General features: G+C 60.5%; 54 protein-coding genes, 1 pseudogene and 1 other annotated feature (1 of these 56 running past the window's edge). Of the genes and pseudogenes, 32 read left to right on the plus strand and 23 right to left on the minus strand.

Annotation, left to right across the window (positions count from 1 at the left end; all coding sequences use genetic code 11):
• Positions 1–163: 163 nt before the first annotated feature.
• From ihfA to M6G53_RS13810, 9 genes are all read right to left on the minus strand, one after another.
• On the minus strand, positions 164–460 hold the full coding sequence (gene ihfA / locus M6G53_RS13770; protein WP_004931414.1) for an integration host factor subunit alpha: 297 nt from the start codon (positions 458–460) through the stop codon (positions 164–166).
• A 4-nt stretch (positions 461–464) separates the two neighbouring features.
• Positions 465–2,852: a phenylalanine--tRNA ligase subunit beta gene (gene pheT, locus M6G53_RS13775; RefSeq protein ID WP_253332217.1), complete on the minus strand. Its 2,388-nt coding sequence runs from the start codon at positions 2,850–2,852 to the stop codon at positions 465–467.
• A 14-nt stretch (positions 2,853–2,866) separates the two neighbouring features.
• Complete coding sequence (gene pheS / locus M6G53_RS13780; RefSeq protein WP_025159697.1) at positions 2,867–3,850, minus strand: phenylalanine--tRNA ligase subunit alpha; 984 nt, start codon at positions 3,848–3,850, stop codon at positions 2,867–2,869.
• A 184-nt stretch (positions 3,851–4,034) separates the two neighbouring features.
• Positions 4,035–4,157: a sequence feature (Phe leader region), on the minus strand.
• The gene (gene pheM, locus M6G53_RS13785) at positions 4,109–4,153 is read right to left on the minus strand and encodes a pheST operon leader peptide PheM (protein WP_121626058.1); all 45 of its coding nucleotides are present in this window, start codon (positions 4,151–4,153) and stop codon (positions 4,109–4,111) included. Its footprint overlaps the feature before it by 45 nt.
• A gap of 113 nt (positions 4,158–4,270) precedes the next feature.
• Positions 4,271–4,627, minus strand: a complete 357-nt coding sequence (gene rplT / locus M6G53_RS13790) for a 50S ribosomal protein L20 (RefSeq protein ID WP_004931417.1) — start codon at positions 4,625–4,627, stop codon at positions 4,271–4,273.
• A 44-nt stretch (positions 4,628–4,671) separates the two neighbouring features.
• Positions 4,672–4,869 carry a 50S ribosomal protein L35 gene (gene rpmI / locus M6G53_RS13795; protein WP_004931418.1) on the minus strand — a complete coding sequence of 66 codons (198 nt, stop codon included), beginning with the start codon at positions 4,867–4,869 and terminating at the stop codon, positions 4,672–4,674.
• A 98-nt stretch (positions 4,870–4,967) separates the two neighbouring features.
• Positions 4,968–5,519 (minus strand): translation initiation factor IF-3, encoded by a 552-nt coding sequence (gene infC, locus M6G53_RS13800; RefSeq protein ID WP_048233542.1) that lies wholly within the window; start codon positions 5,517–5,519, stop codon positions 4,968–4,970.
• Positions 5,520–5,522: 3 nt separating this feature from the next.
• Complete coding sequence (gene thrS, locus M6G53_RS13805; RefSeq protein WP_253332219.1) at positions 5,523–7,451, minus strand: threonine--tRNA ligase; 1,929 nt, start codon at positions 7,449–7,451, stop codon at positions 5,523–5,525.
• A 215-nt stretch (positions 7,452–7,666) separates the two neighbouring features.
• Positions 7,667–8,290, minus strand: a complete 624-nt coding sequence (locus M6G53_RS13810; protein ID WP_253332221.1) for a hypothetical protein — start codon at positions 8,288–8,290, stop codon at positions 7,667–7,669.
• Positions 8,291–8,537: 247 nt separating this feature from the next.
• Between M6G53_RS13810 and M6G53_RS13815 the strand changes: the two genes are divergently transcribed.
• Positions 8,538–8,759 (plus strand): hypothetical protein, encoded by a 222-nt coding sequence (locus M6G53_RS13815; RefSeq protein WP_253332222.1) that lies wholly within the window; start codon positions 8,538–8,540, stop codon positions 8,757–8,759.
• A 101-nt stretch (positions 8,760–8,860) separates the two neighbouring features.
• Positions 8,861–9,547 (plus strand): MarC family NAAT transporter, encoded by a 687-nt coding sequence (locus M6G53_RS13820; protein ID WP_038877591.1) that lies wholly within the window; start codon positions 8,861–8,863, stop codon positions 9,545–9,547.
• Between the two features lie 37 nt (positions 9,548–9,584).
• Here M6G53_RS13820 and M6G53_RS13825 read toward each other — a convergent pair.
• The 6 genes and pseudogenes from M6G53_RS13825 to M6G53_RS13850 form a co-directional block, all read right to left on the minus strand.
• Positions 9,585–9,725: pseudogene (locus tag M6G53_RS13825) on the minus strand (ABC transporter substrate-binding protein); the annotation flags it as partial.
• Between the two features lie 138 nt (positions 9,726–9,863).
• Entirely contained in the window at positions 9,864–11,147 is a 1,284-nt protein-coding gene (locus M6G53_RS13830) for an SLC5/6 family protein (protein ID WP_253332224.1), read from the minus strand.
• Between the two features lie 257 nt (positions 11,148–11,404).
• Complete coding sequence (locus tag M6G53_RS13835; protein ID WP_253332226.1) at positions 11,405–12,742, minus strand: c-type cytochrome; 1,338 nt, start codon at positions 12,740–12,742, stop codon at positions 11,405–11,407.
• A 12-nt stretch (positions 12,743–12,754) separates the two neighbouring features.
• Positions 12,755–14,536 (minus strand): GMC family oxidoreductase, encoded by a 1,782-nt coding sequence (locus M6G53_RS13840; protein WP_025302609.1) that lies wholly within the window; start codon positions 14,534–14,536, stop codon positions 12,755–12,757.
• Positions 14,537–14,538: 2 nt separating this feature from the next.
• The gene (locus M6G53_RS13845; RefSeq protein ID WP_049198584.1) at positions 14,539–15,264 is read right to left on the minus strand and encodes a gluconate 2-dehydrogenase subunit 3 family protein; all 726 of its coding nucleotides are present in this window, start codon (positions 15,262–15,264) and stop codon (positions 14,539–14,541) included.
• A gap of 309 nt (positions 15,265–15,573) precedes the next feature.
• Entirely contained in the window at positions 15,574–16,239 is a 666-nt protein-coding gene (locus M6G53_RS13850) for a transglycosylase SLT domain-containing protein (protein WP_049295470.1), read from the minus strand.
• A gap of 109 nt (positions 16,240–16,348) precedes the next feature.
• Between M6G53_RS13850 and ghoS the strand changes: the two genes are divergently transcribed.
• From ghoS to M6G53_RS13880, 6 genes are all read left to right on the plus strand, one after another.
• Positions 16,349–16,648, plus strand: coding sequence for a type V toxin-antitoxin system endoribonuclease antitoxin GhoS (gene ghoS, locus M6G53_RS13855; protein ID WP_253332227.1), 300 nt, complete (start codon positions 16,349–16,351; stop codon positions 16,646–16,648).
• Positions 16,649–16,780: 132 nt separating this feature from the next.
• On the plus strand, positions 16,781–17,725 hold the full coding sequence (locus tag M6G53_RS13860; protein WP_253332229.1) for a metal ABC transporter substrate-binding protein: 945 nt from the start codon (positions 16,781–16,783) through the stop codon (positions 17,723–17,725).
• Positions 17,722–18,612, plus strand: coding sequence for a manganese/iron ABC transporter ATP-binding protein (locus tag M6G53_RS13865; protein ID WP_253332231.1), 891 nt, complete (start codon positions 17,722–17,724; stop codon positions 18,610–18,612). Before M6G53_RS13860 ends, M6G53_RS13865 begins: the two co-directional genes overlap by 4 nt.
• Positions 18,612–19,472 carry an iron/manganese ABC transporter permease subunit YfeC gene (gene yfeC / locus M6G53_RS13870; protein WP_253332233.1) on the plus strand — a complete coding sequence of 287 codons (861 nt, stop codon included), beginning with the start codon at positions 18,612–18,614 and terminating at the stop codon, positions 19,470–19,472. The genes M6G53_RS13865 and yfeC overlap by 1 nt, the downstream gene beginning before the upstream one ends.
• The gene (locus M6G53_RS13875; protein WP_253332234.1) at positions 19,472–20,326 is read left to right on the plus strand and encodes a metal ABC transporter permease; all 855 of its coding nucleotides are present in this window, start codon (positions 19,472–19,474) and stop codon (positions 20,324–20,326) included. The genes yfeC and M6G53_RS13875 overlap by 1 nt, the downstream gene beginning before the upstream one ends.
• Positions 20,327–20,567: 241 nt before the next feature.
• Positions 20,568–21,437, plus strand: a complete 870-nt coding sequence (locus M6G53_RS13880; RefSeq protein WP_004931452.1) for a fructosamine kinase family protein — start codon at positions 20,568–20,570, stop codon at positions 21,435–21,437.
• Between the two features lie 35 nt (positions 21,438–21,472).
• Here the strand turns inward: M6G53_RS13880 and M6G53_RS13885 are convergent, their stop codons facing one another.
• A complete protein-coding gene (locus M6G53_RS13885; protein WP_253332236.1) occupies positions 21,473–22,033 on the minus strand; it encodes a YniB family protein in 561 nt (186 codons plus the stop codon).
• A 232-nt stretch (positions 22,034–22,265) separates the two neighbouring features.
• On the opposite strand from M6G53_RS13885, the gene hxpB reads away from it, so the two are divergent.
• From hxpB to M6G53_RS13900, 3 genes are all read left to right on the plus strand, one after another.
• Positions 22,266–22,931, plus strand: coding sequence for a hexitol phosphatase HxpB (gene hxpB / locus M6G53_RS13890; protein WP_253332238.1), 666 nt, complete (start codon positions 22,266–22,268; stop codon positions 22,929–22,931).
• A 425-nt stretch (positions 22,932–23,356) separates the two neighbouring features.
• The gene (locus tag M6G53_RS13895) at positions 23,357–23,905 is read left to right on the plus strand and encodes a metal-dependent hydrolase (protein WP_253332241.1); all 549 of its coding nucleotides are present in this window, start codon (positions 23,357–23,359) and stop codon (positions 23,903–23,905) included.
• Between the two features lie 181 nt (positions 23,906–24,086).
• Positions 24,087–25,478 (plus strand): L-cystine transporter, encoded by a 1,392-nt coding sequence (locus M6G53_RS13900; RefSeq protein ID WP_253332242.1) that lies wholly within the window; start codon positions 24,087–24,089, stop codon positions 25,476–25,478.
• A 63-nt stretch (positions 25,479–25,541) separates the two neighbouring features.
• Here M6G53_RS13900 and phnX read toward each other — a convergent pair whose 3' ends face one another.
• Both phnX and phnW read right to left on the minus strand, forming a co-directional pair.
• Positions 25,542–26,351, minus strand: coding sequence for a phosphonoacetaldehyde hydrolase (gene phnX, locus M6G53_RS13905; protein ID WP_253332244.1), 810 nt, complete (start codon positions 26,349–26,351; stop codon positions 25,542–25,544).
• Between the two features lie 9 nt (positions 26,352–26,360).
• Positions 26,361–27,464 carry a 2-aminoethylphosphonate--pyruvate transaminase gene (gene phnW, locus M6G53_RS13910; protein WP_253332246.1) on the minus strand — a complete coding sequence of 368 codons (1,104 nt, stop codon included), beginning with the start codon at positions 27,462–27,464 and terminating at the stop codon, positions 26,361–26,363.
• A 155-nt stretch (positions 27,465–27,619) separates the two neighbouring features.
• Here phnW and phnR point away from each other — a divergent pair, with 155 nt between their 5' ends.
• The 5 genes from phnR (at position 27,620) to M6G53_RS13935 (ending at position 32,328) form a co-directional block, all read left to right on the plus strand.
• A complete protein-coding gene (gene phnR, locus M6G53_RS13915) occupies positions 27,620–28,339 on the plus strand; it encodes a phosphonate utilization transcriptional regulator PhnR (protein WP_049198574.1) in 720 nt (239 codons plus the stop codon).
• A 174-nt stretch (positions 28,340–28,513) separates the two neighbouring features.
• Positions 28,514–29,524 (plus strand): 2-aminoethylphosphonate ABC transporter substrate-binding protein, encoded by a 1,011-nt coding sequence (locus M6G53_RS13920; protein ID WP_253332248.1) that lies wholly within the window; start codon positions 28,514–28,516, stop codon positions 29,522–29,524.
• 8 nt (positions 29,525–29,532) lie between these two features.
• Positions 29,533–30,657 carry a 2-aminoethylphosphonate ABC transport system ATP-binding subunit PhnT gene (phnT, locus tag M6G53_RS13925; protein WP_253332349.1) on the plus strand — a complete coding sequence of 375 codons (1,125 nt, stop codon included), beginning with the start codon at positions 29,533–29,535 and terminating at the stop codon, positions 30,655–30,657.
• Between the two features lies 1 nt (position 30,658).
• Complete coding sequence (gene phnU / locus M6G53_RS13930; RefSeq protein WP_253332250.1) at positions 30,659–31,522, plus strand: 2-aminoethylphosphonate ABC transporter permease subunit; 864 nt, start codon at positions 30,659–30,661, stop codon at positions 31,520–31,522.
• A gap of 2 nt (positions 31,523–31,524) precedes the next feature.
• Positions 31,525–32,328, plus strand: a complete 804-nt coding sequence (locus M6G53_RS13935) for an ABC transporter permease (RefSeq protein WP_253332252.1) — start codon at positions 31,525–31,527, stop codon at positions 32,326–32,328.
• Positions 32,329–32,373: 45 nt separating this feature from the next.
• On the opposite strand, the gene kdgR is transcribed toward M6G53_RS13935, so the two are convergent.
• Entirely contained in the window at positions 32,374–33,165 is a 792-nt protein-coding gene (gene kdgR / locus M6G53_RS13940; protein WP_253332254.1) for a DNA-binding transcriptional regulator KdgR, read from the minus strand.
• Positions 33,166–33,396: 231 nt separating this feature from the next.
• Between kdgR and M6G53_RS13945 the strand changes: the two genes are divergently transcribed.
• On the plus strand, positions 33,397–34,791 hold the full coding sequence (locus M6G53_RS13945; protein WP_253332256.1) for an MFS transporter: 1,395 nt from the start codon (positions 33,397–33,399) through the stop codon (positions 34,789–34,791).
• A 51-nt stretch (positions 34,792–34,842) separates the two neighbouring features.
• On the opposite strand, the gene htpX is transcribed toward M6G53_RS13945, so the two are convergent.
• The gene (gene htpX, locus M6G53_RS13950) at positions 34,843–35,727 is read right to left on the minus strand and encodes a protease HtpX (RefSeq protein ID WP_016927998.1); all 885 of its coding nucleotides are present in this window, start codon (positions 35,725–35,727) and stop codon (positions 34,843–34,845) included.
• A gap of 370 nt (positions 35,728–36,097) precedes the next feature.
• Here htpX and M6G53_RS13955 point away from each other — a divergent pair, with 370 nt between their 5' ends.
• From M6G53_RS13955 to M6G53_RS13980, 6 genes are read left to right on the plus strand one after another with little or no spacing between them, the layout of a single operon-like run.
• Positions 36,098–37,189 carry an ABC transporter substrate-binding protein gene (locus tag M6G53_RS13955; RefSeq protein WP_253332258.1) on the plus strand — a complete coding sequence of 364 codons (1,092 nt, stop codon included), beginning with the start codon at positions 36,098–36,100 and terminating at the stop codon, positions 37,187–37,189.
• Positions 37,190–37,191: 2 nt separating this feature from the next.
• On the plus strand, positions 37,192–38,232 hold the full coding sequence (locus M6G53_RS13960) for a FecCD family ABC transporter permease (protein ID WP_253332260.1): 1,041 nt from the start codon (positions 37,192–37,194) through the stop codon (positions 38,230–38,232).
• Positions 38,229–39,014: an ABC transporter ATP-binding protein gene (locus tag M6G53_RS13965; RefSeq protein WP_253332262.1), complete on the plus strand. Its 786-nt coding sequence runs from the start codon at positions 38,229–38,231 to the stop codon at positions 39,012–39,014. Before M6G53_RS13960 ends, M6G53_RS13965 begins: the two co-directional genes overlap by 4 nt.
• Positions 39,002–39,799, plus strand: a complete 798-nt coding sequence (locus tag M6G53_RS13970; protein ID WP_253332264.1) for a nicotianamine synthase family protein — start codon at positions 39,002–39,004, stop codon at positions 39,797–39,799. Before M6G53_RS13965 ends, M6G53_RS13970 begins: the two co-directional genes overlap by 13 nt.
• Positions 39,792–41,099 carry an opine metallophore biosynthesis dehydrogenase gene (locus M6G53_RS13975; RefSeq protein WP_253332266.1) on the plus strand — a complete coding sequence of 436 codons (1,308 nt, stop codon included), beginning with the start codon at positions 39,792–39,794 and terminating at the stop codon, positions 41,097–41,099. The genes M6G53_RS13970 and M6G53_RS13975 overlap by 8 nt, the downstream gene beginning before the upstream one ends.
• On the plus strand, positions 41,096–41,941 hold the full coding sequence (locus tag M6G53_RS13980) for a DMT family transporter (RefSeq protein ID WP_253332268.1): 846 nt from the start codon (positions 41,096–41,098) through the stop codon (positions 41,939–41,941). Before M6G53_RS13975 ends, M6G53_RS13980 begins: the two co-directional genes overlap by 4 nt.
• 67 nt (positions 41,942–42,008) lie before the next feature.
• Here the strand turns inward: M6G53_RS13980 and prc are convergent, their stop codons facing one another.
• The 3 genes from prc to M6G53_RS13995 all read right to left on the minus strand — a co-directional run bounded on the left by prc (position 42,009) and on the right by M6G53_RS13995 (position 45,381).
• Complete coding sequence (gene prc, locus M6G53_RS13985; RefSeq protein ID WP_253332270.1) at positions 42,009–44,057, minus strand: carboxy terminal-processing peptidase; 2,049 nt, start codon at positions 44,055–44,057, stop codon at positions 42,009–42,011.
• Between the two features lie 19 nt (positions 44,058–44,076).
• Positions 44,077–44,787, minus strand: a complete 711-nt coding sequence (gene proQ / locus M6G53_RS13990; RefSeq protein WP_033638287.1) for an RNA chaperone ProQ — start codon at positions 44,785–44,787, stop codon at positions 44,077–44,079.
• A 96-nt stretch (positions 44,788–44,883) separates the two neighbouring features.
• Positions 44,884–45,381: a GAF domain-containing protein gene (locus tag M6G53_RS13995; RefSeq protein ID WP_123894746.1), complete on the minus strand. Its 498-nt coding sequence runs from the start codon at positions 45,379–45,381 to the stop codon at positions 44,884–44,886.
• Between the two features lie 255 nt (positions 45,382–45,636).
• Here M6G53_RS13995 and yebS point away from each other — a divergent pair, with 255 nt between their 5' ends.
• From yebS to M6G53_RS14040, 9 genes are all read left to right on the plus strand, one after another.
• Complete coding sequence (gene yebS, locus M6G53_RS14000) at positions 45,637–46,884, plus strand: membrane integrity lipid transport subunit YebS (RefSeq protein ID WP_253332351.1); 1,248 nt, start codon at positions 45,637–45,639, stop codon at positions 46,882–46,884.
• Positions 46,853–49,483, plus strand: coding sequence for a PqiB family protein (locus M6G53_RS14005; RefSeq protein WP_253332272.1), 2,631 nt, complete (start codon positions 46,853–46,855; stop codon positions 49,481–49,483). Before yebS ends, M6G53_RS14005 begins: the two co-directional genes overlap by 32 nt.
• Before the next feature lie 102 nt (positions 49,484–49,585).
• Positions 49,586–51,022 (plus strand): 16S rRNA (cytosine(1407)-C(5))-methyltransferase RsmF, encoded by a 1,437-nt coding sequence (gene rsmF / locus M6G53_RS14010; protein ID WP_253332274.1) that lies wholly within the window; start codon positions 49,586–49,588, stop codon positions 51,020–51,022.
• Between the two features lie 265 nt (positions 51,023–51,287).
• Entirely contained in the window at positions 51,288–51,824 is a 537-nt protein-coding gene (locus M6G53_RS14015; protein WP_366519499.1) for a Csu type fimbrial protein, read from the plus strand.
• A 283-nt stretch (positions 51,825–52,107) separates the two neighbouring features.
• Complete coding sequence (locus tag M6G53_RS14020; protein ID WP_253332277.1) at positions 52,108–52,644, plus strand: Csu type fimbrial protein; 537 nt, start codon at positions 52,108–52,110, stop codon at positions 52,642–52,644.
• 2 nt (positions 52,645–52,646) lie between these two features.
• Positions 52,647–53,150 (plus strand): Csu type fimbrial protein, encoded by a 504-nt coding sequence (locus M6G53_RS14025; protein ID WP_253332279.1) that lies wholly within the window; start codon positions 52,647–52,649, stop codon positions 53,148–53,150.
• Positions 53,144–53,686: a Csu type fimbrial protein gene (locus M6G53_RS14030; protein ID WP_436286522.1), complete on the plus strand. Its 543-nt coding sequence runs from the start codon at positions 53,144–53,146 to the stop codon at positions 53,684–53,686. Before M6G53_RS14025 ends, M6G53_RS14030 begins: the two co-directional genes overlap by 7 nt.
• A 20-nt stretch (positions 53,687–53,706) precedes the next feature.
• Positions 53,707–54,471, plus strand: coding sequence for a fimbrial biogenesis chaperone (locus M6G53_RS14035; protein WP_253332281.1), 765 nt, complete (start codon positions 53,707–53,709; stop codon positions 54,469–54,471).
• A 142-nt stretch (positions 54,472–54,613) separates the two neighbouring features.
• Positions 54,614–56,570: the 5' portion of a fimbria/pilus outer membrane usher protein gene (locus M6G53_RS14040; RefSeq protein WP_253332355.1), read on the plus strand. 386 nt of this gene lie beyond the right edge of the window; only the first 1,957 of its 2,343 coding nucleotides appear in the window; its start codon is at positions 54,614–54,616; its stop codon lies beyond the right edge, outside the window.

Consider the following 56,570-nt stretch of genomic DNA (forward strand, 5'->3'; position numbering starts at 1 on the left):
CTTCACGCTTCCTTCAGACCCCGTCTCGCAACGACGCCCTTGCGCTTCACTAGCCCTTCGCCACCATCAGGCTGGACAGGGGACTTTCACCCCCGAGCTGCTGAGCATGCCCGGCACACAAAGAAAAAGGCCGCGCAAGCGGCCTTTTTTGATGTCACGTCACTCACCCTTTCGGGCTGGCGTTTTCTACCCGGCTTTTCAGCTTCTGCCCCGGACGGAAGGTCACCACGCGGCGCGCCGTAATCGGAATGTCTTCGCCGGTCTTCGGGTTGCGCCCCGGACGTTGGTTCTTGTCACGCAGATCAAAGTTGCCAAAACCCGACAGTTTTACCTGTTCGCCATTCTCAAGGGCCCGACGGACCTCTTCAAAGAACAGTTCCACCAGGTCTTTGGCGTCCCGTTTGCTAAGCCCAAGCTTCTCAAACAGGTGTTCTGACATTTCAGCTTTAGTAAGCGCCATAGGTTCAATCCCTCAAGGATGCTTGGAATCGCTGTTTTAGAGCCTCTACGCATTTTGCAACGGTAGCGGCTATCTCCTCTTCTTCCAGTGTACGAGCGGTATCCTGCAATACCAGACTGATAGCCAGGCTCTTGTCACCTTCTGCCACGCCCTTGCCACGGTACACGTCAAACAAGTTTACGCCAACTACCTGATTTGCGCCAACTTTCTTACACTCGGCCAAAATATCTTCTGCGGGGACGTTTTCAGCCACCACAACGGCGATATCACGGCGGTTTGCCGGGAAGCGCGAAATCTCCCGCGCCTGAGGCACGGCGCGGCTCGCAAGCTTGTTCCACTCCAGTTCAAACACCACGGTGCGGCCGTTAAGATCCAGTTTACGCTCAAGTTCCGGGTGAACCACACCGATGAACCCTACGCGTTCGCCGTGCAAATAAATCGCCGCACTTTGCCCTGGATGCAGGGCCGGGTTGGCTTCCGCCCGGAACTGAATTTCGGATAATTTACCGGTCAGCTCGAGAACAGACTCCAGATCCCCTTTTAAATCATAGAAGTCGACGGGCTTGCGCGCCAGATCCCAATGCTCATCGTGCGTATGGCCGGCGATCGCGCCTGCCAGCATGACGTCCTGACGGATACCCAGATCTGCCGCACTATCAGGCACAAAGCGCAGGCCGCTTTCGAACAGGCGCAGACGCGTCTGCTGACGGTTCTGGTTATACACCACCGCAGACAGCAAGCCGGTCCACAGCGACAGGCGCATCGCCGACATTTCGACCGAAATCGGGCTCGGCAGGATCAGCGCTTCTTCATTCGGATGCAGCAACGCCTGCACTTTCGGATCGACGAAGCTGTAGGTGATCGCTTCCTGGTAGCCGTGATCAACCAGCATGGTCTTCACGCGCTTGAGCGTCAGATCGGCCTCGCGATGCTGGGTCATCACCAGATCGGCACGCACCGGCACGTCCGGGATGTTGTCGTAGCCGTAAACGCGCGCCACTTCTTCCACCAGATCTTCTTCGATCTCCATATCGAAACGCCAGCTCGGCGCGACCGCCTGCCAGCTGGCGCCCTGCTCGGTCACCTGGCAACCCAGGCGGCGCAGAATGTCGCTGACCTGCTCGCTCGGCACTACGTGACCGATCAGGCGATCCAGTTTCTCGCGGCGCAGCGTGATAGTGGCACGCTTCGGCAGTTCGTTTTCATCGGTCACGTCGATAACCGGGCCGGCCTGGCCGCCGCAGATGTCGAGCAGCAGGCGGGTAGCGCGCTCCATCGCTTTATACTGCAGCGCCGGATCGACGCCGCGCTCATAGCGGTGAGAAGCGTCGGTGTGCAGGCCGTGACGGCGTGCGCGGCCGGTGATCGACAGCGGGCTGAAGAAGGCGCACTCCAGCAGCACGTCCCGGGTTTCCCCGTTGACGCCGGAGTGCTCGCCGCCGAAGATGCCGCCCATGGCCAACGCTTTCTGATGATCGGCGATCACTAAGGTGTCGGCGTTCAGTTTGGCTTCGTTGCCATCCAGCAGCGTCAGGGTTTCCCCTTCTTCCGCCATGCGCACCACGATGCCGCCGTCGATGCGGCTCAGATCGAAGGCGTGCATCGGCTGGCCAAGCTCCAGCAGTACATAGTTGGTGACGTCTACCACGGCATCGATAGAACGGATACCGCAGCGGCGCAGTTTTTCACGCATCCACAGCGGGGTTGGCGCCTTGACGTCGATGCCTTTCACGACGCGGCCCAGATAGCGTGGGCACGCCTGCGGCGCGTCAACGCGGATCGGCAGCGTGGCGTCGATGGTGGCAGCTACCGGACTCATGTCCGGCTCGGTCAGCGCGACCTGGTTCAGTACGCCCACGTCGCGCGCAACGCCGATGATGCCCAGGCAATCGGCGCGGTTCGGCGTGACGCTGATCTCGATGGTGTTGTCGTTCAGTTTCAGATAGTCGCGGATGTCGGTGCCGATCGGCGCATCCAGCGGCAGCTCAATGATACCGTCATGATCGTCGGAAATGCCCAGCTCGGAGAACGAGCACAGCATGCCTTCCGACGGTTCGCCGCGCAGTTTGGCGGCCTTGATTTTGAAATCGCCCGGCAGCACCGCGCCCACGGTGGCGACCGCCACTTTCAGGCCGGTACGGCAGTTAGGTGCGCCACAGACGATGTCGAGCAGGCGATCGCCGCCTACGTTGACCTTGGTGACGCGCAGTTTGTCGGCGTTCGGGTGTTGGCCGCACTCGACCACTTCGCCCACGACGACGCCGTTAAACGCGCCGGCAACCGGATCCACGCCGTCCACTTCCAGACCGGCCATGGTGATTTGATCGGATAATGCTTCGCTGCTGATGGCCGGGTTTACCCACTCGCGCAACCAGAGTTCACTGAATTTCATGTGATATTCCCGCCTTACTTAAACTGTTTGAGGAAACGCAGATCGTTTTCGAAGAATGCGCGCAGGTCGGTGACGCCGTAACGCAGCATCGTCAGGCGCTCCATGCCCATGCCGAAGGCGAAGCCGGAGTAGACTTCCGGATCGATGCCCACGTTGCGCAGCACGTTCGGATGCACCATGCCGCAGCCCAGCACTTCCAGCCATTTGCCGTTCTTGCCCATCACGTCCACTTCGGCGGACGGCTCGGTGAACGGGAAGTAGGACGGACGGAAACGCACCTGCAGGTCTTCTTCAAAGAAGTTGTTCAGGAAATCGTGCAGCGTGCCCTTCAGGTTGGTGAAGCTGATGTCTTTATCGACGATCAGCCCTTCCATCTGGTGGAACATCGGGGTGTGCGTCTGATCGTAGTCGTTACGATAAACGCGGCCCGGCGCAATGATGCGGATCGGCGGCTGCTGGTTCTTCATGGTGCGGATCTGCACGCCGGAAGTCTGGGTGCGCAGCAGACGCGTGGCGTCGAACCAGAAGGTATCGTGGTCGGCGCGCGCCGGGTGATGCCCTGGAATGTTCAGCGCGTCGAAGTTATGGTAATCGTCCTCAATCTCCGGGCCGGTGGCAACGGAGAAGCCCAGCTCGCCGAAGAAGGTTTCAATACGGTCGATGGTGCGGGTCACCGGATGCAGGCCACCGTTCTCCATGCGACGGCCCGGCAGGGACACGTCGATGGTTTCAGCCGCCAGACGCGCGTTCAGCGCGGCGCTTTCCAGCGTGTTCTTACGCGCGTTCAGGGCGTCTTGCACCTCTTGCTTGGCCTGGTTAATCACCGCGCCGGCCGCCGGACGGTCTTCCGCCGGTACGTCGCGCAAAGACTGCATCTGCAAGGTGAAATGACCTTTCTTGCCAAAATATTCGACGCGCACCAAATCTAACGCGGCAACATCCTGGGCATCTTCTACGGCTGCCTTGGCATTGGCAACCAGCTCTGCGAGATGTGGCATTGCTTTCCTCTTCCTCTGGCCGGGATGGCCCTAAGTAATTGTTATCTATTATTCGACCACGCCTTTGTCCGATCTTCAAAGACTTTTCAATACGTTGCCGGCCGGACGGCGCTCCTGCGAGGCACACTCGCTGAATACCTGCCGTTCTCACCGCAACGCTTTGCAAGGCGGGACGATGGCCAAAAACAAAAAAGCCTCCACGAGGGAGGCTTAGGCGCTACTTTTCGTTTCTTTTCTTACGCGCAAAGCCTCCTGAAGTCAGGCGCTAAAGTAAAAAAAGAAACGAAAAATAGCTGCGTGCATGATTGCGGTACCTTGTCGATGATTGCCCACCAGTGATATAGCGGCGGCCAATAAAAGTCAATATTTGTCGCTGAAAACAAAGATTAAAAGAGGGAGCAAGCTCCCTCTTCTACTGACTTACGCCAGAGCTGCTTTCGCTTTCTCAACCAGTGCGCCGAAGGCCACTTTGTCGAAGACTGCGATGTCAGCCAGGATCTTACGGTCAATTTCGATCGACGCTTTTTTCAAGCCGTTGATGAACTTGCTGTAAGACAGACCGTTCTGACGAGCAGCTGCGTTGATACGTGCAATCCACAGCTGACGGAACTGACGCTTACGTTGACGACGGTCACGGTAAGCGTACTGACCTGCTTTGATTACTGCCTGGAAGGCAACACGATATACGCGCGAACGGGCACCGTAGTAACCTTTCGCCTGCTTCATGATTTTCTTGTGACGTGCGCGTGCAATTACACCACGTTTTACGCGAGCCATATGCTCTCTCCTAAAGTCTTATTCTAAATTCAAAAAAAAATGGCTTATGCGTACGGCAGGCACGCGGTAACCAGGACCAGATCGTTTTTAGACACCATGCCTTTCGGACGCAGGTGACGTTTACGCTTGGTTGCTTTTTTGGTCAGAATATGACGCAGGTTGGCATGTTTACGCTTAAAACCACCGCTGCCGGTTTTTTTGAAGCGCTTGGCTGCACCACGTACAGTTTTAATCTTTGGCATTTTAATTAAATCCACTTCGCATTGTTAAACAACGAATCAGTTGGGCGAATAAAACCCACACAGCGCAAGCGCCGCGCGGGTTCCATTACTTGTAAGCCTTACTGTTTCTTCTTAGGAGCGAGCACCATAATCATCTGGCGGCCTTCGATCTTCGTAGGGAAGGATTCGACCACTGCCAGATCCATATCTTCACACAGGTCTTTACGGACGCGGTTAAGCACTTCCATACCGATCTGCTGGTGCGCCATCTCACGCCCGCGGAAACGCAGGGTGATTTTGGCTTTATCGCCATCTTCCAGAAAGCGAATCAGGTTGCGTAGTTTGACCTGATAGTCGCCATCATCGGTGCCAGGACGGAATTTGATTTCCTTGACCTGAATAACTTTTTGCTTCTTCTTCTGTTCTTTCGTCGACTTGCTCTTCTCGTAGAGGAATTTGCCGTAATCCATGATTCGGCAAACTGGCGGTTCGGCATTTGGGCTGATTTCTACTAAATCAACGCCCGCTTCCTCAGCTTTTTCAAGAGCTTCATTCAGACTGACGATACCAATCTGCTCGCCATCGACGCCGGTTAGGCGAACTTCTTGCGCGCGAATTTCTCTGTTAATGCGATTAGGACGCGCCGGTTGAACTCGTTTTCCGCCTTTAATACTTTATTCCTCCAGTTGATGAAGACTACGGCTGCGAATCTCTTTCAGCAGCTTGTCTACGACTTCGTTTACGTCCAGGCTTCCCAGGTCTTTGCCACGGCGGGTACGAACGGCAACTTTGCCCGCTTCGACCTCTTTGTCGCCGCACACCAACATGTAAGGGACTCGACGTAAAGTATGTTCGCGAATTTTAAAGCCAATCTTCTCATTTCTCAAGTCCGCTTTGACGCGAATACCTGCATCCTGCAGTTTTTTGGTCAATTGCTGGACGTAATCAGACTGGCTGTCGGTGATATTCATCACCACCACCTGCACCGGGGCGATCCAGGTCGGGTAGAACCCGGCGTATTCTTCGGTCAGGATACCGATGAAGCGTTCCATGGAGCCCAAAATGGCGCGGTGAATCATTACCGGCACGACGCGATCGTTGTTTTCGCCAACGTACGAGGCGCCCAAACGGCCCGGCAAGAAGAAATCGAGCTGCACGGTACCACATTGCCATGCGCGATCCAAACAATCATGCAGGGTAAATTCAATTTTCGGTCCGTAGAAGGCGCCCTCGCCCGGCTGATATTCAAACGGAATGCCGTTTTCGGTCAGCGCAGCGGCCAAGTCTTCTTCCGCGCGGGTCCACATATCGTCGGTGCCGATGCGTTTTTCCGGGCGAGTAGACAGCTTGACGGCGATCTTGTCGAAGCCGAAAGTGCCGTACACGTCATACACCATGCGGATACATTCGTTCACTTCGGCGCGCACCTGCTCTTCGGTACAGAAGATGTGGGCGTCATCCTGCGTGAAACCGCGCACGCGCATCAGGCCGTGCAGGGAACCCGAAGGCTCGTTGCGGTGACAGCTGCCGAACTCGCCCATGCGCAGCGGCAAATCGCGGTACGACTTCAGGCCCTGGTTGAAGATCTGCACGTGACCCGGGCAGTTCATCGGCTTGATGCAGTATTCGCGGTTTTCCGACGCGGTGGTGAACATGGCGTCTTTGTAGTTTTCCCAGTGGCCGGTTTTTTCCCACAGCACGCGGTCCATCATGAACGGACCTTTCACTTCCTGGTACTGGTACTCTTTGAGCTTCATGCGCACGAAGGCTTCCAGCTCGCGGAAGATAGTCCAACCGTCGTTGTGCCAGAACACCATGCCCGGCGCTTCTTCCTGCATGTGATACAGGTCGAGCTGTTTGCCGATCTTGCGGTGATCGCGCTTGGCCGCTTCTTCCAGGCGCTGCAGGTAGGCGTTCAGCTGCTTCTTGTCTGCCCAGGCGGTACCGTAGATACGCTGCAGCATTTTGTTTTTGCTGTCGCCGCGCCAGTAAGCGCCGGAGGTTTTCTGCAGCTTGAAATGGTGGCAGAAACGCATGTTCGGCACGTGCGGGCCGCGGCACATGTCGACGTATTCTTCGTGGTGATACAGGCCAGGACGATCGTCATGGCTGATGTTCTCATCCAGGATCGCCACTTTGTAGACTTCGCCGCGCTCAGCGAAGGTGTCGCGGGCTTCTTGCCAGCTGACCTTCTTCTTGATGACGTCGTAATCCTTATCGGCCAACTCGTGCATCCGCTTTTCCAGCAGATCCAGGTCTTCCTGCGTCAGGGTGCGCTCGATATCCACGTCATAATAGAAACCGTTGTCGATCACCGGACCGATCGCCATTTTGGTATCCGGCCACAGCTGCTTGATCGCATGACCCAGCAGGTGCGCGCAGGAGTGGCGCATGATTTCCAGACCGTCTTCATCCTTGATGGTGATGATGGCCAGCTGCGCATCTGATTCGATCAGATCGCCGGCATCAACCAGCTCGCCGTTGACGCGGCCGGCAATACAGGCTTTCGCCAGGCCAGGGCCGATATCGCGCGCGACATCCATCGGGGAAACGGGGTGGTCGAAATGACGCTGACTACCGTCAGGAAGAGTAATAACAGGCATTAATAATTCCTTATCTACAGTGGTGACCCACACGACAGATCACATGCAGTACGAAAATTGGGTTTTGGGTTTGGTCAGCCAGGTTTCAGATCTCGCCCACAATTGCCAGATTGAAACCTCACTGGGTATACAGAATGGAACGCATACCTTCTCAGCCGCATTCGGCTAAGCGAATAGTATCACTAAAATTGTTCCGGATAAATAAAGCGCCGCCCTCACGCTTTCACGTCATCCGGCGCGAAAACGGTTTTCATGTAGCTCAGGGTGGCCAGCAGGCACAGGCCGTAGCCCAGCAGTTCACAGCCCTCTTCCACCATGTTTTTCACTACCCGGTTATAGCCGTCCAGCATCAGCGTTTGCCACAGCGCGCTCATGCCGAACAGGCGTGAAAACACCAGAATGCACAGCAGGCCCGCGCACATCATGCCGTAGCCGGGATGCGTCACGAAAGCGGCCAGGCCGCGCACCGTCGCCGCGATGTGCCTGCCGGCATGCCACAGGCAGGCCAGGGCGACCGCCAGCGCGAACCACACCCACGCGCCGTGCCACAGCGCATCGAAAGCGAAATCCATCTCGCGGATAAGCATGCAGAGAAAGAAGCCGCCAATCAGCATCCAGGCGGAACGGCGTTCAGCCTGTCGCCAGGCCGCGGCGAAGAAACCGCCGGCGATGGCGAGCAGCAACAGTTCCTGCGCCGCTTCGGTCAGTGAGGTTTCATGCACGAAGTTGTGCAGCCAGTGCACGTCGATAAACACCAGGCCGACCAAGGCCGCCAAAAAAGCGGCCGAAAGCGCGAACGCGCCGATTTTCCCCAGTAAAAGTTTCAGTTCGTCTTGCATAGTCAGTCTCATTATCGTTTTGAAGCGCGCCTATGGTAGGCAGCTGAGCCTGCGGCGTGTAGCAATTGGTGCGAAACGTCGGCCTTCACCGGCCAACTGCGGCGAAAAAGGCCATAAAACACAAAAATATCGCGCACTTTCCGAGCGGCGCCTGATTTGGCATCACTGAACGGCGAAATGTTCGCCCCACTTGGCGATCTCCGCAAGCAGCCGCTATTCTGAAACCAGTCTGTTCCCACCGAGATCTATGCAGAATATGAACCGGTTACTTGCAGTCCTCGTCGTGGTGTGCGCGGTATTGGCGACGCTGTATGGGCTGGTACATTTTGGCGCGCGTTCGGTGCCGCGGGCGATTGCGGTCAACGAAGCGCCGCTGGAATGTGAGGATGAAACTGAACCCACCGGCGAGTGCGGCAGCGAAGACGATGCTCCCGCCGATAACGCGCTGGATGCCCAGGCCGACGGTTAACCTTCCGAGCTATGCCCATTGCCGCCAGGCACACGGCAGGCTAGGCTGTTCAGCTCATGAGCCGCCGCCTGGCGGCTTGAACGTTGCACTGGGAGTTTTTTATGACGGGTATTTTGCAGTTATTCCAGGCCATCGGACTGGGTTTGGTGCTGCTGTTGCCGCTGGCCAACCCGCTGACCACGGTGGCGTTGCTGCTCGGGTTGTCCGGCAATATGACGCGCGAAGAGCGTAATCAGCAGTCGTTGATGGCCTCGGTTTATGTGTTCTGCATCATGACGGTGGCGTTTTACGCCGGGCAGGTGGTGATGAACACCTTCGGCATTTCGATCCCCGGCCTGCGCATCGCCGGCGGCCTGATCGTCGCCTTTATCGGTTTCCGCATGTTGTTCCCGCAGCAGAGCCCCGAAGAGGCACCGGAGGTGGAGAGCAAGTCGCACGAGCTGCGCCATAAAACGTCGGCCAACATCGCCTTCGTGCCGCTGGCGATGCCCAGCACCGCCGGGCCGGGCACCATCGCGATGATCATCAGCTCGGCGTCGAGCGTCAAAGCGAACACGCTGGGTTTTGAACCCTGGGTGCTGGCCGTGGCGCCGGTCGCCATCTTCCTGACGGTGGCGGTGATCCTGTGGGGCTGCCTGCTCAGTTCCGGCGCCATCATGCGCCTGGTGGGAAAAAGCGGCATCGAGGCGATCTCGCGCCTGATGGGCTTCCTGCTGGTGTGCATGGGGGTACAGTTCATCATCAACGGCGTGCTGGAGATTATCTCCACCTATACGCCTGCCGCCTGATTCCCAAGGACGGGCGCGATGGTCGCGCCCGTTGCCGTTATTTCCCCGCCGGCGCCTGCGCGCCCAAAATGCCCTTGCCTTCCGGCACTTCGGTAAAGCGGCTGACGATCTCGCTGTAGGTCTTGGCCGGATCCAGACCCGGGAACTGCGCCGGGTAGATAAACTTCGCCAAGCTCCTTGGTAACAATTCAACCAGGGAATAGTCATGAGAATGGCTTGCATTATCAAAGGCAGCGCCGTATTGCCCGGCGATTAATTGCAAAGGGATGTGTAACGCGGGCTTGAGAGGCGCGCCGGAAGCGGCGCGCCCTGAGGATCACACCAGGCCGTAGATCAGCGCCGACAGCGCGATCAGGCCCATCACCAGCACGAAAACGTTGCTCGCCGCGCGGTATTGGCGCATCGCCGGCACCGCACGCACCGCGTACATCGGCAGAATGAACAGGATGGCGGCAATCAGCGGGCCGCTGATGGTTTCAATGATGTGCAGCGCGCTCGGGTTCCACACCGTCGCCGCCCAGGTGAGCAGAAACAGCGACACCGCCGAGATGCGGTGCGTCATACGCGAGCTGAGCGGCTTGCCGACCGCGCGCGTGACGCCGTCGATCAGGCTGGTCGCCCCTTCCGTCACCCCCAGCGAGGTGCCGAGATAGGATTTGGCCATCGCCAGCATCGCCATCACCGGGCCGAGATAGGCGATCAACGGGTTGGAAAACTTGTTGGCCAGCGTGGTCAGCACCGTGATGTTCTGGTCTTTCGCCTGCTGCATGTCTTCATGGGACAGGCTCAGCACGCAGCTGAACACGAAGAACAGCACGGTGACGCAGATCAGCACATAGCTGTAGCGCATGATGCGCGCGCAGCGGCGTTCCGCCTTGTCGCCATACAGGCTCTTCTGGGTCGAGGCGAAGGAAGAGATGATCGGCGCATGGCTGAAGGAGAACACCATCACCGGCACCGCCAGCCACAGCGAATGCCACAGCCCCGGCGTGTCGAAGCGGGTAGCGGCCAGGCCATTAACGAAGTTGGCGGTATTCCAGCTCGGCATCAAGTACAGCGAAATGCCCATCAGAAACACCAACAGCGGGAACACCAGCATGCCCATCGCCGCCACGATGCTGTCTTTGCCACGCAGCAGCACCAGATTGAGCACCACCACCACCGCCAGGCTCAGCCAGATGCGCGGCAGCGGCGCCACGTGGAACTGATGGATCAGGAAGCTGTCCAGCGCGTTGGTGATCGAAATGCTGTACACCAGCACGATCGGGAAGAACGCCATCAGATACAGCACCATGATGATTTTGCCGGCCAGCACGCCGAAGTGTTCCACCACCACATCGTGAATATTGCCGTCGCGGCTGGAGCCGGACAGCACGAAGCGGCTGAGCGCGCGGTGCGGCAAATAGGTCAGCGGGAAAGCGAACAGCGCCATCAACAGCAGCACCAGCGGGCCGTTCAAACCGGCGTTGATCGGCAAGAACAGCGTGCCTGCGCCCACCGCGGTGGCATAAAGACCGAACATCCAGACGGTGTCGGTTTTGTTCCATTTGGCTGGCTGAGCGGTCGTCAGCGTGCCTGAATCGGGAGAAATCGTACTCATGAGACAGTCTACCTTAATCTGCGGCGCCAACGATTGCGCCTAACGGGATATCCTTCTCCGCGAACTTTTTAATAGTAATCAGTGAATTAAAGCGATATTTCATACTTACGCCTGATGAAAGGACGGCAAAGGATAATGAAAAATCCCCTGCGGGTCTATGTTTTATCGGCCGAACGGACGATTTGCGAACAGGAAATGCTGAAAAAAACGGCATGCACAGAAAAAACTAAGGGCCCCTTGCGGAGCCCTTAAGCGGTTTACTGCTTCGCGTCCGGATGGTCCGGCACTTCGGCGCTGCCCATCTCCTGCTCGTCGCGGATCATCGAGCGGTCTTTACGCACGCTGGCCACGTCGGAGGCGCTCACCGGTTTGGCGCTGTTGCCCCAGCTGGTACGGATGAAGTTCACCACGTCCGCCACCTGCTGATCGTTCAGACGCCAGCCGAACGGCGGCATGGTGATGTTGGACACCGCCCCCTGCACCGCCGGCGTAGTGTTGCCGGTCAGCACGATGTGGATCAGCGAGGTCGCGTCCTCGGTCTGCACCACCGGGTTGCCCTTCAGCGACGGGAAGGCGCGCTTGTAGCCCACGCCGTCGGTGCGGTGGCAGGCCGCGCAGTTATCGACATACAGCGCCGCGCCGGGCTTGCTGTCGTCACCGCGCCACAGATCCTTGGCCACGCTGTCTTCGATCGGAGTCGCCTGCTGCTTGTCGTCTTTCGGCGGCAGCGATTTCAGGTAGCGTGCGATGGCGGTCAGATCGTCGTCGCTCAGGTATTGCAGGCTGTGCTCCACCACGTCGCTCATGCCACCAAACACGATCGCCTTGTCGTTACGGCCGGTTTTCAGGAACTCGGTCAGCTCGGCTTCGCTCCAGCTGCCCAGACCATCCTTACGGTCGCTGCGCAGGCTGGAAGCCACCCAGCCGTCGATCGGCGCGTTGCTGCCGGACAGATAGTCGTCACTTTCGCTGTTGCTCAGCGCTTTTTCCTGCATGGTGATGCTGCGCGGGGTATGGCATGCGCCGCAGTGGCCCAGGCCTTCCACCAGATAACGGCCGCGCTCAATCACCGGATCGGCCTTGGCGTCGGCGACGAAGTCCGCCGGCGACGGCGCGAACATGCCGCGCCAGATGCTCAGCGGCCAGCGCATCGACAGCGGCCACGGGATGTCGGAATCCTTGTTGGCCTGCTCCACCGGCTGCACGCCGTGCATGAAATAGGCGTACATGGCGCGCATGTCGTCCTCTTTCACCAGCGCGAACGACGGGTACGGCATCGCCGGGTACAGGGTACTGCCGTTTTTGGCTACGCCCTTACGCACCGCGTTGTCGAAATCTTCGAAGCTGTAATCGCCGATGCCGGTTTTCTTGTCCGGCGTGATGTTGGTGGAGTAGATGGTGCCGATCGGCGTCTCCATCGCCAGACCGCCGGCGAAGGTTTTGCCACTCTTGCCGTCGGTGTGGCAGGCCACGCAGTCGCCGGCGCGCGCCAGGTATTCACCGCGCTTGATAAGCTCGCTGCTGACGGTGGCGTCCTGCGCCCAAACGGAAAAACTCACTGCACTGAGAACCAGTGCCGGTACAAATGCTTTCATCGTTCGCCGTCCTTATGCCTGCACCAATGGGCCTGGGTTTTTCAGATACTGCTCGCGAATAGCGCGGGCAGACCAGTAAGCCAGCGCCGCCACGGTGCCGGTCGGGTTGTAGCCCAGCCCCTGCGGGAAGGCCGATGCGCCGATCGAAAACACGTTGTGCACGTCCCAGCTCTGCAGATAGCGGTTGACCGCGCTGGTCTTCGGATCTTCCCCCATCACCGCGCCGCCGTTCATGTGGGTGGTCTGGTAGCTGGTGGTATCGAAGTGACTGTTGGCGTTTTTCGGACTACCGGCGATCAGTTTCGGGTTCATCGCCTTGGCGATCGGCGCCATCTTGTCGTACATGAACTGCGCCATCTTGATGTCGTTTTCCTGCCAGTCGAACGTCATGCGCAGCAGCGGCTGGCCAAACACGTTTTTGTAGTTGGGATCGAGATCCAGATAGTTGTTGCGGTACGACTGGTGCGCGCCGTGGGCGTCCATCGAGACGTGGTGGGTATAGGCATCCGCCACCGCCGCTTTCCACTTGCTGCCCCAGGCCGGGGTGCCCGGCGGCGTCGGCAGGCCGGAGATCGGCTTGGTGCCCGCCTGGTTGACCCAGAACGGCGAACCGCCGACGAAGCCTTCTTTGGCATGGTCGAAGTTGTCGGCGTTGAAGTCGTCCACGCCCACGCCGTTGCCGCCGGCGCCGATGAACGGGTTGGTGAATACGTCTTTATCGAAGAACGCCTTGATGGTGGTCATGTTCTGGTAGGCGAAGTTGCGCCCGACCACACCTTCGCCGGTCACCGGATCGTAAGGCTTGCCGATGCCGGACAGCAGCATCAGGTGCACGTTATGGAACTGGAACGCGCCCAGGATCACCAGATCGGCCGGCTGTTCAATCTCGCGGCCCTGTGCATCGACGTAGTTCACGCCGGTGGCACGGGACTTGTCGTCGGTCAGGTTGACCTTCAGCACGTTGGCGTTGGTGCGCAGCTCGAAGCGTTTTTCCATGCGCAGCGCCGGCAGAATGTTGACGTTCGGCGAAGCTTTGGAATACATGTAGCAGGCGTAGCCGCTGCAGAAACCGCAGAAGTTGCACGGGCCCATCTGCGCGCCGTACGGGTTGGTGTAAGAGTCCGAGGTGTTGGCGGACGGCAGGTTGTAAGGGTGATAACCCACCTCCAGCGCCGCTTTCTCGAACAGCTGGGCGGAGTAGGTATTTTTCTGCGCCGGCAGCGGGAAGTCGCTGGAGCGATCCGCCGCAAAGCGGTTGCCGCCCTTCTGCGCCACTTTCTGCCCTTTGATGGTCCAGGCGGTGCCGGAGGTGCCGAACACTTTCTCCGCTTTGTCGAAGAACGGTTCCAGCTCGTCGTAGGTCACGCCGAAGTCTTGGATGGTCATGTCCTTCGGAATGAAGTTTTTGCCGTAGCGCTCTTCATAGTGGCTGCGCATGCGCAGTTCGATCGGATCGACGCGGAAATGCACGCCCGACCAGTGCAGGCCGGCGCCGCCGACGCCGGTGCCCGGCAGGAACGCCGCCAGCTGGCGGTAAGGCACCGCGGTCTGGCTGCTGTTATGGCGAATGGTGACGGTGCTTTTCGACAGATCCTGGAACAGCTTGCGGCGGATGTTATAGGTCAGCTCGTCGATCACCTGCGGATAAGACCCGTCCGGATAGGTGTCGCGCATCGGGCCGCGCTCCAGCGCCACCACGTTGAGGCCGGCCTCGGTCAGCTCTTTGGCCATGATCGCGCCCACCCAGCCGAAGCCGACGATCACCGCATCTACTTTTTTCATTACCGTTGCCATGATTAGCCCCTCTCCCCACGAATCGAGACCGGTGGGAAGGGATAACGCTCCCCTCGCTCAACCCAGTCCATAAAATCGGCGCGCGCGCCCGGAAAATTAATCAGCTTCCAGCCGACCATGTCTTTGTTGCCGCCATGGATAGGATCGCTGAAGAAACCTTCGCGGGTGTTTTGCAACAGATAGGAGAAGAACAGTTTCGACGGCAGCTGCTGGAACTCCGCCTCGCCGGACTCAAACTTTTGCAGCATGGCGTCTTGCTGCGCACCATCCAGTTCGGCGAAAGGCTTGCCGGCGGTTTTCTTGCTGTAGGCGTCGGCGTCACTGATGCCGAGGTTGTAGATTTGCTTGGGCACCAAGGGCAACTGATAGCCCATCTCCTTCGGCACGTCGGGGTTGAACGGCCCCTGCATGTACCAGATGGAACCGGTAGCGTACGGGGTATTCATCTGGCGATCGATAAACTCCGGCACGCCGGCTTCCAGTGCGCCGGGGCCGCGCTCGTCGGCCGGGATCAGGCGCGCAACGGCGGCCTTGATGAAGGCCCACTCTTCCGGGGTAAAGAAGGTCGGTTGGTAATCGTTCTGCGTTGAGGTGTTCGAGGCCGCGACCGCCGGTGTCGGTGCCGTCAGCGCGCCAACGCCGCTGCCACCAATTACCGCCGCAGGAATTAAGGTCATCGATTTCAACAAGAAATCGCGCCGCGAATTGTTGGTTTTATGGTTCGACATGTCACATTCCATCCAAAGATAGTCACAACTATTTAACCGCAACCTTGCGATCGATACGGGTTTTTAAAATAATTTGTTACTTATTTGTATGTTTATTGAAGGTCACAATGCGTGCAAAAGCAAAAATGTTACCGGTAACCTCTTGAATGAACGTAAAGATTTATCTGCTAACGTAAATTTAACTTTTTGTGCGGTTTTTCCGATAAGCAGCGAGGAAATAACGAAAAATGAGAAGTAGGTCGCGTGCTGAAACGGCGCCGGAAACAAAATCGGCCGCGTTCAGCGGCCGATTTGAAGAAGGATGGGAGGCTACGGCGACATCGCCTGATAAGCGGTGGTCACCTTCCACAAATAGCGCGGCGCCTGCGGTGCCGGGTGCTTTTTCTGGATGTGCTGATAAAACTCATCCGGGCTCATCTGATTGATGCGATTGACCGCCACGCGCTTGTCCGAGGAGAAGGTGCGCAACATGGCGCCCGCCCCGTTCACGTACGAAACGATGGTGGCATAACGCAAAGTCTGTGGGTTGTTGATCCCGGCTAGCTGCTGGCTTTGAAGAATATTGATATAGGCCGTTCCCAGATCAATATTGACCGCCGGATCCTTCAGCTCTCGCGAGCTGGGTTGCCCGCTTCGTCCTTTCATGCGATAGGCGTCGCGGCCGGCGGTAGAAGCCTTAAGCTGCATCAATCCCACTGCGTTCGAGGTGCTGACCACGTTCGGGTTAAACCCGGACTCCACCTGAATAATCGCTTTAATCAGCGTTTCATCGACGCCATAGTTGCTGGCGGCCTGACGAATGTAATCGTTATAAACAACCGGCGTGCCTGTGCGGTTTACCGGTGCCTGCGGAGGGGGTTTTAACCAACCGCCGCGCGTTGTGCCACTGCCTGAAATATTGCTTGCCGTTTGCGGGTCTTTGGCGCACCCCGACAAAAGTAAAATTGCCGTAAGGCAACCTATTTTTGTTTTCACAGAATCCCTCACTCCTTTCAATGAGTTGCGTAGCATATACAACTTGTAAGGACACCTGCAGTAATTTTTTGGACTAATCTCAAGCTATCCATATACCAAGAGGTGATTTATGAGTCAATCTGCAACAAGCTGCTTTGTGGTGACTTTTCGCTATCGGGAAGAGGGATTGACCGACCTGGCGAAGCTGACCGGGCAATTGACGCGGGAGGGTTTTGTCACGTCGGTGACAGACGAGAATGGCGTTCACCACGAACTCGGCAGCAACAGTTTTGCGTTTATAACCGTTCTGGATCAAGAGGATGTACAGCGGCTGGCGCAGGGGTTCGGGCAACTGGCCTTGGGAAAACAGCCGGAGGTGGCGATATGCAGCTGTAAGGACTACCTTCAGCGGTTACATACTGATACATAAAATGCTATAACTCTCCGAACGGTATTATTTTTTTCAGTTGGAGAGATACCCCGCCGGCGATGGGCAGGTGACGCTTGACTTTGCTTCAATTGATATTGATAATCATTTTCATTTGAGCCAGGAGACGTCATCATGTCATTGATAAATTGCGTTTTTCATCGCAGTCGCCTTCCCCGCGCTGCCGCATTGCTACGCCCCTTCACCCTCTTTTGTTTGCTGCTCGGCACCGCCTTGGCCAGCCCACACGCGCTGGCGGAAAAGAAGCTGCGCGTGGTGACCACCTTTACCATCATTCAGGACATCGCCCAGAACGTGGCGGGTGACGCCGCCGTGGTGGAATCCATCACCAAACCGGGCGCCGAGATCCACGACTACCAGCCCACCCCGCGCGATATCGTCAAGGCGCAGCACGCCGACCTGATCCTGTGGAACGGTATGAATCTGGAACGCTGGTTCCAGCGTTTCTTCGAGAACATCAAGCAGGTGCCGGCGGCGGTTGTGACCGAAGGCATCACCCCACTGCCGATCCGCGAAGGGCCGTACAACGGCAACCCGAACCCGCATGCCTGGATGTCGCCAAGCAACGCGCTGGTCTACATCGAGAACATCCGCAAGGCGCTGGTGGAACACGATCCGGCCAACGCAGAAACCTACAACCGCAACGCCAAGGCCTACGCAGAGAAGATCGGCGCGCTGGACGCCCCGCTGCGCGAACGCCTGGCGCGTATCCCGGCCGCACAACGTTGGCTGGTGACCAGCGAAGGCGCCTTCAGCTACCTGGCGCAGGACTACCAGCTGAAAGAAGTTTATCTGTGGCCGATCAACGCCGATGAGCAAGGCTCGCCGCAGCAGGTGCGCCGGGTAATCGACGCGGTGCGCGCCCACCACATTCCGGTGGTGTTCAGCGAGAGCACCATTTCCGATAAGCCGGCCAAGCAGGTGGCGAAAGAGACCGGCGCCAAATACGGCGGCGTGCTGTACGTGGATTCGCTGTCCACCCGCGATGGCCCGGTGCCGACCTATATCGACCTGCTCAACACCACCGTGCAAACCATCGCCAAAGGATTCGATCAATGACCCATGAACCCTTTGTCCGCCCTGAATTGAACGTGGACGATGTCACCGTAACCTACAACAACGGGCACACCGCCATTCACAACGCCAGCTTTACCCTGAGCGGCGGTTCGATCTGCGCGCTGGTCGGCGTCAACGGCAGCGGCAAATCGACGCTGTTCAAAAGCATCATGGGCCTGGTCAGGCCCACTGCCGGCCAGGTGTCGCTGAGCGACAAACCGGTGGCGGACGCGCTGAAAAAGAACCTGATCGCCTACGTGCCGCAGACCGAAGACGTCGACTGGAACTTCCCGGTGCTGGTGGAAGACGTGGTGATGATGGGCCGTTACGGCAAGATGAACTTCCTGCGCATTCCCTCGCGCGAGGATCGGCTGCGGGTCGACAAGGCGCTGGAGCGCGTCGGCCTGAGCGATTTGCGCGGCCGCCAGATCGGCGAGCTGTCCGGCGGCCAGAAGAAGCGCGTGTTTCTGGCGCGCGCCCTGGCGCAACAGGGCACGGTGCTGCTGCTGGACGAACCCTTCACCGGCGTGGACGTAAAAACCGAGAACGCCATTATCGAGCTGCTGCGCGCGCTGCGCGACGAGGGGCACCTGATCCTGGTCTCCACGCATAACCTCGGCAGCGTGCCGGAGTTCTGCGATCGGGTGATCCTCATCAACCGCACGGTATTGGCTGCCGGCCCGACCGAAACCACCTTCACCCAAAGCAATCTGGAGCTGGCGTTCGGCGGCGTGCTGCGCCATATCAACCTCTCCGGCCCGGACCTGCACGACGACAACGATCCGCGCACCGTCACGGTGTTGACCGACGATGAACGCCCTGCGGTGTTCTACGGCCACACCAAGAGCGATCCGCCGACCAACAGCCAGAGCAGGGAGAAACAATCCTGATGCTGGAGCTTCTGCTGCAACCTTTCAGTTACAACTACATGGTGAAGGCCATCTGGGTCAGCGCCATCGTCGGCGCCGCCTGCGCGTTCCTCTCCGCCTACCTGATGTTGAAAGGGTGGTCGCTGATGGGCGATGCGCTGTCGCACTCGGTGGTGCCCGGCGTAGCCGGCGCCTATGCCCTCGGCCTGCCCTACGCCGCCGGCGCCTTCTTCACCGGCATGCTGGCGGCGCTGGCGATGACGCTGGTGCGCCACATCACCCGGCTGCGCGAAGACGCCATCATCGGCTTTATCTTCTCCACCTTCTTCGCCGTCGGCCTGCTGATCGTGTCGCTCAACCCCACCTCGGTCAACGTGCAGTCGATCATCTTCGGCAATATTCTCGGCATCGCCGACGAAGACGTACTGCAGGTGGAGATTATCATCGGCGTTTCGCTGCTGATCCTGTGCCTGGTGTGGAAAGACCTGCTGGCGGTGTTCTTCGACGAAAGCCACGCGGTGTCGATCGGCCTGTCGCCGCTAAAGCTGAAGATCCTGTTCTTCACCCTGCTCAGCGCCTGCACCGTCGCCGCGCTGCAAACCGTCGGCGCCATTCTGGTGATCGCCATGGTGATCACGCCGGGCGCCACCGCCTACCTGCTAACCGACCGCTTCAGCCGGCTGGTGATCATCGCCATCATCATCGGCGCGCTGACCAGCGGCATCGGCGCCTACCTGAGCTTCTTCCTCGACGGCGCCACCGGGGGCGTGATCGTCACCCTGCAAACGCTGGTGTTCCTGGCGGCATTCTTCTTCGCGCCGAAACACGGCCTGCTGGCGTCCCGGCGCCGCGTGGCGCATTCGCAAACCGGAGGCCGCTGATGGACACCCTGTATCAACTGCTCAGCGAACCTTTCGCCTACCCGTTCATGCAGCGGGCGATCGTCGCTGCCATCGTCACCGGCGTGGTGTGCGCCGTGCTCTCCTGCTATCTGGTGCTCAAAGGCTGGTCGCTGATGGGCGACGCCATCTCGCACGCGGTGCTGCCCGGCATCGTGGTAGCTTTCGTGGTCGGCATCCCGCTGGCGATCGGCGCGTTCCTCTCCGGCATCTTCTGCGCGGTGGCCACCGGCTACCTGAAAGAGAACAGCCGGGTGAAAGAAGACACGGTGATGGGCATCGTCTTCTCCGGCATGTTCGCCTTCGGCCTGGTGTTGTTCTCGCGCATCGACACCGACCAGCACCTGAGCCACATTCTGTTCGGCAACATGCTGGGCATTACCGACGGCGAGCTGAAGCAAACCCTGCTGATCGCCGGCATCACCCTGGCGGTGGTGCTGCTCAAGCGCAAAGACTTCATGCTGTACTGCTTCGATCCGCACCATGCGCGGGTGATTGGCCTGCCGGTCAAGCTGCTGCACTACGGGTTGCTGTGCCTGCTGGCGATGACCATCGTCGCCTCGCTGCAGGCCGTGGGGGTGATTTTGGTGATCGCCATGCTGATCGCCCCCGGCATCATCGCCTTTATGCTGTGCCGCCGCTTCGATCGCATGCTGATGGTGGCGACGGTGGTGTCGGTGTTCTCCTGCGTGCTCGGCACCCTGATCAGCTTCCACATCGACGGCGCCACCGGGCCCTGCATCGTCATCGTTCAGGCCGTGCTGTTCGTTATCGCCTTGTTGTACAGCAAGCTGCGCCCATTACAGCGTAACCCAACCGCCCTCACCGGCGGTTAATTCCCCCCTGATGCGGCGATGCTCTCTGCTCGCCGCATCGTATTCCCCCTGTTCATTGCGCCATTGTCATCAAGTTGCAACCGGTATTGCGCTTAAATTAATCAATAGGGTATATACTTTGAGCTGGCGAGGCGCTGAAAAAATCGCCGCCTTTGACGCCGGCTGTGCGCCGCGTCGTGTTTTCACCACGGGAAAGACGCTAACCTAATGAATTATCAGGCAGCACAGAGGGGGAAATACCATGTGGCAAGCCGTTAGCCGTCTGTTAAGTGAACATCTTGGCAGCGCAGAGATACGCGAAAGGATTGAACTGCCCGGGGGCGACATTCACCCGGCGTGGCGCGTGAGTTACGGTGACAACGAGGTGTTCGTGAAATGCGACGCCCGTGAGCAACTGCCGATATTCACCGCCGAGGCCGATCAGCTGGCGTTGCTGGCGCGCAGCAAAAGCGTGCGGGTGCCGGAAGTGTACGGCGTCGGCAGCGATCGCGATTACAGCTTCCTGCTGCTGGAGTATCAGCAGCTGAAACCCCTCGACGCCCACGGCGCCTACTGTCTGGGCCAGCAGCTGGCGCACCTGCACCAGTGGAGTGAGCAACCGCAGTTCGGCCTCGACTTCGACAGCGATCTGACCACCACCCCGCAGCCCAACGCCTGGCAGCGCCGCTGGTCGGAATTCTTCGCCGAGCAGCGCATCGGCTGGCAGCTGCAGCTGGCGGCGGAGAAAGGCATGACCTTCGGTGACATCGACGACATTGTCGATCGGGTGTATCTGCGCTTGCAGCACCACCAGCCGCAGCCTTCGCTGCTGCACGGTAACCTGTGGCCGGGCAACTGCGCGATGACCGCCCACGGCCCGATCCTGTTCGATCCGGCCAGCTACTGGGGCGACCGGGAGTGCGACTTGGCGATGCTCCCGCTGTATCCGGAGCTGCCGCCGCAGATCTACGACGGTTATCAGAGCGTGTGGCCGCTGGGGGCCGGCTTTATCGAGCGCCAGCCGCTGTATCAGCTGTACTACCTGCTCAACCGCAGCAACCTGTTCGGCGGCCAGCATCTGGTGGCGGCGCAACGCGCGGTGGAGGCGCTGTTGCAGCCCGAAGCGTCATAACCTTCCGGGGCGCCGCTCGGCGCCCCGTTCATGGTTCAGGCCGAGCCGGCCAACTGCCCCAACAGGCGGATCACGAACCAGGCGATTACCGCAATCACGATCGGCAGGATATACAGCGGGAAGTACTGCAGGAAGATGGTGTGGTGCGGCAGCGTGATGCGCGCCTCCAGCTGTTGCCGCGTATGCCCTTCGCTGCCCTTGGCCTGCTCCAGGATCATCTGGTCTTCCAATCCTTCGCGGATGAACTTGACCTGGCGCGACATGCGCGCACCGGAAGCCTGCAGCGCCAGCCCGACGAAGATCAGCATATAGATGATGATGAACATCAGATTGGCGCCGCTGAACAGGCTTTTATCCACGTCAGGCACCGGCGAGTTGTACCAGAAAAGGTTCAGGAACGGCGTATTGAAACGCACCATGTCCACCATCACGTGGACAAAATCCAGCATCACCGCGTTGATGCCCTTGGTTTTTTCACTGTGCTGATAGATAAAGCCCAGCACGGAAATCAGCGTCGACAGCAACGCCGGGATAAAAACCACCCATCCGAGAATGCGTTTCAAAATGGCGATACGCCCGGCCTGTTGATACGTCATGTGTTCCCCTTGTTAGCGACGTAACCGAATCGGCTAAGTCTACCCGCAGTTGGCGAAACTCGCCCACCGTTTTCTTCATTCCCGCTGTGCTACAAGCTTAGCCGAATTCGCCGAAATCAACAGTTTACCCGCGGTTCATGCCGCCTTAACGGCAGCGCCCCGTTTTGAAGCGGCCCGCCGGCAATGCTACAGTAGCGGGACATTCACCCGCGCCGGCAGGAGTTAACCGTTAATGGCTTATTCGCAACGCATTGAAACCGCAATTTTTGATATGGACGGCTTGTTGATCGATTCGGAACCGCTGTGGCTGCAGGCCGAGCTGGATATCTTCGGCGCGTTGGGTCTGGACCTGTCCGATCGCCACAAATTGCCGGACACCCTGGGGCTGCGCATCGACCTGGTGGTGAAGATGTGGTACCAGGCGATGCCGTGGCAAGGGGTTTCGCTCGATGAGGTGTCAGCACGGATTATCGAACGCGCCATCGAGCTGGTGCACGAGACGCGCCCGCTGCTGCCGGGCGTCCGGCAGGCGCTGGAACTGTGCCGCGAGCAGGGGCTGAACATCGGTCTCGCCTCCGCCTCGCCGCTGCACATGCAACAGCAGGTGCTGAAAATGTTCGATCTTGAAGGTTACTTCGATCAGCTGGTTTCCGCCGAATACCTGCCGTACAGCAAACCGCACCCGGAGGTCTACCTGATCGCCGCCGAACGTCTGGGCAGCGATCCGCTGCGCTGCATCACGCTGGAAGACTCCTTTAACGGCATGATCGCCACCAAGGCCGCGCGCATGCGCTCCATCGTGATCCCGGCCGCCGAATACCGCCACGATCCGCGCTGGGCGCTGGCGGACCACCAGTTGGATACCCTGGAACAGCTCACCCCCGCCCACTTTGCCTGACCTGCGGCGCCGGCCACCGGCGCCCTCACTTTGCGGTTCTGCGCCATAAAAGGGATCCGTGCCGCAAAACAAACGAAACAGCGTTTCATTATTATTGAATCAGCATGCTGTTGTTATTATGCTGGGCGGCAGGGAAAGCGACGGTCCGCGGAACGTTGTCACTGCCACGCAGCGCTCTTCGCGGCCGCCGCTTCCTCCCGCCGCCGCACACTGAAAACCGCCCTTGTTTCCCTGCGTTCCGCACCGCCCATTGCCCGCTTTTTGTTCACGCCCGTCAAAAGCGATGATTTGTTACGCATTACCGTAACAAGCCGTTGTAAAACCGGGAAAAATAAACAATTGGTTACAGGGTAACTGCTTCCACTACTGGGAATTTTCCCATATACTGGATAAATTAACAGTTTACCAGCCGGAATCGCAACAGCATGACCGCGGAAGGACACCTTATATTCTCTGTCGCTTGCGCGATCTTCGCCAAGAAGGCGGAAGTCACGCCAGAGCTGGCTACCGGCGACTGGTGGCACATCATACCCGCCGCGCTGCTGACTTCGCTGCTGCCGGACATCGATCACCCCAAATCGGTACTGGGCCAGCGTCTGCGCTGGCTCGCCATTCCCATCGCCCGCGCCTTCGGCCACCGCGGCTTCACCCACAGCCTGCTGGCGATCGCCGGCGGCATGGCGCTGTTCCAGCTGGACGTGCCGCGCAGCTGGCCGATCCCGGCCGACGCGCTGCACGCCATGATCATCGGCTACTTCAGTCATCTGCTGGCCGATATGCTCACTCCCGCCGGCGTTCCGCTGCTGTGGCCGTGCCGCTGGCGTTTTCGCCTGCCGCTGCTCAACTCGCAAAAAGGCAATCAGCTCGAGCGCGTGCTGTGTCTGTGCCTGGTGGCGTTTGCCCTCTGTTGGCAAGGTGATTTCACCCTGCCGGTGCAATCCTATGTCGAGCAAATCAGAAATATCAAACTCTGATCACAAAAATCCGCTCAACCCATCACCTTTATGTATATAAAAAGAACAAAAACACACAAAAAGCTATATCAAATTCCATTTGGATATAAGTAGGCCACTCGGCAAACTGTTACGATATTTACATCGCGACATACGTGATGCGTAGTCGTTTTTATAAGAAAGATTATTGGAGACATTGGGGATGAATCTTCCGCTCGTGATTAACGTGCTGGTGTTTGTCGCGCTCCTGTTGCTGTTGGCGCAAACCCGCCACAAGCAATGGAGCCTGGCAAAAAAAGTGCTGGTCGGCCTGGTGGTCGGCGTGGTGTTCGGCCTGGGCCTGCAGCTGGTGTACGGCGCCGACAACCCGGTACTGAAAGAATCCATCAGCTGGTTCAACATCGTCGGCAACGGCTATGTGCAGCTGCTGCAAATGATCGTCATGCCGCTGGTGTTCGCCTCGATCCTGAGCGCGGTGGCCAAGCTGCACAACGCCTCTTCTCTGGGCAAAATCAGCGTTCTGACTATCGGCACGCTGCTGTTCACCACGCTGATCTCGGCGCTGGTGGGCGTGCTGGTCACCAACCTGTTCGGCCTGACCGCCGAAGGCCTGGTGCAGGGCGCGCAGGAAAGCGCGCGCCTGACGGCGATCCAGACCAACTACGTGGGTAAACTGGCCGACCTGACCGTGCCGCAGATGGTGCTGTCGTTCATCCCGAAAAACCCGTTCGCCGATCTGACCGGGGCCAGCCCGACGTCAATCATCAGCGTGGTGATTTTCGCCACCTTCCTCGGCGTGGCGTCGCTGCAGCTGCTGAAAGACGACAAGCCGAAAGGCGAGCGCGTACTGGTGGCTATCGACACCCTGCAGGCCTGGGTGATGAAGCTGGTGCGTCTGGTCATGAAGCTGACGCCGTACGGCGTGCTGGCGCTGATGACCAAAGTGGTCGCCGGTTCCAACATTCACGACATCGTCAAGCTCGGCAGCTTCGTGGTGGCCTCGTACATCGGCCTGGCCATCATGTTCGTGGTACACGCTGTGCTGCTGGCCTTCACCGGCGTTAACCCGATGAAGTTCTTCCGCAAGGTGTGGCCGGTGATCACCTTCGCCTTCACCAGCCGCTCCAGCGCCGCCAGCATTCCATTGAACGTGGAAGCGCAGACCCGCCGCCTGGGCGTGCCGGAATCCATCGCCAGCTTCTCGGCGTCGTTCGGTGCCACCATCGGCCAGAACGGCTGTGCGGGCCTCTACCCGGCAATGCTGGCGGTAATGGTTGCGCCGACCGTCGGCATCAACCCGCTGGATCCGGTGTGGATCGCCACCCTGGTCGGCATCGTCACTCTCAGTTCCGCCGGCGTGGCGGGCGTGGGCGGCGGCGCCACCTTCGCCGCGCTGATCGTCCTGCCGGCGATGGGCCTGCCGGTGACGCTGGTCGCGCTGCTGATCTCGGTCGAACCGCTGATCGACATGGGCCGTACCGCGCTGAACGTCAACGGATCCATGGCGGCGGGCACCATCACCAGCCAGCTGATGAAGCAAACCGACAAAACCGTGATGGACAGCGAAGACGAAGTCGAATTGGCTCACCGTTAACGCCGTATCAAAACGAAAAAACCGGGGATTATCCCCGGTTTTTTTATGTCCCGCGCTCGGTCATTACGGCCGCCCGCCGTTCGCCAGCCGCCGGTTGATGTCGGCGATCACGCCCGGCAAGTGCGCCAGCGTGTCTATCACATAGTGCGCGCCTGCGGCATACAGCTTATCGGCCGCCGCCGTACGGCGTTGCTCTATCTCACCTTCCGCCATTTGGCGGTACTCCGGCCAGGTCGCGCCAAACTCGTTGCCGGACAGCGCCAATCCGACGCTCCACATCCCGGCGTTCAGCCCTTCATGAATGCCCGGCACCGCGTCGTCCACCTTCACGCAGTGCGCCACCGCATCGATGCCCAGCGCGATCGCGTTCTGCAACGCCATCCACGGCCCCGGCCGGCCACCGGCTGCGAGATCGTCAGTGGCGACCCAGTAATCCGGCGCGTAGCCGCGCTGCGCGGCGGCAGGCACCAGCACCTCCATCACCGCACGCGGATAACCGGAGCAGGAGCCGATTTTAATGCCCTGTTCGCGCAGCCCGGCAATCACCTGCGGCACACCCTCGATGGGATCGGCGAAGTCGATCACTTTGGCGATTTGCAGCGGCATAAACGCCTGATACAGCGCGTCGATGTCCTGATGGCTCATCGAACGGCCCAGCTTCTGCCGCCAGCGCGCGTCGACCGCCGGTAGTTTGCCCAGCGCCTCGATGTGCTGCCATTTGCCCAGCCCCATCGGAATGCGCGCTTCCGCCAGGCTGATGTCGATATCGAAGGTTTGCTTGAACGCCTCGACAAAAATCTGCGTTGGCGCAAAGGAGCCAAAGTCCACCGTGGTGCCAGCCCAGTCGAGGATCACTGCGTTGATCTGTTTCATGGTCAATCCTTATTGATTCCAGTACATCGCCTGCCCGACGGCCGCCAGCAAACGTTCGATATCCTGCGGGTAAATTTCCCCGATGTTGCCGATGCGGAAGCAGTCGCTCTGCGACACTTTGCCGGGATAGATCACAAACCCTTGCTGCTTCAGGCGCTGATAAAACTCGGCGAAGCGGTAAGTGTCGGCCTTTGGCGAATAGAACGCGGTGATGATCGGCGAATGCAACGCCTCATCGAGCAGAGTCTCAAAGCCCAGTTCGCGCATCCCCGCCACCAGCCGCCGCTGATTGGTCTGATAGCGGCGGTGGCGCGCGGCAATGCCGCCCTCGTGTTCCAGCTCTTTCAGCGCCTGCGCGAAGGCCAGCACGGTGTGGGTCGGCGACGTAAAGCGCCATTTGCCGGCCTGGTCTTCCATACAGCGCCACTGGGCATACAGATCCAGCGACAGCGAGCGTGAACGGCCGGCGCATTTCTCCAGCTCGCTGCGGCGGGCGATAACGAAAGCGAAGCCCGGCACGCCCTGAATGCATTTGTTGGCGGAGCTGATCAGAAAATCGATGCCCAGCGCGTCCACATCCAGCGGGATACCACCGAAGCTGCTCATGGCATCGACGATAAAGGTCTTGCCGCTGCGCGCCGCCAGGCCGGCGACCTTCTGCAGCGGGTTGAGCATGCCAGTGGTGGTTTCGCAGTGCACCATGGCGATATGGCTGATGCGCGCATCGCTTTTCAGCACCGCCTCCATCGCCGCCACGTCCGGCTCATTCACCTCGCCGCAGTCGAAAGCGTGGTGGTCGATATCCATCAGTCGCGCCATTTCGATCATCCGCGCGCCGTAGGCACCGTTGTTGACGATCAGCAGCTTGTCCTGCGGGCCGATGGCCGTGCCCAGCACGCCTTCCACCGCAAAGCTGCCGCTGCCTTGCAGCAACACCGAGGTGTAGCCGGCGGACGGCGTCGCCAGCGCCACCAACCGTTGGCGGATGCGTTGCACCACGCCAAGGTTGTAATCTTCATCCCAGGTGCAGCTGTCGAACAGCATCGCCTCTTTTACCGTTTTCGACGTGGTCAACGGGCCGGGGGTCAACAGCAGGTAGTTACGATCGGACATGTTATTCACCTATTTGGTCTATACCAGATTGCAGGCATTGTGGCGGCAAATTCCTTCCCCGGTCAAACGACAAAGCGCGGTGAAACAAAAAATTCATCTGGCTATGTATAATAAGCGCGTGCCGGAATGTCGGGCCGATGCCATAGCGAGATGAAATGAAAGAACATCAGGGCGATATGCCCCACTACCTGCAGATCAAGGATCAGCTTCAGGCGCGCATCACCCGCGGCGCACTGCAGGCGGGCGACAAGCTGCCTTCGGAGCGCGAGCTGTGCGCCATCTTCTCCACCACCCGCGTTACCATTCGCGAGAGCCTGGCGCAGCTGGAGGCCACTGGCGCCATCTACCGCGCCGATCGCCGCGGCTGGTTCGTCACGCCGGAACGGCTGTGGCTGGATCCGACGCAGAACACCAACTTCCACCGCCTCTGCCAGGAGCAGGGGCGCACGCCTCGTACCGCGTTGCTGTCCGGCGAAAAAACCACGGTGCCGCTCGACGTCATGCAACCGCTGGCGCTCGAGCCTTTCGATCAGGTGTATCTGCTGCGCCGCGTGCGCTACGCCGACGGCCGCGCCATCTGCTATTGCGAAAACCACTGCCTGCCGCAGCGGGTGCCGGAACTGCTCAGCCACGATCTCAACGGCAGCCTGACCGAGGTCTATCAACAGCATTACGCTTTGATTTACAGCAACATGCATCTGTCGTTCTATCCGACGGCCCTGCCTTACCGCGCCGCCAACGCGCTCGGCGCCATGGTCGGCCTGCCCGCCTTGTTGCTGCGCCGGTTAAATTACGATCAGCACGGCCGCATTCTCGATTTCGATATCGAATACTGGCGCCACGACAGCCTGCGCATCGAAGTCGATACGCTTTAACCCTCTGCATGACGGGGCTGTGCCTGCCGCCCCCGTTTCTCTCCCACGCCCAATCCCCGTTGCCGGCAACTATATTTTGCCGCTTTCATTTGTTTGTCATATTCGCCGATTAGCTTGGCCGCACATCTGGTGTATACCAGTTTCGCATTAACCCGCAACAGTGAGGCTGAAGCTATGAAACTTTCTCGTCTGGTCGTGATGACCGCCATCGCACTCGGCGCCGCGCCGGCCTGGGCCGCCGACGCGGTGGTGACCGTCTACTCCGCCGATGGCCTGCACGACGGCGATCACAGCTGGTATCAAACCCAGTTCGACGCCTTCACTCAGGCAACCGGCATCAAGGTGCAGTACGTCGAAGGCGGTTCCGGCGCCATCGTCGAACGGCTGTCGAAAGAGCGCAGCAACCCGCAGGCCGATGTGCTGGTAACCCTCCCGCCGTTCATCCAGCGCGCCGCCGCGGAAAAATTGCTGCAGGATTTCACCCCGCAGGATGCGGCGCAGATCGCCGACGTTCAGCCGCAGTTCGTGCCGCTGGTGAACAACTACCTGAGCTTCATCTATAACGCCAAACTGTTGCCGCAGGCGCCCGCCAGCTATCAACAGCTGCTGGACGCGCAGTTCCGCAACAAGCTGCAGTACTCCACGCCGGGCCAGGCGGGCGACGGCACCGCAGTGATGCTGCAGGCGTTTCACAGCTTCGGCGGCAAAGACGCCGGTTTCGAGTATCTCGGCAAGCTACAAAGCAACAACGTCGGCCCTTCCGCTTCCACCGGCAAGCTGACCGCGCTGGTCAATAAGGGCGAGCTGCTGGTGGCCAACGGCGATCTGCAGATGAACCTGGCGCAGATGCGCAGCAACCCGAACGTGAAGGTGTTCTGGCCGGCCGGGCCGGACGGCAAGCGCAGCACGCTGGTGCTGCCTTACTATGTCGGCCTGGTGCAAGGCGCGCCGCAAAGCGCCAACGGCAAAAAGCTGATCGACTTCCTGCTGAGCAAAGAAGCCCAGAGCAGCGTCAGCGCCATTTCCTACGGCATGCCGGTGCGTAAGGACGTCACCCCGACCGACGATAACTTCAGGCAGTCGCAGGCGGCGCTGAAAGGCGTGGAGATCTGGGCGCCGGACTGGAATCAGGTGGTGAGCAGCCTGTCCGCCGATATCTCCCGCTGGCACCAGGTGACCGAATGACGCTGACGATGCCTTCTACCCTCTCTTCCCGCGCCGAGGCGCGGGATAGCAGCCGGGACATCGCCGGGCCGTCGGGCATTCAGCTCGACCGCGTCAGCGTGTCGTATCGCGGCACCGAGGTGCTGAAACCCCTGACGCTCACCATCGCCCCCGGCGAAGTGCTGGCGCTGATCGGCCCCTCCGGCTCGGGCAAAACCACCGTGCTGCGGGCGATCGCCGGCTTCGTGCAACCCTCCGCCGGGCGTATTGCCATCGGTGATGCCGATGTCACCGACGTGCCGCCTTATGAGCGCGGCCTGGGCATGGTGGTACAGAACTACGCGCTGTTTCCGCATATGCGCGTCGAGGACAATGTGGCGTTCGGCCTGCGCGCCCAGGGCAAGCCGCGCGGCCTGATTGCCGAGCGCGTCGAAGAGGCGTTGGCCATCGTCGGCATGTCCGCCTACGCCAAGCGCTATCCCAGCCAGCTCTCCGGTGGCCAACAGCAGCGGGTGGCGATCGCCCGCGCCATCGCGGTGCGCCCCAAAGTCTTGCTGCTGGATGAACCGCTGTCGGCGCTGGACGCGCAAATTCGCCACAGCATGGTGGAAGAGATCGCCCGCCTGCACCGCGAGCTGCCGGAGCTGACCATCCTGTACGTCACCCACGACCAGGGCGAAGCGCTGACGCTGGCGGACAAGATCGGCATCATGCGCGACGGCCACCTGACCGCCCACGGCGAGACCCGCGCGCTGTACCATCATCCCACGAACCGCTTCGCCGCCGAGTTCCTCGGCCGCGCCAACCTGCTGCCGGCCACCGCGCTGGAGACCACCACCGGGCAAGGCATGACCACCGTCAGCTGCGCCGGCAAAGTGATCGGCTGCTTTACCTATGGTGCGCAACGCGGTTTCGACAAACTGCTGTGTATTCGGCCGCAGCATATTGCGCTCGATGCCGACGCCCAGCGCAGCAACTGCATCATCGGTACGCTGCGCGATATTCACTGGCAGGGGGAATTGACGCACCTGCAGTTCGACGCACAAGGCCATCCGCTGCGCGTGGTCACCACCCATCGCAGCCGGATGCCGCAGATCGGCGAGCGCGTGCCGCTCTATTTCGCCCCCGACGACGCGGTACTGATCGAGGACTGACATGACCGACTCTACGCTTATTCGCCCGGCCCGGCGGCTGCGCTTGCCGCGCCGCCTGTGGATACTGCTGCCGCTGCTGGTGCTGGCGACGCTGTTTTTCTATCCGCTGGCGCTGATCGTCAAACAGGCGTTTACCGACGATCACGGGCTGTTCAGCGCCGCCGCGCTGCAGCAGGTGTTCGAATCCCGACGCTTTGTCGGTGCCCTGCTCAACACGCTGCAGATTGCGCTGCTGGCGACGCTGGGCTGCCTGGTGCTCGGCACCCTGCTGTCGCTGCTGCTGGTGTTTACGCCGTTCCCCGGCAGCCGGCTGATCGCCAGGGTAATCGACACCTTTATCGCCATGCCGACCTTCCTGATCACGCTGGCCTTCACCTTTATCTACGGCTCCGCCGGCCTGCTGAACGGCATGCTGATGGCGGCCTTCGGTTTTACCCTGCCGCCGGTGGACTTTCTTTACTCCATTTGGGGCGTGATCCTGGCGGAAATCACGGTGTTTACGCCGCTGGTGATGCGCCCGCTGATGGCGGCGCTGTCGCAGATCGATCGCAGCCAGCTCGAGGCCGCCAGCATCCTCGGCGCCCGGCCGGGGCGCGTGGTACGCCAGGTGATTTTGCCCGCCGCGCTGCCGGCCTTGCTGGCCGGCGGCAGTCTGTGCCTGCTGTTGACCACCAATGAGTTCGGCATCGTGCTGTTTATCGGCGCCAAGGGCGTCGCCACGCTGCCGATGATGGTCTACTCCAAAGCGATTCTGGAGTCGGATTACGCCGTCGCCTGCACCATCGCCGTGGTGAATATCGCGCTGTCGCTCGGGCTGTTCTCCCTTTACCGCTATGCCGCGGCGCGCGCCGGGCTGAGGAACTGACGATGTTGATTTGGTCTCGCACCGGCCGCACCCTGACCTGCACGCTGGCGGTCACGCTGTTCGCCCTGTTCTTCTGCCTGCCGTTGGCGGTGATCCTGATGTCCAGCCTGAGCGCACAGTGGAACGGCGTGCTGCCGAGCGGCTTCACCCTCGGCCACTTCCGCCAGGCCTTCGGCGGCGCTTCCTGGGACGCGCTGGTCGCCAGCCTGGCTATCGGTTTCAGCGCCAGCCTGTTCGCGCTGCTGTGCGGCACCTGGGCGGCGTTGGCGCTGCGCCACCATCAGGGGCGCGGCCAGCGTCTGCTGAGTACGCTGTTCTTCATACCCAGCGCGGTGCCTTCGGTGTCGGTCGGTTTAGGGATGCTGGTGGCATTCAGCCAGGGGCCGCTGCAGATGAACGGTACCTTCCTGATCGTGCCCGTCGCCCACTTCGTGCTGATTTCCGCCTTCACCTTCGGCAACGTGATGGCCGGGCTGACCCGGCTGTCGAGCGACTACGAAAACGTCGCCGCCAGCCTGGGTGCTTCACCGCTGTTCCGCCTGCGCCACGTTACCCTGCCGATGATCGCTCCCTATATGATCTCCGCCTTCGCCCTCAGCCTGTCGCTGTCGATGGGGGAGCTGGGCGCGACCATGATGATCTACCCACCGAGCTGGGCAACGCTGCCGGTCACCATCTTCAGCCTGACCGATCGCGGCAGCATTGCCAACGGCGCAACGCTGACCATGCTCCTGGTGGCGACCACGCTGTTGCTGATGCTGGTGCTGGAGCGGATTGCGCAGCGGCTGACGCCGGGCATGAAATAGCAACAAGGCGCTGCCACAGCAGCGCCTGTTCATCGAAGCGAAGGGTTAGAACGGGTAGTCGTGATAGCCCTGCTGTTCAGAAATGCGCCGGGCGGCAACCTGCAGCAACGCCACATACGCCTCCCGCGCCGCGTCGGAAAAGCGCAGCGTCGGGAAAGAGATGCTCAGCCCGGCGATAGCGACTCCGAAGCGATCGAATACCGGCACCGCGATACAGCGGATCCCCGCCTCCTGCTCCTCGGCATCTTCGCCGTATCCCTGCTCACGCACCCGCTCCAGCACCGGCAACAGCTCGGCGGCGCTGGTCAGGGTATGCTCGGTGCTGCGGGTAAATTCAATCTGCGACAGGATCTGCGCCACCTCATCCCGATCGCGCCAGGCCAGCAGCACTTTACCGATGGCGGTGCTGTGCAGCGGGTTGCGGCGGCCGATGCGCGAATACATGCGCAGGTTGTACATCGCGTCGATCTTGTGGATATAGACGATACCGTCCTCGTCCAGTGCGCCGAGGTGGATGGTTTCGCGGGTGCGGTTCGACAGCTCGCGCATCTGTACGTCGGCGCTGCGGATCAGATCGACGTTCTGCAACGATTTGGCGCCCAGTTCGAACAGCTTGAGCGTCAGCGCATATTTTTCCGTCTCGCCTTCCTGCGAGACGTAGCCCAGCGCTTTCATGGTTTGCAGAAAACGGTAGACGGTGCTTTTGGACATCATCACCCGCTGGGACAGTTCGGTAATGCCAATCTCGCGCTCATCGCCGAGCGCCTGCAAAATGCCGAACACTTTCATCACGGATGAGACGGCATCCGGTTGCTTGTCTGAATCTGCGTTAGCCATGGTCAATACCCTACTTAACGGTTTTGTTTCAGGAAATTTAAACAAGGGTTTCAGTATAATCGGAACGGATCGCGGCGTGCAACGCGGCTGAACGCTAAGCGATTGAAGCCAAATGGATAACCGCTGGCCCGCTCACCGCCGTTTACAATTAAGCGGACAAGGGGCATGCAATCACGGCCGAATATGATTAGCATCATAATACTCCCCTGAATAAATACCGCTGAGACCAACATGCGTCCTTGTTCCGACGGCCTCCCCGTCCCGCAACGCTATGGGGCGATCCTCGCCATCGCCCTCGGCATTACCGTATCCGTGCTCGACGGCGCGATTGCCAACGTGGCACTGCCCACCATCGCGCGCGATCTCAACGCCAGCCCGGCCAGCTCCATCTGGGTGGTCAACGCCTATCAGCTGGCGATCACGGTGTCTCTGCTGTCGCTGGCCTCGCTCGGCGATCTGGTAGGCTATCGCCGCATCTATCAGGCCGGGTTGCTGGTGTTCAGCATCACCTCGCTGTTCTGCGCCCTGTCAGACTCGCTGCTCACGCTGACCATCGCCCGCGTGCTGCAAGGCTTTGGCGCCGCCGCCATCATGAGCGTCAACACCGCGCTGATCCGCATCATCTATCCGCAGCGTTTTCTCGGCCGCGGCATGGGCATCAACTCGCTGATCGTCGCCTGCTCCTCGGCGGCCGGGCCAACGGTGGCGGCGGCGATCCTGTCGGTCGCTTCCTGGCAGTGGCTGTTCGCCATCAACCTGCCGATCGGCCTCGTCGCGCTGCTGCTGGGGATGAAGTTCCTGCCGGCCAACGGCCAAAAAAGCGATAACCGCCGTTTCGATCCCACCAGCGCCGTGCTGAACGCGTTGACTTTCGGCCTGCTGATCACCGCCATCAGCGGTTTCGCCCAGGGCCAAAGCCTGACGCTGATCTTTAGCGAAATCGCCGCGCTGCTGGCGATTGGCGCGCTGTTCGTGCGCCGCCAGCTGCGCCAGGAATTTCCGCTGCTGCCGGTCGACCTGCTGCGCATCCCGATCTTCGCCCTGTCGATGGGCACCTCAATCTGCTCGTTCGCCGCGCAAATGCTGGCGATGGTGTCGCTGCCGTTCTTCCTGCAAAGCGCCCTGGGCCGCGATGAAGTGGTGACCGGATTGCTGCTGACACCGTGGCCGCTGGCGATCGTAGTCATGGCGCCGATCGCCGGCCGGCTGGTGGAACGCGTGCACGCCGGCCTGCTGGGCTGCATTGGGCTGGCGGTGTTCGCGCTCGGGCTGTTCTCGCTGGCGCTGCTGCCCGCGGATCCGTCGAATGGGGACATCATCTGGCGCATGGTGCTGTGCGGCGCCGGCTTCGGCCTGTTCCAGTCGCCCAACAATCACACCATCATCTCCGCCGCGCCGCGCAACCGCAGCGGCGGCGCCAGCGGCATGCTGGGCACCGCTCGCCTGCTGGGGCAAACCTCGGGGGCCGCGCTGGTGGCGCTGATGTTCAACCTGTTCCCCGCCGCCGGCACCCACGCATCGCTGATCCTGGCCGGTGTGTTTGCCACCCTGGCGGCGGCGGTCAGCAGCCTGCGCATCACCCAATCGACAGCGCCAACGGCGCAACCCAGCCGCGAGGTGAAATAGCGGACATAAAAAAACCCCGGCGAGCCGGGGTTTTTCCTTTCATTCAGCCGATTACTTCAGGTACTGGCCGGAACGCAGCGCTTCGATACGCTTGTCGAGCGGCGGGTGCGACATGAACAGCTCGCTGAACGACTTGGATTTACCGTTGATGCAGAACGCCATCATGCTGCCCGCTTCCTGCGGTTCGTAGCTGGTTTTCAGACGCTGCAAGGCGGCGATCATCTTCTCGCGGCCCACCAGTTTGGCGGAGCCGGCGTCGGCATAGAATTCGCGGTGACGCGAGAACCACATGGTGATGATGCTCGCCAGAATCCCGAACACCAGTTCCAGCACCATCGACACCGCAAAGTAAATCATCGGGTTGCCGTTGCCTTCCCCTTCGCCATCACCGTCGCGGTTGCCCAGGAAGCCAGCGGCGACCTGCGCGATCAGACGCGAAATGAAGATGACGAAGGTGTTCACGATGCCCTGAATCAGGGTCATGGTCACCATATCGCCGTTGGCGACGTGGCTGATTTCGTGCGCGATGACCGCTTCCGCTTCGTCACGGCTCATGCTCTGCAGCAGGCCGGTGCTGACGGCGACCAGTGAAGCGTCGCGGCGCGCGCCGGTGGCGAAGGCGTTGATGTCCGGCGCGTGATAGATAGCGACCTGCGGCATGGCGATGCCCGCCTGCTGCGACTGGCGGCGTACCGTTTCCAGCAGCCAGTTTTCGGTTTCGTTACGCGGTTGTTCAATCACTTCCCCGCCGACGGAGCGCAGCGCCATCCACTTGGACATCAGCAACGACACGAAAGCGCCGCCGAAGCCGAACAGACCGGCCATGATCATCAGGCCCTGAACGCTACTGGATTGGATTCCTGTCAGGCTGAGCACCAGCCCGAAAACCAACATCACCGCCAGGTTGGTGAGCAGGAACAGAGCTATACGCATCATAAAATGTTTACTTCCTCATAAATGTTAACAAAACGCTGTCTAAGATACCCTAGATCGTATGGGCATTCGTCACAGTTTCAAGAGTCGCGCGTCATTAACCTACTAAAAATACGAAACTTTACAAAAACGACGCGCGACCGGGATTTGGCAAATTGTAAACGATTGTTGCGCAAGGCGGAGGGATTTCTCAGAAAAAATTCTTGGCCCGCGCAAAATGACGCCGAGAAAAATTGCCCGCACACTTTTTATGGCCGCCAGGCTCTCACTGCCTTCGCTCACGCAGCGCTCGCCTCGCCTGACAGGAAAGTTTGAATCCTGCGATTAATTGTTACATTATAACATCACAATTAATCGTAAAGGGATGTCAATCATGTTACCTCGCCTCGTCTGTATGCTGACTGCGTGGCTGCTCTTTTGCCACGTCGCGCAAGCTGAAATCCACCTCACCGACGCGGAAGGACGCCAGGTCACCCTGGCCGCCCCCGCACAACGCGCCTATATCGGCTTTTACTACGAAGATTTTCTGGCGGTGAACGGCCCGGACAGTTTTCAACAGGTGGCCGCCTTCTCGAAAAGCGACTGGGCCTTGCGCACCAGCCAATGGCCGCGTTATCAGGCGGCGCTGCCGCGGCTCGCTCAGCTGGTCGATGTCGGTTCGCTCTACAATCAGAGCTTTGACTTCGAACGCCTGCTGACCACGCGGCCAGACCTGCTGATCCTGGCGAAATGGCAGCTCGACGGCTTCGCCAACTACCTGCCGGTGCTGCAACAGCTCAACATTCCTTACATCGTCGTCGACTTCAACCAGGGCGCGGAAGTCAAGCTCGCCAGCATTCGGGCCATGGGCCAGGCGATGGGCCACCCCGAGCGGGCGGAACAGCTGGCCAGCGAATATCGGCAGAGCCTTGAAGATACTGAGCGGCGTATTCGCGAGGCGCAGCTGCCGCCACCGACCGCTTATATCGAACTCGGCGACAAGGGGCCCGGCGAATACAGCAGCAGCTATGGCGCCTCCGTCTGGGGGCCGCTGTTACAGCTGGCCGGCGCCCGCAATATCGCCGCCGGCGTCGTCGGTAGCCCCGCGCCTTTACGCGCCGACTATGTACTGACCCAAAAGCCGGACGTCATTTTCCTCGCCGGCGGCGACTGGGAAAACATGCCGAACGCCGTACCGATGGGCTACGGCGCACAGGCGGCGCCCCTTCAGGCGCGCCTTGCTCAGTACGCCCGGCGTGCCGGTTGGCCGCAGCTGCCGGCGATAAAAGACCAGCGCCTCTATGCGCTCTACCACGGCGGCGCGCGCACGGTTTACGACTTCATTTTTGTGCAGTATCTGGCGAAAGCCCTCTATCCCGCCGCGTTTGCCGACGTTGATCCCCCACGCAACCTGGCGCGGTTCTACCGCCAATACTTACCGATAGAGGCTGACGGCGTCTTCCTGCAACGCTGGCAAGGAGAGTAGCCGTGGCCCACACAGGACGTGCGTTTTTGCAACGGCGCAGGCAGCGCCGCGGGCTATTGACGCTGGCGCTGCTCGGCGCGCTGCTGGCGGCCGCCGTCATCGATCTGACCGTCGGCGCCGCAAATCTTAGCCTCTCGGATATCCTGCCCCTGCTTTGGCCCGGCTCGGCGCCAGGCAACGAGCTGCATCAGGTGGTTTTCTGGTCGATTCGTTTACCGATGACGCTCACCGCTCTGGTGGTGGGCGCCAGCCTGGCGCTGGCCGGTCTGTTGATGCAGACCGTGCTGGCCAACCCCCTCGCCAGCCCGTATACGCTGGGGATCTCGGCCGCAGCGGGGTTTGGCGCGGCGCTGTCGATCATCACCGGATTCAGCCTGGGCGGCGCGCTGGCCCTGGGCACGCCGCTGCTGGCTTCGTTGATGGCGCTGTTGGCCTGCGTGCCTATCTATCTGCTGGGACAGCGCCGCGGCATGACGCCGCAAATCTTGGTGCTGAGCGGCATCGTGGTGCTGTTCTTCTTTCAGTCGCTGCAATCCCTGCTGCTGTTTCTGGCCTCGCCGGAGGCCATGCAGCAAATCGTCTTCTGGCTGTTCGGCAGCCTGCTCAAAGCCAATATGCACGGCGTGGCGATCGCTGGCGGCGTCCTGTTCTGCGCGCTGGTCGTCAGCCTGCGGCTGGCCTGGCGCCTGACCGCACTGTCCGCCGGCGAAGAACAGGCCCAGGGGCTGGGCATCAACGTCAGCGCGCTGCGCAAGCTGGCCTTTCTGCTGGCGACCTTACTGACGGCCGCCTCGGTCTCGTTTGTCGGCACCATCGGGTTCGTCGGGCTGATCGCCCCGCATTTCGCCCGTTTTCTGGTGGGCGAGGATCAACGCTATCTGATCTGCATTTCCGCCCTTTGCGGCAGCCTGCTGCTGCTGTGCGCGTCGATCGTCGCCAAATTGGTGCTGCCGAACGGCGTGGTGCCCATCGGCATCGTTATCGCCTTGATCGGCGTGCCGGTGCTGTTCTACTTCGTCACCCGACAGGTTAAACGCCCATGACTCAACTGACCCTCACCGGCGTCGGCGTCACGCTGCATCGACGCCAGCTGTTAGCCGATGTTTCATTGGCCTGGCCGGAGGCAAAGCTCGGCGGCATCATCGGGCCCAACGGCGCCGGCAAATCGACGCTGCTCAAAGCGATCAATCGCATGCTGCCGCACAGCGGCGCTATCGCCTACCGCGAGCGCCCGCTCGATCCGAACACCAGCCGCATCGCCTATGTGCCGCAGCTCAATCGCAGCGAATCGGCGTTGACCGCGTTTGACATGGTGCTGCTGGGCAAGGTACGGCAGTTGGGGTGGCGCGTCAGCGCCGCACAGGCCGACGCGGTCGAACAGGCGCTGGCGGAATGCGGCATTTCCGCACTTGCCGATCGCCCTTTCAACCGCCTCAGCGGCGGGCAGCGGCAGTTGGTGATGTTGGCGCAGGCCTTCGTCTCTCAGCCGCAGCTTATTTTACTCGACGAGCCCACCAGCGCGCTGGACATCCACCATCAGCTGCGCGTGCTCAATCAGATCGCCGACTACAGCCGGCGTCATCGCTGCATCACGCTGCTGGTGATCCACGATCTGGGGCTGGCGCTGCGCTACTGCCATTCTCTCACCCTGCTCGAGCACGGACGCGTCATTTGCCACGGCAGCACCCATCAGATGATGGAGCACCCGATGATGTCCCGCGTATTTGGCGTCGGTATCGAAAGCGGCGTCAGCCCGCAGGGCTACCCCTTTCTGCTGCCGACACGGCTGTTACACGCACACGGAGAACCCCCATGTACACTTTGACCAAGGCGGACATGCTGGCCCAGCTCGCCGGCCTGCAACAGGAAATCCACCAGCTTCACCGTTCCGCCCGGCAAGATCGGCGCCATTTTTCCCTGTTGGAACGCCGCTTCAGCCGCCTGCAGACCTTTAACGATCTGCCGCAGCTGCAGGCCTATCGCCGCAAGCTGGAAAACGATCGCTCGATAACGGCGCAAATCACCCGGCTGCGAGCGGTGGCCAATGCCGCCTTGTGCGATTACGAAAAGCATCGCGTCGCCACGCTCTGCCGGGCACCGGCTCAGACCAACGCCTACCTGAGCAGCTTCGATAACGCGCTGCAGCTGGAGATCGCCGCCGCCGACATCAAACCGGCTGAAAGGGTGTTGCTGGTGGGCAGCGGCGCCTTGCCCACCACCGCGCTGGCGCTGGTCGCCAGGCTCTCCGCCAGCGTCATTTGCTACGATTGCGACCCGGCGGCCCAGCGTTCCGCCCGCCGCCTCACGCGCCATCTGGAGCTGACACGGCAAATACGCTGCATTGATGAATTGAACGACCTGACTGAACGCGACCTCGATCACATCATCATCGCCTCTCTGGTGGCGGACAAACAAACCTTGTTGACGCAGCTGCGACCGTTGTTGCCCCCGCGCGGCAAATTGCTGCTGCGCTACGGCAATGGCCTTAAGTCGATCTTCAACTGCCCTTATCACCATCAGGCCACCGGTTCTCCCTGGCGCATCAGCGGTAAACCGATCGCCACTCCGCTGTACGACCTTTTGATTTTGGAGCCTTACCGCCATGCATAACGCCTTTCCTACCCTGATCCTCGGCGCCGGTCCGGCGGCGATCCAATTGGCTGCGGATATCCAGGCCGCGGCCGACACGCGCATCGGCCTGTACAATCGCCCCAGCGAGAAAGGGCAACGCCTGAAGGCGCATCTGGCGCACACGCCCAGTCTGCATCTGGAAGGCGTCGGCAAGGCGCGGCAGACCCAGCGCGATGCGCAGGTGACAGTAGACAGCTACTGCGACGATCTGTCGCTCATCGGCGGCGACTGGCAGCGGCTGATCCTCGCCGTGCCCGCCGATCGCTACTACGAGGTGCTGCGGCAGGTGCCGTGGGCCACCTTACCCCACCTGCGTTCGTTGATCCTGCTTTCCCCGTCCATCGGCTCCGGCCTGATGGTGCAAAACCTGCTGCAGGCGGCTGGCCAATCCCACGTCGGGATCATCAGTCTGTCCAGTTATTACGCCGACACCAAATATCAGGATGCGGCGCAGCCCTACCGCGCCTATACCAAAGCCTTTAAACAGCGGATCTATCTCGCGGCCCAAAGCCCGGCGTCAGACGGCGCCGAACTCGACTGGATCGGCTTGGTGCTGGCGCGTCACGCTATCGACGCCCGTCGCTGCGACAGCCTGCTGGCCGCCGAGCGCTTCAGCATCACCAACTATGTTCATCCGCCGCTGGCGCTGGCCGACACCACGCTGCAGGCGATATTCCAGCCGCAGGCGCCGGTGCAATACCTGTATAAAACCTATCCCGAAGGGCCCCTCTGTCCCGAGGTTATCGCCGATATGCTCGAACTGTCGCAGGATTACAAAAGGCTGCTCAACCATCTCGGCGTCGAAGAGATCAACCTGCTGCGCTTTTTGAACGACGACAGCTACCCGGTTCCCTCCCGCATGGTGAGCCGCCGCTGGATTGACCATTTCCCGCAGCTCACGCCGGCGGAACAAGGCTATGCGCTGTTTACGCGCTATACCGCACTGCTGATCGAACCCTATTCCGAACCGGACGCGCAGGGTCGCTACTATGATTTTTCCGCCGTCAGGGTTGCCCGCGTCTTTCAGGATGCTCAAGGGCTGTGGTGCCTGCCGCGCGTGCCGCTGGAAGACGTGCGAAAACTCCGCGCGCTGGTCTTGCTGGCGCAGCGGCTTGGCATCGAGATGCCCACCGCCCAGCGCCTGTTGGCGCGCTTTCAGCAGGCGCTGCAAAGCTTCGTCACCCGGATCGGCGCCGAGCATTGCCATCATTCGTTGTTGGACGATACCTGCGACGAACAGGCGGCCATCACCTACCGTCAGTGGCGGGGGCAAGCATGAATCAGGGTGCGCTGCTGGCTATTTTCGCCTCGCTGATTTTCAGCGTCATGAATGCACTGGTCAAAACCATCGCCGACGACATCCCCACCGGGGAAATCGTGTTCTTTCGCAGCAGCATCGGCTGCCTGCTGGTTCTGCTGCTGATGTATCGCCACGGCGTCGCCTTCAGCCGCGAGGACCGGCCGCTGCTGGTATTACGAGGCACTATGGGTGGGATGTATCTCATCTGTTATTTTTACAGCATCGCTCACCTCACGCTGGCCGACGCCAGCATGCTGGCCTACCTGTCGCCGTTTTTCTCCATTCTGCTTTCCTTGCTGGTGCTGCGTGAACGGATCAGCGCCAACACCGCATTTTGGCTGGCGCTGGTCATCATCGGCGCCGTGCTGCTGGTGCGGCCGTGGCATTTCTCAACGTATACCCTGGCGTCGCTGGTCGGCGTGATGAGCGCGGTGTTCGCCGCCATCGCCTATCTGTCGGTCAACAAGCTCAGCAAACGCCACCACAACTACGAGATCGTGTTCTATTTCCTGTTTATCGCGACGCTGATCTCGCTGCCGCTGATGTGGAACGCCTTCGTCTGGCCCAACGTCTACCAGTTTGCCATCCTGCTCGCCATCGCCCTGGTATCGCTGTTGGGACAGGTTGTCTTAACCCAGGCCTTTTCCTCCGATAATCTGATCGTGGTGTCGGTGGTGCGCTATATCGGCATCGTTTTCAATATTGCCTGGGGCTGGCTGTTCTGGCACGAAGTCCCGCTGTTGCTGTCGCTGCTCGGCTGCCTGCTGGTGGTGGTTTCCTGCGTCCAGCTCGGGCTGCGCCACCGCAAGAAAGCCGTCTGAGCCGCGCGTAACGCGGCCATAAAAAAACGCACCCGAAGGTGCGTTTTTCATCCTGCCTGGCGCGGCCTTATTTGGCCGGCGCCGGCTGCTGAGCGGGCTGATCTTTTTCCAGATGAGCCAGGTCCAGCGCGATATGCACGGTTTCGTCCAGGTACGGATCCGGTTCCTGGTAATCCTTCGGCAGATCGTCGAGCGATTTCAGCGGCTTCTTGCCCGCGCGTTCCAGACGCTCGTTGATGCGTTTCAGACGGATCGCGTCGTCATCGTGGTTCTCTTTCTCGCGCACCGCCAGATTGAGGGACACGATGTTGCGTTTATCCTTCAGCGCCTTGTAATGCGCGATATCCTGCGCGATGTACTGGAACTCCGGATTCTGCGCGATGCGCTGCTGGTGATCTTTCAGCAGCTCCGGCTCGAACGGCGCCATATCGCCGGTCTTGCTGTAGGTTGCCGCGTTGATGCTGTCCCACGGCATGGCGTTGTCTTCAAACGCTTCGCCGGTTTCCGCCGGATCGACGCCGGTCGGCATCAGAATGTCCGGAGTTACCCCTTTGCGCTGGGTGCTGCCGCCGTTGACGCGGTAGAACTTCTGAATGGTGTACTGCACCGACCCCAGCGCCGGCCACTCAGGGCGCAGCATCTGATCGTAGATACGGTTCAGCGAACGGTACTGCTGCACGGTGCCTTTGCCGAAGGTCGGTTCGCCAACGATCAGCGCACGGCCGTAATCCTGCATCGCCGCCGCGAAGATCTCGGAGGCGGAGGCGCTGAAGCGATCGACCAGCACCACCAGCGGGCCTTTGTAGTAGGTCACGCCGTCGGTGTCGGCGTCTTCACGCACTTTGCCGTTGTTGTCGCGCACCTGCACCACCGGGCCGCTCGGAATGAACAGGCCGGACAGCGACACAGCTTCGGTCAGCGCGCCGCCGCCGTTGGTGCGCAGATCGATGATCACGCTCTTGACGTTCTGCTTGGCCATCTTCTGCAGCTGCACTTTCACGTCATCGGTCAGACCGACGTAGAAGCCTGGGATATCGAACACCGCCACCTTTTCTTTGCCGACGGTCTTGATGGTCATTTTCACCGCGCGGTCTTCCAGGCGGATCCGCTCGCGGGTCAAGGTGACCACGCGGGTTTTGGTGCCCTTGCCGGCCGGCAGGATCTCCAGGCGCACCTTGCTGCCCTTCGGCCCTTTGATCAATGACACCACGTCGTCCAGGCGCCAGCCGATCACGTCCACCATCGGTTTGCCGGCCTGGCCGACGCCGACGATGCGATCGCCCACGGTGATCGCCTTGCTCTTCGCCGCCGGGCCGCCCGGCACCATCGAGTTGATCAGGGTGTAGTCGTCATCCATCTGCAGCACCGCGCCGATGCCTTCCAGCGACAGGCTCATCTCGGTGTTGAACTGCTCGGTGTTGCGCGGAGACAGGTAGTTGGTGTGCGGATCGATTTCATGCGCAAAGGCATTCATCGCCAGCTGGAAGACGTCTTCGCTGTTGCTTTGCGTCAGGCGCTTGATAGCGAACTGATAACGCTTGGTCAGCGTGTCGCGGATTTCTTTGTCGGTCTTGCCGGTCAGCTTGAGGTTCAGCTCGTCATAGGTGACTTTCGCATCCCACAGGCTATCCAGCTCGGCCTTGTCTTTCGGCCACGGCGCTTTGCTGCGGTCGAGATCGATAGTGCCGTTGCCGGTGAAGTTCATCGGCTTTTCCAGCAGCGACAACGCATAGGTGTATCGCTCGAAACGGCGTTTCTGCGCCAGATTGAACAGCGCGTAGAAGGTATCCAGCTTGCCGGTTTTCAGCTCTTCGCCAACCTGATCGCGTTTGCCGGCGAACTGTGCCACGTCGGAGGCCAGCAACACGTTATGGTTGTAGTCCAGCATGTTCAGGTAGCGATCGAAGATCTTGCCTGAAAACTCCGCGTCGAGGGCGAACTGGCGGTAATGAGAGCGAGTGAAGCGCGAGGTGACGCGCTCACTCACCGTAGCGTGCTGGGGTTCCTGATGCAGCTGGGGCAATTGATCGATGCGGATGTTGGCTGTTTCCGCGCCGTAACTGACACCCGCCCACAGCAGCCCTGCAATCGCTGTTAATCTGACGAATTTGTTCATGCCTTGGTTGGCCTCCGTATCAGAACTGCAAGTGTTCTGCGCGCACAATCATCGCCAGACCGGAAGAGAGCTGCACACGTACGCCATCTTTAGCGATTTCGAGTACGGTAGCATCCATCGCGCTCTTGCCTGCTCTGACTTTGATTTCCTGGCCAATTTGCAGTTTAGAGATATCCGTGACTGGCGCATAACGCGGCTGGTTTTCCTCTTTTGCTGCACGAGGTTGACGAGCTGGCTGTGGGCGAGTTTGTGGGCGCGGCTTGCGGTTTTCCGGCGCGGCTCCGCCTTCGCGACGTGCAGCAGGCTTTTTACCGGCTGGGCGCGGACGGCGTGGCGCGGCATCGGCGGATTCACCGGCGGCTTCACGTTTTTTGGCGTTTTGTTCGGCACGCTGTGCCTGAACGCGCGCTTTGGCTTCTTCAAGCTGCTGGCGAGCATGATCGACATGCTGCTGTTCCAGTTCACCGCACGGATTGCCGTCCAGATCGACGCGCTGCGCGCCAACTTTGACGCCGTACAGGTAACGCCAGCTTGAGGTGTACAGGCGCAGGGCAGAACGCAATTGCGTTTTGCTGAGATTCTCTTCCCCCTGCACGCGCTCTACCAAATCCTGAAAAATACCGATTTTCAGCGGACGAGCTTCGCCTTCGGCGCTAAAGCAGAGCGGAAAACGCTCGGCAAGAAAAGCAATGACTTCTTTACTAGAGTTCAACTTAGGTTGATTTTCCATGAAATTTCCTGATTACAACGGTATTGCCAACAAGCCACAGGCATGAACAGGCGTCATTATAATGACGCCATCGGTAATTGCCACGTTAACCGTCGATCAACTTGCCGCTACAGTCACATATTTCGCACTGTCGCACTGTTCCAGTTGCTCACAAAGCCCCGCCACCACTGCTTTCAGGCCCGCTTCATCCTGTTCGTCGAAGCGTTGATAAACCGTGCTGTCGATATCCAAAACGCCGATCACCCGGCCGCCGACCGACAGCGGCAGCACGATTTCCGCATTGCTCGCCGCATCGCAGGCGATATGGCCCGGGAACGCATGCACGTCGCCGACGCGCTGCACGCGATTTTCCGCCACCGCCGTGCCGCACACGCCCTTGCCCACCGGGATGCGCACGCAGGCGATCTTGCCCTGGAACGGCCCCAGCACCAGCTGGTCGCCATCCATCAGATAGAAACCGGCCCAGTTCACGTCATCCAGACGCTCGTTGATCAACGCGCTGGCGTTGGACAGCGCCGCGATAAAGTTGGTCTCCCCGCCGAGCAACGCGCTCAGGTCACGTTTTAATTCCGCGTAGAATTGTTCTTTTGTCATGTGATAACCATTGAAACAGTGAAGATGGCCAGAAGCCCAAAGCTTAGGCCCTATAAAATAAGCATTAAATGCGTATAGCCACAAGGTTAATCATCTGTTGCTTCACAAAACCCTGTCGCTCAGGGTATGTTTGCCGCTCAGAATCCCGGTTTACCCCGTTTTACCGTCCGGCGCCCGATCGCCGGTGACGCGGCCGGTTTATTTTTCAGCTACGCTGACAGTTCCGGCGGGCTCAAGGGCAGCTACTTGTCAAAGATGAAGATACACGCGATCACCGCCCCCCTTTCCAAAGCGCGCCACCAGCGCTGCTGCGAGTGCGACCTGCTGTTCGTGCTGCCGCCGCTCACCGGCAATCAGGCCGCCTATTGCCCGCGCTGCAACGCCAAGGTGGTGAACGGCCGCGACTGGTCGATGACGCGCCTGACCGCCATGGCGATCGCCATGCTGCTGTTGATGCCGTTCGCCTTCACCGAACCGCTGATCAGCATCCGCTTGCTCGGCACGCGCATCGACGCCAGCCTGCTGGAGGGCATCTGGCAGATGAGCCGTCAGGGCGATCCGCTTACCGCCAGCATGGTGGCGTTCTGCACCCTCGGCGCCCCGCTGACGCTGGCGCTGTCGCTGCTCTACCTGCGCTTTGGCCACGCGCTCGGCATGAACCTGCGCCCGGTGCTGCTGATGCTGGAGCGGCTGAAAGAGTGGGTGATGCTGGACATCTATCTGATCGGCATGGCGGTGGCGGCGATCAAGGTGCAGGATTACGCCGACATCCAGGCGGGCAGCGCGCTGATCGCCTACCTGTCGCTCACCCTGCTCAGCATCCTGACGCTGATCCATACCAACCTGGAGCAGCTGTGGGAACGTTACTACCCGCAGGAGCAGCCGGAAGGCCCGCCGTCGGCGCTGCATATTTGCCTGTCCTGCCACTACACCGGCTACCCCGACGCACGCGGCCGCTGCCCGCGCTGCCACGTGCCGATGTGCCACCGCCAGCCTTACAGCCTGCAAAAAACCTGGGCGGCGCTGATCGCGGCGATGATCCTGCTGATACCGGCCAACCTGCTGCCGATTTCCATCATTTACGCCAACGGCGCACGGCTCGAAGACACCATCTTCTCCGGCGTGGTCTCGCTGGCCACCTCCGGCAACGTGCCGATCGCCGCCATCGTGTTCATCGCCAGCGTGCTGGTGCCCTTTACCAAGGTGATCGTGCTGATCACGCTGTTGTTCAGCATTCATTTCAAAACCTCGCACAGCCTGAAGACGCGCATCCGTCTGCTGCGCCTGGTCACCTGGATCGGCCGTTGGTCGATGCTCGATCTGTTCGTTATCGCCTTGATGATGTCGCTGGTAAACCGCGACCAGCTGTTATCTTTTACTATGGGACCGGCCGCGTTTTACTTTGGCTCGGCGGTCATTTTGACTATTCTTGCCGTTGAGTGGCTGGATAGCCGATTGATTTGGGATGCACATGCAACAGGAAACGCCGACTACACCGACTGAAGCGCGGGTCAAGAACAAGCGCCGCATTTCACCGTTCTGGTTACTGCCGTTCATCGCCCTGCTGATCGCCGGGTGGCTGGTCTACAACAATTTCCAGGAGCGCGGCACCACCGTCACCATCGATTTCCAATCGGCGGCGGGCATCGTCGCCGGCCGCACGCCGGTGCGCTACCAGGGCGTTGACGTCGGCATGGTGCAGAAGATCAGCCTGAGCAAAGATCTGCGCAGCATCGTGGTAGAAGCCAGCATCAAAAGCGATTTGGAAGATTCGCTGCGCGAAGGCACCCAGTTTTGGCTGGTGACGCCCAAGGCTTCGCTGGCTGGGGTCTCCGGGCTCGATGCGCTGGTCGGCGGCAACTATATCGGCATGATGCCCGGCAGCGGCAAGGCGCAAACCCACTTCGCCGCGCTCGATACCCAGCCGAAATACCGCCTGAACACCGGCGAGCTGATGATCCACCTGCACGCCGACGATCTGGGCTCGCTCAACAGCGGCTCGCTGGTCTACTACCGTAAAATCCCGGTCGGCAAGGTGTACGACTACACCATCAGCGAAGGCAACAAGGGCGTGACCATCGATGTGCTGATCGACCGCCGCTTCGCCCATCTGGTGAAAAACAACAGCCGCTTCTGGAACGTCTCCGGCTTCAAGGGCGATTTCAGCCTGTCAGGCGCGACGGTACAGATGGAGAGCCTGGCGGCGCTGGTCAACGGCGCCATCGCCTTCGATTCGCCGGCCGATGGCCAGCAGGCCAAGGGCGATCAGAGCTATGCCCTGTATCCCGATCTGGCCCACAGCCAGCGCGGCGTCAATATCCTGCTGGATCTGCCGAGCGGCAACAACCTGAGTGAAAACCGCACGCCGCTGATGTACCAGGGGCTGCAGGTCGGCACCCTGACCAAGCTGACGTTGCAACAGGACAGCAAAGTGGTCGGTGAACTGACCATCGATCCTTCGGTGGTCGACCTGATGCGCAGCGGCACCCGCATCGTGATGCGCAGCCCGCGCATCAGCCTCAACGACGCCAAGCTCAGCCAGCTGCTGACCGGCACCACGCTGGAGCTGGTGCCGGGCGAAGGCGAGCCGCAGCAGCGCTTTAACGTGCTGGACAGCAACGAAACGCTGTTGCAACAGCCGGGCGTACTGACCGTCACGCTGAATGCGCCGCAAAGCTACGGCATCGACGTCGGGCAGCCGCTGGTGGTGCACGGCGTGAAGGTTGGCCAGATCCTGAGCCGCACCCTCACCGCCGGCGGCGTAGTGTTCACCGCCGCCATCGACGCGCAATATCGCAGCCTGCTGCACAAAGACAGCAAATTCGTGGTCAACAGCCGCCTCGACGTCAAACTGGGGATCGACGGCATGGAAGTGCTCGGCGCCAGCGCGCAGGAGTGGGTAGACGGCGGCGTGCGCATTATCCCCGGCAGCAAGGGCGAACCGGGCGGCCAATACCCGCTGTATGCCAACAGCGAGAAAGCCGAGGACGGAATCGTCGGCAACGCCCCGGCCACCACCCTGACCCTCAGCGCGGCCAGCCTGCCGGACGTGCAGGCCGGTTCGGTGGTGCTGTATCGCAAATTCCAGGTGGGCGAGATCGTCAACGTTCGGCCGAAGGCCAACGAGTTCGAGGTGGACGTCTACATCAGCCCGGAATACCGCAAGCTGCTGACCCGTGAAAGCATCTTCTGGGCCGAAGGCGGCGCCAAGGTGCAGCTCAACGGCAGCGGGCTGACGGTACAGGCTTCACCGCTCAACCGCGCGCTGAAAGGCGCCATCAGCTTCGACAACCTGCAGGGCGTAACGCTCAACAAGGGCGCCAACCGCGTGCTGTACGCCAGCGAAACCGCCGCACGCGCGGTGGGCAGCCAAATCACGTTGAGAACCTACGACGCCAGCAAACTGTCGGCCGGCATGCCGCTGCGCTACCTCGGTATCGACGTCGGCCAGGTGGAATCGCTACAGCTGGCGCCGGAGCGCAACGAAGTGCTGGCTAAAGCGGTGCTGTATCCGGAATACGTGCAGACCTTCGCACGGCTGGGCAGCCGTTTCTCGATCGTCTCACCGGAGATCTCCGCCGCCGGCGTCAGCAACCTCGATACCCTGCTCCAGCCTTATATCAACGTGGAGCCGGGGCGCGGCCGCGAGCTGCGCACCTTCGAACTGCAGCAGGCCAGCATCACCGACTCGCGCTATCTCGACGGCCTGAGCGTGGTGCTCGACGCCGCCGAAACCGGCTCGCTGCAGGTCGGTACGCCGGTGCTGTTCCGCGGCGTGGAGGTCGGCACCATCACCGGTTTCTACCTCGGCGCCATGTCCGATCGGGTACACGTCGCACTGCGCATCAGCAAGAAATATCAGCATCTGGTGCGCAACAACAGCGTGTTCTGGCTGGCCTCGGGTTACAACCTGCAGTTCGGCCTGACCGGCGGCGTGATCAAGAGCGGCACCTTCCAGCAGTTCATCCGCGGCGGCATCGCCTTCGCCACGCCGCCGACCATTCCGCTGGCGCCGAAGGCGACGCCGGACAAGCACTTCCTGCTGAATCCTGAAGAGCCGAAGGACTGGAAAACCTGGGGTACCGCCATTCCACGCGATTAAACGTCGTGTTTTCCTCAGGGCCCGGCAATACCGGGCCCTGTTTTTTTCCGCGTTATGATAAACTCTCGCCCTTGTCTTTATTGCACCCTGAGAGTTCGCCCCGTGGCCAAATCCACCGCCGTTTTTCTACCCCCCGCGTTCCTTGACGCCACCCGCGCCATCATGCCTGCCGAGCTGACGATGGAAGATTTTATCGCCGCTTGCCAGCGCCCGCTGCGCCGCAGTCTGCGCGTCAACACGCTGAAAATCAGCGTCGCCGATTTCCTGACGCTGGTGCAGGATTACGACTGGCGGCTGGAACCTATTCCCTGGTGCGCGGAAGGGTTCTGGATCGAACGCGACGATGAAGAGCTGCGATTGGGCAGTGCCGCCGAACACCTGAGCGGCCTGTTCTACATTCAGGAAGCCAGTTCGATGCTGCCGGTCAGCGCGCTGTTCGCGGGCGGCGCGGCACCGAATCGGCTGCTGGACGTGGCGGCGGCGCCGGGCTCCAAAACCACCCAGATCGCCGCGCTGATGGGCAACCGGGGCGGCATCGTCGCCAACGAATACTCCGCCAGCCGGGTAAAAGTGCTGCACGCCAATATCAGCCGCTGCGGCGTGAAGAACACCGCGCTGACCCACTTCGACGGCCGGGTGTTCGGCGCCGCGCTGCCGGAGAGCTTCGACGCCATTCTGCTCGATGCCCCCTGCTCCGGCGAAGGCGTGGTGCGCAAGGATCCGGACGCCATGAGCAACTGGTCGCCGCAGAGCGTGGCCGAGATCGCCGCCACCCAACGCGAACTGATCGACAGCGCGTTTCATGCGCTGGCGCCGGGCGGCGTGATGGTTTACTCCACCTGCACGCTCAATGCGCAGGAAAACCAGCAGGTGGTGCGCTGGCTGCTGGACACCTACGGCGACGCGGTCAGCGTCGAACCGCTGGGCGAACTGTTCCCCGGCGCCGATAAGGCGCTGACCGCCGAAGGTTTCCTGCACGTCTTCCCGCAGATTTACGACAGCGAAGGTTTTTTCGTCGCCCGCCTGCGCAAACGGCGCGCCGTGGTGCCGTTGGCGAAGCCGACCTACAAGGTGGGCAAATTCCCGTTCAGCCCGCTGTCCGGTAAAGAGGCCGCGCTGGTCGCCCAGGCCGCCGCCGCATCCGGCTTAACCTGGGGCGATGACAGCCGCCTGTGGGAGCGCGACAAGGAGATCTGGCTGTTCCCGGCCGAGCTGGAGCCGCTGTTCGGCAAAGTACGCTTCTCACGCATCGGCCTCAAGCTGGCGGAGCGTTTCCCGAAGGGCTTCCGCTGGCAGCACGAAGCGGCGATCGCGCTGGCGAATACCGCCGGCAAACACCATTTCGAGCTGGACGCCACGCTGGCGCAGGAGTGGCATCACGGCCGCGATCTCTACCCGGAACAGCCGCCGGCCGGCGATGAATGCATCGTCACCTATCAGGGGCAGCCGCTGGGCATCGCCAAACGCATCGGCAGCCGCATCAAGAACAGCCTGCCGCGCGATCTGGTGCGTGATGGCGCGCTGGATTTCCACCTGTAATCGATCGGTCGCCGGGGATCCTCCCGGCGATAAAATAACGGTAACAATATTCCTATTGAAATCAGTTATTATAAAAATCATTTACCATTCACACTATTTATCATCCCTCTTTATTTCCTAGCCTCACCAAAAAAGTTTTTTGCCTTTGAACAAGACAATCTCGCGTTCTTATCCTATTAATTTAAATGTAAGTAAATTAATGCGTTCTACTCCGCCTTAGGTGGCGTTTTTTTGCGGGCTTTTTCTGACACGGCAAGGAATCATGATGAAAAAAACTCTGATGGTTTTGACCTCAACCCCCCTCTTGCTGTGTTCCTTCGGCACACCGGCAGTGGACGGCACCATTCAGGGCACGGTGGGGGTGACAATCACCATCGGCGCCGGCTGCGTGGTTACCGGCGGCAACAGTTCCGGCATCACCAATAATTTCGGCTCCATCAGCTTCGGCACCTACTCCTCACTGGCTAACGTCATCACCGCCAGCGCCACCGGCAGCGGCGGTACCGGCACGCTGGGGCTGAACTGCACCACCGGCACCAACTACACCGTGGCGCTGGACAACGGCCTCAACGCCTCCGGCAGCCAGCGGCGCATGGCCAGCAGCGTACCGGCCTATATCAGCTATAACCTGTATCAGGACAGCGCCAACTCCATACCCTGGAACAACACCACCGGCGTGCTGACCGGTACCGGCACCGGATCGGCCGTGCCGCTGGTCGTCTACGGCCTGGTGCCCGCGGCGGGCACCACCCCGGCGGCCGGCGTCTACAGCGATACCGTCACCATGACCGTGACCTGGTAACCCCGTCGCCGGCAAGCGCTCACAAACGGAGTGCCATGTCGGCGCTCCGTTATTCATTGAGATAATAATATTCCTACCCGCCTTATCATTATCACGATCAGATTCCCCCCTGTAATACCCCACACACAACCTGCGACACCGCTTAAAAATAAATAAAGTTTTTAGTCTTGCACCGAGACATTTTCACGTTCTTATTCTATTAATTAATCTGTAAACAGATTAATGCATTTGACTCATTTTTCGGGCTTTTTGGCAGGCTTCTCGACGACAGCAAGGAACCATGATGAAAAAGACGCTAGCGGCATTAACCTCAACAACGCTCTTGCTGTGCTCCTTCGGTACGCAGGCAGTGGACGGCACCATTCAGGGCACGCTGGGCGTGACGCTGACCATCGGCGCCGGCTGCGTGGTCACCGGCGGCAACAGCTCCGGCACCACCAACAACTTCGGCTCCATCAGCTTCGGCACCTACTCCTCACTGGCTAACGTTATCACCGCCAGCGCCACCGGCAGCGGCGGTACCGGCACGCTGGGGCTGAACTGCACCACCGGCACCAACTACACCGTGGCGCTGGACAACGGCCTCAATGCCTCCGGCAGCCAGCGGCGCATGGCCAGCAGCGTACCGGCCTATATCAGCTATAACCTGTATCAGGACAGCGCCCACTCGCTGCCCTGGAACAATACCACCGGTACCCTCACCGGCACCGGCACCGGATCGGCGGTGCCGCTGATCGTCTACGGCCTGGTGCCCGCAGCGGGCACCACCCCGGCGGCCGGCGTCTACAGCGATACCGTCACCATGACCGTCACCTGGTAAGCATGGTACGCCTGGCCCTTATAGGTTTGATGTTGACGCTGGCGGGAACCTGCAGCGCCAACGTCAATACCGCCACGGTGGGCGTCAGCGCCACGCTGGTCAACGCTTGTGTGGCCGGCACCACCAGCGGCGGCAATACTTCTTTCGGCACGCTTAATTTCGGCACGGTGTACTTTTTGAATACTGCGGTACAAGTGACGGGCCAGGCGAACGCCGGGGCACTGCAGATCAACTGCAACAACGGCACCAGCTACACGGTGCTGCTCAGCGGCGGGCAGAGCGGCAATACCGCCGCGCGTTATTTGCAGAGCGCCGCGGGCGCCAGGGTGAACTACAACCTGTATACCAGCGCCGCTTATGCCACCGTCTGGGATAACGTGACGGGCGTTTCGCAAACCGCCACCGGGCAAAGCGTCTGGCTGCCGGTCTACGGCATGATCCCGGTACAGGCGACGCCGGCGACGGGCACCTATACGGATACGGTGCAGGTGACGATAAATTGGTGATTAACGGAACGCTGCGCACTCTGCTGTTGACGGCGCTGATCGGCACCCCGGCGGCGCATGCCGATACCGTCAGCCAAAGCTTTACGCTCAACGCCTCGATCATCAAAGGCTGCGTGCTCGGCAGCGGCATCACCAACGTCACCTCGTTCGGCACCCTGAGTTTCGGCCAGGTGTCGTCGCTGAGCAGCAATATCAATATCGTCTCCAGCGCCGGCGCCGGTTCTATCCTGATACGTTGCAACCCGGGGCTCAGCGTCTCGCTGGCGTTGAACGTCGGCAACAACGTCACCGGCTCCATCGCCGGCGGCCGCAAGTTGCTGAACTCGGCCACCTCGGAAACGCTGCTTTACCAGCTCTATCAGGACGCCAACTACTCGATTCTGTGGGGCGACGGCGGCAACGGCGGTTCGGTGCAAACCGTCTCCGCCACCGGCAGTACACAAGAAATAAAAATCTACGCCAGTTTAATGGCGAGCAGCACGTTGCCCACCAGCGGCACCTACAACGATACGGTCTTAGTGACAGTGACTTATTGAGTTTTTAAAAGGATCATTCTATGCGCACTCTGCTTCGCCTGCCTCTGCTGGCAGGATTGCTGTTAGCCGGCCAACCGCAGGCCTTCGCCGCCGCCTCCATTCTGATTTGGCCCATCGATCCGGTGATTGAAGACAATCAGCAGGCCACGGCCCTGTGGCTGGAGAACCGCGACAGCAAACCGGTCTACATGCAAATTCGCGTGCTCGGCTGGCAACAGGCCGGCGGTAAGGACGACTACCGCAACCAGAGCGAAGTGGTCGCCAGCCCACCGGTCGCCACCATCTTCCCGGGTAAACGCCAGTTGATCCGTCTGATCAAACAGATGCCGGTCGCCGCCGGGCAAGAACGGGCTTACCGGATACTGGTTGACGAAGTGCCGATCAAAGATAAGGACGGCGCGGCACCTGACCAGGGCGCGCAGATGGGGCTGAAATTCCAGATGCGCTATTCGGTGCCGTTGTTCGTCAGCGGCAAAGATGTCTGGACCAAGCAGGATTTCGAGCACCCACGCGACTACGCCACCGCCAACCAGCCGAAGCTCAGCTACCGGCTGCTGCAACAAAACAGCCAGCGCTGGCTCGACGTGCGCAATGACGGCATCGTGCACGCCCGCCTGTCGCAGGTCAGCATCCAGGACAAACCGCTCAACAACGGGCTATTGGGCTATGTGTTGCCGGGTTCGCAAATGCGCTTTGCCCTGCCGGCGTCAGGCAGCTTCGCCGGCGGCAAGCTACAGGCGATGGTCAACGACAACAAGCAGCCCGTAACCATTCCGTCTTACTGAGCCTGAGGTGCAGGTGAAGCGGATGTCATCGCCGGCCGCCAGCGTCAAGCCGCTGGCCCTGGCCGTACTCTGTATGGCGGTGGAGCTGTGGCCGACGCACGCCGCCGCCGACGATTTGCCGCCGCCGCCCAGTGCGGTCAGCATGCCGGATACCACGCTGTATCTGGAGCCGGTGGTGAATGGCCGCCAGACCGGTAAAGTGGTGCCGGTCACCTACCGCGGCGGCCACTACTACCTGACGCCGCAGCAGTTGAGCGACGCCGGCCTGCCGGTAACGGACAAGCAGGCGAAAGAGATCGCCGTCGATCAACTGGATAAGGTCGACGTTACCTACAGCGGCGAAACGCAGCAGTTGCTGATCTCGGTACCCAACGACTGGCTGCCCAAGCAAACTCTCGGCAGCGCCACCACGGAGCAGCGGCTGCCGGCGCAAAGCAGCCTGGGTTTTTTGCTGAATTACGACGCCTACGTCAGCCAGAGCGGCGGGCGCGGCAATCCGGGCTATTTCTCTGCCTGGAGCGAACAGCGGCTGTTCGATGGCTTTGGCGTTATCGCCAACACCGGCATCTTCCGCAGCAGCTTCAACGGCGACAGCGCTGCGCAGCAGAACAATCGCTATATCCGCTACGACAGTTCCTGGCGCTACAGCGACGACGACGCCATGCTCAGCTATACGGCGGGCGATCTCATTACCGGCTCGCTGCCCTGGACCAGCTCGGTGCGCGTCGGCGGCCTGCAGGTGGCGCGCAATTTCGCCACGCGGCCGGATCTGATCACCTACCCGCTGCCGCAGTTCTCCGGCCAGGCTGCGGTGCCGAGCAGCGTTGACCTGTACATCAATAGCTATAAAAACACCTCCGCCAGCGTGAACCCCGGCCCGTTCACCCTCAATACCGTGCCCTACATCAACGGTGCCGGTCAGGCGACGGTGGTGACCACCGATGCGCTTGGCCGCCAGATCAGCACCACGGTGCCGTTCTATGTCGCCAGTTCGCTGCTGCAGGCCGGGTTGAGCGATTTCAGCCTGTCGGCGGGTGCGCTGCGGCGGAACTATGGCTTTAGCTCGGCGGATTACGGCCAGTGGGTAGCCAGTGGCAGTGGGCGTTACGGCGTCACAGATTGGTTGACGCTCGAAGGCCGGGCGGAAGGCGCGGCGGAGCTGGCAGTCACCGGCGCCGGCGCCGGCGTGCGCGTTGGGCAACTGGGGGTGTTCAACGCCTCCTACAGCTATAGCCAGGCGAGCAATGACGCCTTCAACGCCCCAGCGGTTACCCCGCTCTATTACGACCCCATCACCGGCCAGCCGCTGCAGCAACCGGATGCCGGGCCGGTGTATCAGTACACCGGCCGCCACGGCGATCAGAGCAGCCTGAGTTACACTTACAGCAATCAGTATTTCAGCCTCAATGCCCAACGCGTGCTGCGCAGCGCGGGCTTTGGCGATCTTTCCAGTTACAAGAGCAGTTACAGGCTGAGCCGCCGTACCGATCAACTGACCGGCAGTATCGGCCTGAGCCGCTTCGGCAGCCTGGGGGCCGGTTATTTCGACGTGCGCGACGCCATCGGCCAGCGCACTCGCCTGATCAACCTGTCCTATAGCCTCACGCTGTGGCGCAATATCAGTCTATATGCCTCGGCAAACCGTGAAATCGGCGGCAATGGCTACAGCTCGCAGCTGCAAATCAGCATTCCGTTCGATGCCTGGGGCACCGCCAACGTCAGCACCGCCCGCGACGCCGGCAATCGCTGGAGCGAGCGTGTCGGCTATAGCCGCGCTGCGCCGACCGGCGGTGGTTTCGGCTGGAACCTGGCCTATGCCGGCGGCCAGGGCAGCGACAGCGATTACCGCCAGGCGGATCTGACCTGGCGCACCTCGCTCTTGGAGACCCGTGCGGGGCTGTATGGCAACCGCAATGACTACACGCGCTGGGGCGAAGTCAGCGGTTCGCTGGTGGCGATGAACGGCGGCGTGTACGCCACCAACACCATCAACGACGCTTTCGCCCTGGTATCGACCAACGGTTACGCCGGTGTTCCTGTCAGCTACGAAAACCAGCGCATCGGCGTTACCAACGACAAAGGCTATCTGCTGGTGCCCA

Origin of the sequence: Serratia nevei, from assembly GCF_024160145.1 — a bacterium.
In the GTDB taxonomy this organism is placed as follows: domain Bacteria; phylum Pseudomonadota; class Gammaproteobacteria; order Enterobacterales; family Enterobacteriaceae; genus Serratia; species Serratia nevei_A.

What these genes read in the sequence shown, in the direction of transcription:
- ihfA (WP_004931414.1), bottom strand. Translation starts at nt 460, where the DNA reads ATGGCGCTTACTAAAGCTGAAATGTCAGAACACCTGTTTGAGAAGCTT.
- pheT (WP_253332217.1), bottom strand. Translation starts at nt 2,852, where the DNA reads ATGAAATTCAGTGAACTCTGGTTGCGCGAGTGGGTAAACCCGGCCATC.
- pheS (WP_025159697.1), bottom strand. Translation starts at nt 3,850, where the DNA reads ATGCCACATCTCGCAGAGCTGGTTGCCAATGCCAAGGCAGCCGTAGAA.
- rplT (WP_004931417.1), bottom strand. Translation starts at nt 4,627, where the DNA reads ATGGCTCGCGTAAAACGTGGTGTAATTGCACGCGCACGTCACAAGAAA.
- rpmI (WP_004931418.1), bottom strand. Translation starts at nt 4,869, where the DNA reads ATGCCAAAGATTAAAACTGTACGTGGTGCAGCCAAGCGCTTCAAAAAA.
- thrS (WP_253332219.1), bottom strand. Translation starts at nt 7,451, where the DNA reads ATGCCTGTTATTACTCTTCCTGACGGTAGTCAGCGTCATTTCGACCAC.
- M6G53_RS13810 (WP_253332221.1), bottom strand. Translation starts at nt 8,290, where the DNA reads ATGCAAGACGAACTGAAACTTTTACTGGGGAAAATCGGCGCGTTCGCG.
- M6G53_RS13815 (WP_253332222.1), top strand. Translation starts at nt 8,538, where the DNA reads ATGCAGAATATGAACCGGTTACTTGCAGTCCTCGTCGTGGTGTGCGCG.
- M6G53_RS13820 (WP_038877591.1), top strand. Translation starts at nt 8,861, where the DNA reads ATGACGGGTATTTTGCAGTTATTCCAGGCCATCGGACTGGGTTTGGTG.
- M6G53_RS13830 (WP_253332224.1), bottom strand. Translation starts at nt 11,147, where the DNA reads ATGAGTACGATTTCTCCCGATTCAGGCACGCTGACGACCGCTCAGCCA.
- M6G53_RS13835 (WP_253332226.1), bottom strand. Translation starts at nt 12,742, where the DNA reads ATGAAAGCATTTGTACCGGCACTGGTTCTCAGTGCAGTGAGTTTTTCC.
- M6G53_RS13840 (WP_025302609.1), bottom strand. Translation starts at nt 14,536, where the DNA reads ATGGCAACGGTAATGAAAAAAGTAGATGCGGTGATCGTCGGCTTCGGC.
- M6G53_RS13845 (WP_049198584.1), bottom strand. Translation starts at nt 15,264, where the DNA reads ATGTCGAACCATAAAACCAACAATTCGCGGCGCGATTTCTTGTTGAAA.
- ghoS (WP_253332227.1), top strand. Translation starts at nt 16,349, where the DNA reads ATGAGTCAATCTGCAACAAGCTGCTTTGTGGTGACTTTTCGCTATCGG.
- M6G53_RS13860 (WP_253332229.1), top strand. Translation starts at nt 16,781, where the DNA reads ATGTCATTGATAAATTGCGTTTTTCATCGCAGTCGCCTTCCCCGCGCT.
- M6G53_RS13865 (WP_253332231.1), top strand. Translation starts at nt 17,722, where the DNA reads ATGACCCATGAACCCTTTGTCCGCCCTGAATTGAACGTGGACGATGTC.
- yfeC (WP_253332233.1), top strand. Translation starts at nt 18,612, where the DNA reads ATGCTGGAGCTTCTGCTGCAACCTTTCAGTTACAACTACATGGTGAAG.
- M6G53_RS13875 (WP_253332234.1), top strand. Translation starts at nt 19,472, where the DNA reads ATGGACACCCTGTATCAACTGCTCAGCGAACCTTTCGCCTACCCGTTC.
- M6G53_RS13880 (WP_004931452.1), top strand. Translation starts at nt 20,568, where the DNA reads ATGTGGCAAGCCGTTAGCCGTCTGTTAAGTGAACATCTTGGCAGCGCA.
- M6G53_RS13885 (WP_253332236.1), bottom strand. Translation starts at nt 22,033, where the DNA reads ATGACGTATCAACAGGCCGGGCGTATCGCCATTTTGAAACGCATTCTC.
- hxpB (WP_253332238.1), top strand. Translation starts at nt 22,266, where the DNA reads ATGGCTTATTCGCAACGCATTGAAACCGCAATTTTTGATATGGACGGC.
- M6G53_RS13895 (WP_253332241.1), top strand. Translation starts at nt 23,357, where the DNA reads ATGACCGCGGAAGGACACCTTATATTCTCTGTCGCTTGCGCGATCTTC.
- M6G53_RS13900 (WP_253332242.1), top strand. Translation starts at nt 24,087, where the DNA reads ATGAATCTTCCGCTCGTGATTAACGTGCTGGTGTTTGTCGCGCTCCTG.
- phnX (WP_253332244.1), bottom strand. Translation starts at nt 26,351, where the DNA reads ATGAAACAGATCAACGCAGTGATCCTCGACTGGGCTGGCACCACGGTG.
- phnW (WP_253332246.1), bottom strand. Translation starts at nt 27,464, where the DNA reads ATGTCCGATCGTAACTACCTGCTGTTGACCCCCGGCCCGTTGACCACG.
- phnR (WP_049198574.1), top strand. Translation starts at nt 27,620, where the DNA reads ATGAAAGAACATCAGGGCGATATGCCCCACTACCTGCAGATCAAGGAT.
- M6G53_RS13920 (WP_253332248.1), top strand. Translation starts at nt 28,514, where the DNA reads ATGAAACTTTCTCGTCTGGTCGTGATGACCGCCATCGCACTCGGCGCC.
- phnT (WP_253332349.1), top strand. Translation starts at nt 29,533, where the DNA reads ATGCCTTCTACCCTCTCTTCCCGCGCCGAGGCGCGGGATAGCAGCCGG.
- phnU (WP_253332250.1), top strand. Translation starts at nt 30,659, where the DNA reads ATGACCGACTCTACGCTTATTCGCCCGGCCCGGCGGCTGCGCTTGCCG.
- M6G53_RS13935 (WP_253332252.1), top strand. Translation starts at nt 31,525, where the DNA reads ATGTTGATTTGGTCTCGCACCGGCCGCACCCTGACCTGCACGCTGGCG.
- kdgR (WP_253332254.1), bottom strand. Translation starts at nt 33,165, where the DNA reads ATGGCTAACGCAGATTCAGACAAGCAACCGGATGCCGTCTCATCCGTG.
- M6G53_RS13945 (WP_253332256.1), top strand. Translation starts at nt 33,397, where the DNA reads ATGCGTCCTTGTTCCGACGGCCTCCCCGTCCCGCAACGCTATGGGGCG.
- htpX (WP_016927998.1), bottom strand. Translation starts at nt 35,727, where the DNA reads ATGATGCGTATAGCTCTGTTCCTGCTCACCAACCTGGCGGTGATGTTG.
- M6G53_RS13955 (WP_253332258.1), top strand. Translation starts at nt 36,098, where the DNA reads ATGTTACCTCGCCTCGTCTGTATGCTGACTGCGTGGCTGCTCTTTTGC.
- M6G53_RS13965 (WP_253332262.1), top strand. Translation starts at nt 38,229, where the DNA reads ATGACTCAACTGACCCTCACCGGCGTCGGCGTCACGCTGCATCGACGC.
- M6G53_RS13970 (WP_253332264.1), top strand. Translation starts at nt 39,002, where the DNA reads ATGTACACTTTGACCAAGGCGGACATGCTGGCCCAGCTCGCCGGCCTG.
- M6G53_RS13975 (WP_253332266.1), top strand. Translation starts at nt 39,792, where the DNA reads ATGCATAACGCCTTTCCTACCCTGATCCTCGGCGCCGGTCCGGCGGCG.
- M6G53_RS13980 (WP_253332268.1), top strand. Translation starts at nt 41,096, where the DNA reads ATGAATCAGGGTGCGCTGCTGGCTATTTTCGCCTCGCTGATTTTCAGC.
- prc (WP_253332270.1), bottom strand. Translation starts at nt 44,057, where the DNA reads ATGAACAAATTCGTCAGATTAACAGCGATTGCAGGGCTGCTGTGGGCG.
- proQ (WP_033638287.1), bottom strand. Translation starts at nt 44,787, where the DNA reads ATGGAAAATCAACCTAAGTTGAACTCTAGTAAAGAAGTCATTGCTTTT.
- M6G53_RS13995 (WP_123894746.1), bottom strand. Translation starts at nt 45,381, where the DNA reads ATGACAAAAGAACAATTCTACGCGGAATTAAAACGTGACCTGAGCGCG.
- yebS (WP_253332351.1), top strand. Translation starts at nt 45,637, where the DNA reads ATGAAGATACACGCGATCACCGCCCCCCTTTCCAAAGCGCGCCACCAG.
- M6G53_RS14005 (WP_253332272.1), top strand. Translation starts at nt 46,853, where the DNA reads ATGCAACAGGAAACGCCGACTACACCGACTGAAGCGCGGGTCAAGAAC.
- M6G53_RS14015 (WP_366519499.1), top strand. Translation starts at nt 51,288, where the DNA reads ATGAAAAAAACTCTGATGGTTTTGACCTCAACCCCCCTCTTGCTGTGT.
- M6G53_RS14020 (WP_253332277.1), top strand. Translation starts at nt 52,108, where the DNA reads ATGAAAAAGACGCTAGCGGCATTAACCTCAACAACGCTCTTGCTGTGC.
- M6G53_RS14025 (WP_253332279.1), top strand. Translation starts at nt 52,647, where the DNA reads ATGGTACGCCTGGCCCTTATAGGTTTGATGTTGACGCTGGCGGGAACC.
- M6G53_RS14035 (WP_253332281.1), top strand. Translation starts at nt 53,707, where the DNA reads ATGCGCACTCTGCTTCGCCTGCCTCTGCTGGCAGGATTGCTGTTAGCC.